At 45.2% G+C, this 57,671-nt stretch carries 51 protein-coding genes and 1 tRNA gene (2 of these 52 running past the window's edge); 37 read left to right on the top strand and 15 right to left on the bottom strand.

Features of this window, described 5'->3' with window-relative positions:
- The 19 genes from A3860_RS19420 to A3860_RS19330 form a co-directional block, all read left to right on the top strand.
- Positions 1-1,346, top strand: partial view of an ABC transporter permease gene (locus A3860_RS19420; RefSeq protein ID WP_081148698.1) — the 3' portion only. It extends 1,048 nt beyond the left edge of the window; 1,346 of the gene's 2,394 nt are visible here — the last part of the coding sequence; its start codon lies off the left edge, out of view; it ends in the stop codon at positions 1,344-1,346.
- Between the two features lie 138 nt (positions 1,347-1,484).
- Complete coding sequence (locus tag A3860_RS19415) at positions 1,485-3,896, top strand: ABC transporter permease (protein ID WP_081148696.1); 2,412 nt, start codon at positions 1,485-1,487, stop codon at positions 3,894-3,896.
- Between the two features lie 153 nt (positions 3,897-4,049).
- Positions 4,050-6,476, top strand: coding sequence for an ABC transporter permease (locus A3860_RS19410; RefSeq protein ID WP_081148694.1), 2,427 nt, complete (start codon positions 4,050-4,052; stop codon positions 6,474-6,476).
- A gap of 395 nt (positions 6,477-6,871) precedes the next feature.
- Positions 6,872-7,537, top strand: a complete 666-nt coding sequence (locus A3860_RS19405) for an ABC transporter ATP-binding protein (protein ID WP_081148692.1) — start codon at positions 6,872-6,874, stop codon at positions 7,535-7,537.
- Between the two features lie 15 nt (positions 7,538-7,552).
- Positions 7,553-8,899: a TolC family protein gene (locus A3860_RS19400; protein ID WP_081148690.1), complete on the top strand. Its 1,347-nt coding sequence runs from the start codon at positions 7,553-7,555 to the stop codon at positions 8,897-8,899.
- 53 nt (positions 8,900-8,952) lie between these two features.
- Positions 8,953-9,025, top strand: a tRNA-Gly gene (locus A3860_RS19395).
- Between the two features lie 188 nt (positions 9,026-9,213).
- On the top strand, positions 9,214-9,660 hold the full coding sequence (locus A3860_RS19390) for an Lrp/AsnC family transcriptional regulator (RefSeq protein WP_081148688.1): 447 nt from the start codon (positions 9,214-9,216) through the stop codon (positions 9,658-9,660).
- Position 9,661: 1 nt separating this feature from the next.
- On the top strand, positions 9,662-10,078 hold the full coding sequence (locus A3860_RS19385; RefSeq protein WP_081148686.1) for a hypothetical protein: 417 nt from the start codon (positions 9,662-9,664) through the stop codon (positions 10,076-10,078).
- 78 nt (positions 10,079-10,156) lie between these two features.
- Complete coding sequence (locus A3860_RS19380) at positions 10,157-11,008, top strand: class I SAM-dependent methyltransferase (protein WP_081148681.1); 852 nt, start codon at positions 10,157-10,159, stop codon at positions 11,006-11,008.
- Between the two features lie 448 nt (positions 11,009-11,456).
- Complete coding sequence (locus A3860_RS19375; protein WP_143774184.1) at positions 11,457-12,470, top strand: DNRLRE domain-containing protein; 1,014 nt, start codon at positions 11,457-11,459, stop codon at positions 12,468-12,470.
- Between the two features lie 258 nt (positions 12,471-12,728).
- Positions 12,729-14,156: a tRNA (N6-isopentenyl adenosine(37)-C2)-methylthiotransferase MiaB gene (gene miaB / locus A3860_RS19370; RefSeq protein WP_081148677.1), complete on the top strand. Its 1,428-nt coding sequence runs from the start codon at positions 12,729-12,731 to the stop codon at positions 14,154-14,156.
- A 336-nt stretch (positions 14,157-14,492) separates the two neighbouring features.
- On the top strand, positions 14,493-15,737 hold the full coding sequence (locus A3860_RS19365; RefSeq protein ID WP_081148676.1) for a sigma-54 interaction domain-containing protein: 1,245 nt from the start codon (positions 14,493-14,495) through the stop codon (positions 15,735-15,737).
- Entirely contained in the window at positions 15,721-16,320 is a 600-nt protein-coding gene (gene lptE, locus A3860_RS19360; RefSeq protein WP_081148673.1) for an LPS assembly lipoprotein LptE, read from the top strand. The genes A3860_RS19365 and lptE overlap by 17 nt, the downstream gene beginning before the upstream one ends.
- A gap of 9 nt (positions 16,321-16,329) precedes the next feature.
- Positions 16,330-17,847, top strand: a complete 1,518-nt coding sequence (locus A3860_RS19355) for a hypothetical protein (protein WP_081148670.1) — start codon at positions 16,330-16,332, stop codon at positions 17,845-17,847.
- Position 17,848: 1 nt separating this feature from the next.
- The gene (gene secG, locus A3860_RS19350) at positions 17,849-18,178 is read left to right on the top strand and encodes a preprotein translocase subunit SecG (RefSeq protein ID WP_081148667.1); all 330 of its coding nucleotides are present in this window, start codon (positions 17,849-17,851) and stop codon (positions 18,176-18,178) included.
- A 230-nt stretch (positions 18,179-18,408) separates the two neighbouring features.
- Positions 18,409-19,455, top strand: a complete 1,047-nt coding sequence (gene mltG, locus A3860_RS19345; RefSeq protein WP_081148665.1) for an endolytic transglycosylase MltG — start codon at positions 18,409-18,411, stop codon at positions 19,453-19,455.
- Positions 19,452-20,432 carry a YihY/virulence factor BrkB family protein gene (locus A3860_RS19340; protein ID WP_081148662.1) on the top strand — a complete coding sequence of 327 codons (981 nt, stop codon included), beginning with the start codon at positions 19,452-19,454 and terminating at the stop codon, positions 20,430-20,432. The genes mltG and A3860_RS19340 overlap by 4 nt, the downstream gene beginning before the upstream one ends.
- Positions 20,433-20,679: 247 nt before the next feature.
- Positions 20,680-21,285 carry a thioredoxin family protein gene (locus A3860_RS19335; RefSeq protein WP_081148660.1) on the top strand — a complete coding sequence of 202 codons (606 nt, stop codon included), beginning with the start codon at positions 20,680-20,682 and terminating at the stop codon, positions 21,283-21,285.
- A 347-nt stretch (positions 21,286-21,632) separates the two neighbouring features.
- On the top strand, positions 21,633-22,244 hold the full coding sequence (locus A3860_RS19330; protein ID WP_081148657.1) for a DUF4142 domain-containing protein: 612 nt from the start codon (positions 21,633-21,635) through the stop codon (positions 22,242-22,244).
- A 65-nt stretch (positions 22,245-22,309) separates the two neighbouring features.
- Here A3860_RS19330 and A3860_RS19325 read toward each other — a convergent pair whose 3' ends face one another.
- Together A3860_RS19325 and A3860_RS19320 are read right to left on the bottom strand one after the other, a co-directional pair.
- Positions 22,310-22,798, bottom strand: coding sequence for a TlpA disulfide reductase family protein (locus A3860_RS19325; RefSeq protein ID WP_081148655.1), 489 nt, complete (start codon positions 22,796-22,798; stop codon positions 22,310-22,312).
- A 109-nt stretch (positions 22,799-22,907) separates the two neighbouring features.
- Complete coding sequence (locus A3860_RS19320; RefSeq protein WP_081148652.1) at positions 22,908-23,504, bottom strand: TrmH family RNA methyltransferase; 597 nt, start codon at positions 23,502-23,504, stop codon at positions 22,908-22,910.
- Positions 23,505-23,626: 122 nt separating this feature from the next.
- Between A3860_RS19320 and A3860_RS19315 the strand changes: the two genes are divergently transcribed.
- The gene (locus A3860_RS19315) at positions 23,627-26,698 is read left to right on the top strand and encodes an AsmA family protein (RefSeq protein WP_081148650.1); all 3,072 of its coding nucleotides are present in this window, start codon (positions 23,627-23,629) and stop codon (positions 26,696-26,698) included.
- A 269-nt stretch (positions 26,699-26,967) separates the two neighbouring features.
- Complete coding sequence (locus tag A3860_RS19305) at positions 26,968-29,220, top strand: sodium-translocating pyrophosphatase (RefSeq protein WP_081148644.1); 2,253 nt, start codon at positions 26,968-26,970, stop codon at positions 29,218-29,220.
- Between the two features lie 250 nt (positions 29,221-29,470).
- Here the strand turns inward: A3860_RS19305 and A3860_RS19300 are convergent, their stop codons facing one another.
- A complete protein-coding gene (locus A3860_RS19300) occupies positions 29,471-31,141 on the bottom strand; it encodes a hypothetical protein (protein WP_143774183.1) in 1,671 nt (556 codons plus the stop codon).
- 302 nt (positions 31,142-31,443) lie between these two features.
- Between A3860_RS19300 and A3860_RS19295 the strand changes: the two genes are divergently transcribed.
- From A3860_RS19295 to A3860_RS19285, 3 genes are all read left to right on the top strand, one after another.
- A complete protein-coding gene (locus A3860_RS19295; protein ID WP_081148638.1) occupies positions 31,444-32,325 on the top strand; it encodes a sterol desaturase family protein in 882 nt (293 codons plus the stop codon).
- 291 nt (positions 32,326-32,616) lie between these two features.
- Positions 32,617-33,000, top strand: coding sequence for a BlaI/MecI/CopY family transcriptional regulator (locus tag A3860_RS19290; RefSeq protein ID WP_081148636.1), 384 nt, complete (start codon positions 32,617-32,619; stop codon positions 32,998-33,000).
- Between the two features lie 8 nt (positions 33,001-33,008).
- A complete protein-coding gene (locus tag A3860_RS19285) occupies positions 33,009-34,871 on the top strand; it encodes a M56 family metallopeptidase (protein WP_081148633.1) in 1,863 nt (620 codons plus the stop codon).
- A 1,271-nt stretch (positions 34,872-36,142) separates the two neighbouring features.
- Here the strand turns inward: A3860_RS19285 and A3860_RS19275 are convergent.
- Positions 36,143-36,766: a WbqC family protein gene (locus tag A3860_RS19275; protein WP_081148628.1), complete on the bottom strand. Its 624-nt coding sequence runs from the start codon at positions 36,764-36,766 to the stop codon at positions 36,143-36,145.
- 294 nt (positions 36,767-37,060) lie between these two features.
- On the opposite strand from A3860_RS19275, the gene A3860_RS19270 reads away from it, so the two are divergent.
- Positions 37,061-37,510, top strand: a complete 450-nt coding sequence (locus A3860_RS19270; protein ID WP_081148625.1) for an LEA type 2 family protein — start codon at positions 37,061-37,063, stop codon at positions 37,508-37,510.
- 774 nt (positions 37,511-38,284) lie between these two features.
- Complete coding sequence (locus A3860_RS19260) at positions 38,285-38,641, top strand: heavy-metal-associated domain-containing protein (RefSeq protein ID WP_081148620.1); 357 nt, start codon at positions 38,285-38,287, stop codon at positions 38,639-38,641.
- A 156-nt stretch (positions 38,642-38,797) separates the two neighbouring features.
- Here the strand turns inward: A3860_RS19260 and pyrE are convergent, their stop codons facing one another.
- Positions 38,798-39,433, bottom strand: a complete 636-nt coding sequence (gene pyrE / locus A3860_RS19255) for an orotate phosphoribosyltransferase (protein ID WP_081148617.1) — start codon at positions 39,431-39,433, stop codon at positions 38,798-38,800.
- Positions 39,434-39,495: 62 nt separating this feature from the next.
- Here pyrE and A3860_RS19250 point away from each other — a divergent pair, with 62 nt between their 5' ends.
- Positions 39,496-40,119, top strand: a complete 624-nt coding sequence (locus A3860_RS19250) for an NUDIX hydrolase (RefSeq protein ID WP_081148614.1) — start codon at positions 39,496-39,498, stop codon at positions 40,117-40,119.
- On the opposite strand, the gene A3860_RS19245 is transcribed toward A3860_RS19250, so the two are convergent.
- The 6 genes from A3860_RS19245 to A3860_RS41910 all read right to left on the bottom strand — a co-directional run bounded on the left by A3860_RS19245 (position 40,113) and on the right by A3860_RS41910 (position 43,838).
- Positions 40,113-40,541 (bottom strand): hotdog fold thioesterase, encoded by a 429-nt coding sequence (locus A3860_RS19245; RefSeq protein ID WP_081148612.1) that lies wholly within the window; start codon positions 40,539-40,541, stop codon positions 40,113-40,115. The two genes, A3860_RS19250 and A3860_RS19245, sit on opposite strands and share 7 nt — an antisense overlap.
- 87 nt (positions 40,542-40,628) lie before the next feature.
- Positions 40,629-41,093, bottom strand: a complete 465-nt coding sequence (gene coaD / locus A3860_RS19240; RefSeq protein WP_081148609.1) for a pantetheine-phosphate adenylyltransferase — start codon at positions 41,091-41,093, stop codon at positions 40,629-40,631.
- A 112-nt stretch (positions 41,094-41,205) separates the two neighbouring features.
- Positions 41,206-42,138 (bottom strand): aspartate carbamoyltransferase catalytic subunit, encoded by a 933-nt coding sequence (locus A3860_RS19235; protein ID WP_081148607.1) that lies wholly within the window; start codon positions 42,136-42,138, stop codon positions 41,206-41,208.
- A gap of 81 nt (positions 42,139-42,219) precedes the next feature.
- Entirely contained in the window at positions 42,220-42,741 is a 522-nt protein-coding gene (gene pyrR, locus A3860_RS19230) for a bifunctional pyr operon transcriptional regulator/uracil phosphoribosyltransferase PyrR (protein WP_081148604.1), read from the bottom strand.
- A 209-nt stretch (positions 42,742-42,950) separates the two neighbouring features.
- Entirely contained in the window at positions 42,951-43,289 is a 339-nt protein-coding gene (locus tag A3860_RS19225) for a DUF2752 domain-containing protein (RefSeq protein ID WP_081148601.1), read from the bottom strand.
- A 60-nt stretch (positions 43,290-43,349) separates the two neighbouring features.
- Positions 43,350-43,838, bottom strand: a complete 489-nt coding sequence (locus A3860_RS41910) for a TM2 domain-containing protein (protein WP_245843576.1) — start codon at positions 43,836-43,838, stop codon at positions 43,350-43,352.
- 544 nt (positions 43,839-44,382) lie between these two features.
- Here A3860_RS41910 and A3860_RS19215 point away from each other — a divergent pair.
- Positions 44,383-44,943, top strand: a complete 561-nt coding sequence (locus A3860_RS19215; RefSeq protein ID WP_081148599.1) for an outer membrane beta-barrel protein — start codon at positions 44,383-44,385, stop codon at positions 44,941-44,943.
- A gap of 156 nt (positions 44,944-45,099) precedes the next feature.
- On the opposite strand, the gene pruA is transcribed toward A3860_RS19215, so the two are convergent.
- Positions 45,100-46,731 carry an L-glutamate gamma-semialdehyde dehydrogenase gene (gene pruA, locus A3860_RS19210; protein ID WP_081148596.1) on the bottom strand — a complete coding sequence of 544 codons (1,632 nt, stop codon included), beginning with the start codon at positions 46,729-46,731 and terminating at the stop codon, positions 45,100-45,102.
- Between the two features lie 254 nt (positions 46,732-46,985).
- On the opposite strand from pruA, the gene A3860_RS19205 reads away from it, so the two are divergent.
- The 4 genes from A3860_RS19205 (at position 46,986) to A3860_RS19190 (ending at position 50,416) form a co-directional block, all read left to right on the top strand.
- On the top strand, positions 46,986-47,561 hold the full coding sequence (locus tag A3860_RS19205) for a hypothetical protein (RefSeq protein WP_081148593.1): 576 nt from the start codon (positions 46,986-46,988) through the stop codon (positions 47,559-47,561).
- 62 nt (positions 47,562-47,623) lie between these two features.
- Entirely contained in the window at positions 47,624-48,190 is a 567-nt protein-coding gene (locus tag A3860_RS19200; protein WP_081148590.1) for a hypothetical protein, read from the top strand.
- A gap of 30 nt (positions 48,191-48,220) precedes the next feature.
- Entirely contained in the window at positions 48,221-49,489 is a 1,269-nt protein-coding gene (locus A3860_RS19195) for a hypothetical protein (protein ID WP_081148587.1), read from the top strand.
- A gap of 15 nt (positions 49,490-49,504) precedes the next feature.
- Positions 49,505-50,416, top strand: a complete 912-nt coding sequence (locus tag A3860_RS19190; protein WP_081148585.1) for an OmpA family protein — start codon at positions 49,505-49,507, stop codon at positions 50,414-50,416.
- A gap of 336 nt (positions 50,417-50,752) precedes the next feature.
- On the opposite strand, the gene prfB is transcribed toward A3860_RS19190, so the two are convergent.
- Positions 50,753-51,848 (bottom strand): peptide chain release factor 2 gene (gene prfB, locus A3860_RS19185; RefSeq protein ID WP_394334794.1). Its coding sequence is split into 2 segments (ribosomal slippage): positions 50,753-51,787 and positions 51,789-51,848, totalling 1,095 coding nucleotides; the frame shifts between segments, so codons are not numbered across the junction.
- A gap of 214 nt (positions 51,849-52,062) precedes the next feature.
- On the opposite strand from prfB, the gene A3860_RS19180 reads away from it, so the two are divergent.
- The 3 genes from A3860_RS19180 to A3860_RS19175 are packed head-to-tail and all read left to right on the top strand — an operon-like array spanning position 52,063 to position 53,751.
- The gene (locus A3860_RS19180) at positions 52,063-52,893 is read left to right on the top strand and encodes a class I SAM-dependent methyltransferase (RefSeq protein ID WP_081148583.1); all 831 of its coding nucleotides are present in this window, start codon (positions 52,063-52,065) and stop codon (positions 52,891-52,893) included.
- Positions 52,894-52,921: 28 nt separating this feature from the next.
- Positions 52,922-53,074 carry a hypothetical protein gene (locus tag A3860_RS41170; RefSeq protein ID WP_158085309.1) on the top strand — a complete coding sequence of 51 codons (153 nt, stop codon included), beginning with the start codon at positions 52,922-52,924 and terminating at the stop codon, positions 53,072-53,074.
- The gene (locus tag A3860_RS19175) at positions 53,038-53,751 is read left to right on the top strand and encodes a dienelactone hydrolase family protein (protein WP_143774181.1); all 714 of its coding nucleotides are present in this window, start codon (positions 53,038-53,040) and stop codon (positions 53,749-53,751) included. The genes A3860_RS41170 and A3860_RS19175 overlap by 37 nt, the downstream gene beginning before the upstream one ends.
- 95 nt (positions 53,752-53,846) lie before the next feature.
- Here the strand turns inward: A3860_RS19175 and A3860_RS19170 are convergent, their stop codons facing one another.
- The gene (locus A3860_RS19170; protein WP_081148581.1) at positions 53,847-55,268 is read right to left on the bottom strand and encodes a sensor histidine kinase; all 1,422 of its coding nucleotides are present in this window, start codon (positions 55,266-55,268) and stop codon (positions 53,847-53,849) included.
- Between the two features lie 141 nt (positions 55,269-55,409).
- Positions 55,410-56,513 (bottom strand): DUF695 domain-containing protein, encoded by a 1,104-nt coding sequence (locus A3860_RS19165; protein WP_081148578.1) that lies wholly within the window; start codon positions 56,511-56,513, stop codon positions 55,410-55,412.
- 341 nt (positions 56,514-56,854) lie between these two features.
- Between A3860_RS19165 and A3860_RS19160 the strand changes: the two genes are divergently transcribed.
- Entirely contained in the window at positions 56,855-57,271 is a 417-nt protein-coding gene (locus A3860_RS19160; RefSeq protein WP_216823474.1) for a YqaE/Pmp3 family membrane protein, read from the top strand.
- Between the two features lie 96 nt (positions 57,272-57,367).
- Positions 57,368-57,671 carry the beginning of a DUF2452 domain-containing protein gene (locus tag A3860_RS41665; RefSeq protein WP_216823473.1) on the top strand. 503 nt of this gene lie beyond the right edge of the window, so the window shows 304 of its 807 coding nt (coding positions 1-304); its start codon is at positions 57,368-57,370; the stop codon falls past the right edge of the window.

Here is a 57,671-nt window from a genome sequence, read left to right as displayed (position 1 = left end):
TCCTGTTAACTCTGGGCCTGGCAGCGTTGCTTTTGCCTGCATTCAATGAACTGGCCGGTAAAACCATCAGCAAAGGCATATTTGAAAATCCCGGTTTGCTGTTACTGATCTTAGCAACCTCCCTTGTAATAGGTTTGCTTGCAGGCATTTACCCGGCATTTATATTATCGTCTTTTAACCCCATAGAAGTGTTGAAAGGCCGCTATGCAACCAGTTCGCGCGGGGCCACCCTGCGCAAAACCCTTGTTATTTCACAATTTGCCATATCTACCGCATTGATCATAGGCACTATCATTGTGTATTCGCAAATGCGTTATATGCGCAACCAGAGCCTGGGCTTTAATAAAGACCAGGTACTGGTAATTGATACAAACGAGGATAAGAACAGGGAGGCTTTGAAACAGGCAATTTCGCGTTTACCAAACGTAAAAGCGGTTTCCTTATCGGGCAGCGTGCCGGGCAGTGGCTACGCGGGCGCTTATTCAGAAGTGGAGAATATTAAAGGGGATCTGCAGATCACCAACCTCGATGTGTACTTTGTGGATTTCGATTACATTCCCCTTTACAATATAAAAATGGCGGCAGGCCGGCCTTATAACAGGGAATTTAAAACAGATACCACCCAGGCGTTGATCCTGAACGAAGCAGCCGTGCGTACGCTTGGCTATCGTTCGCCCGACCAGGCCATTGGCAAACGGTTTAAACAATGGGGCCGTGAAGGAAAGATCGTTGGGGTGATAAAAGACTTTCATTATAAATCACTGCAGAACCCCATTAAACCATTGTGCCTGCGTATGGAATGGCCCCGCATGGGTTTAATATCAGTTAAGGTGAACCAGGCAGGTATAAAGGGTACCATTGCTGACATTGAAAAACAATTTAAAACCAGCATCCCTAACCGGCCTTTCAGCTATTATTTCCTCGATGAATTCTTTGACCGGCAATACCGCAGTGAAGAACGCTTTGGCCGCTTGTTCCTGAACTTTGCCGCCCTGGCCATCTTTATTTCCTGCCTGGGTTTGCTGGGACTGGCATCGTACAGCACTATGCAACGTACCCGCGAAATAGGCATCAGAAAAGTAATGGGCGCATCTGTATCAAATATCATCAACCTGTTATCAAAAGAGTTTTTGAAGCTGGTGATCATTTCCTTCTTTATTGCCTCGCCGGTTGCCTGGTATTTTATGCATAAATGGCTCAATGATTTTGCTTACCGTACCCAAATAAGCTGGTGGATATTCGCCGTTGCCGGCATATTGGCACTGCTGATAGCCATTATAACAATCAGTGTGCAGGCCTTCAGGGCAGCAGTGGCCAACCCGGTAAAGAGCTTGCGAACCGAATAAATCGTGAAACGTGAAAAGTGAAACGTGAAACGTAAAACCGTAACCGCGGTCTTCTTTCACGTTTGCCGTTTGCCGTTTCACGAAGGCCCTATGAAAGGCAAATGAAACAATCATAAACTGAAGAAACCTGTTTTTCATATGTTTAAAAATTATTTCAAAACCGCCTGGCGAAGCATTATTCGCAACAAGGCTTTTTCGCTCATCAATATAACCGGCCTGTCGATAGGTATAGCGGCCAGTTTACTCCTGTTTATCGTAGTGCAATACGAAATGAGCTACGATAGGTTTCAACCCAATTATGACCGCATATACCGGGTGGTTACGCAGGATAAATTTGATAAGGACATCACGTATAACTCAGGTGTACCGGTGGCTGCATTGAAAGCGTTGCGCACCGATCTTCCCAACATACAATTCGGCGCGCTGAAATCAATATATGGCAGTCAGGTCACCGTACCATCAGCCGGTAATGCAACGGGCAACAAATTCATTCTGAAATCAGGCATCTTTTTCATTGAGCCGGAGATCTTCAACATATTTCATTACGACTGGCTGGTCGGTGGCGCCGATGCGTTAAAAGATCCCAACAATATAGTGCTTGATGAAAGAACCGCCACCACGTATTTTGGCAACTGGCAACAGGCCATGGGCAAAACGATGGTGCTCGATAACGCCATAACGCTGAAAGTAAGCGGGATCCTGAAAAATGTTCCGGCCAATACCGACCTTCCCCTGTCAGTGCTGGTTTCTTATGAAACCCTGAAACAATATGGCAGTGCGTATAATCATGCTGACAACTGGAACACCACCAGCAGCAACTTTAATGTATTTGCCCTGCTATCGCCGGCTGCCAAAGCGGCCGACATCGATAAAGCCCTGTTACAATTCAGCAAACGCCACTATGATGTAATGCAGACCAATTCGGTAAAAAGGAATTTTCTGCAACCGCTGGGCACTATTCATTTCGACCGCCGCTTTGAAACGCTTGGCGATCATGTAACCAGTAAAACCACCCTGCTTACCTTATCGCTCATAGGCCTGTTCATCATTTTGATGGCCTGTGTAAACTTCATCAACCTGTCAACGGCATTGTCGGTAAACCGGTCAAGAGAAGTGGGCATCCGAAAAGTGCTGGGCAGTAACCGCAGTCAGCTGTTTGCACAGATCATGAGCGAAACTGCGGTGATCGTTTGCCTGTCGGTTATTTTGGCTATGGGTATTGCCTGGATAGTATTACCTTATATAAAACATATCGCGAGCATAAAGGAACCGCTCACCCTGTTCACGCCCAAAACAATGGGCATGATGCTGGCTATGGGTTTGGTTGTTATATTACTGGCTGGTTTGTATCCTTCTTTTGTGTTGTCGAAGTTCAACCCCATTACGGCATTGAAGAACAAAATGGTATCGGCCAGCGTACGGGGAGTATCGTTACGAAGAGGATTAGTGGTGATGCAGTTTACCATTTCACAAGTGCTCATCATTGCAACGGCTGTAGCAGTTAGCCAAATGAACTTTATCAGCAAAGCCGACCTCGGCGTTAACAAGGAAGGCGTACTGGTATTGAGCAGTAATGGCGACAGCCTTATTCAGTCGAAACAGATGGCCTTTAAACAACAATTGTTACAGGTGCCGGGCGTGCAATCGGTAAGTTTCAACAGCGATGCACCTTCTTCCGACAATACCTGGTCTTCGAATTTTGCTTACAACCACCAGCCCGATGAAAAATTTCAGGTTACGCTGAAGTTTGCTGATGCAGATTATATCAAAACGTTTGGGGTTCATCTTATAGCCGGCCAGGCTGCTGCCGAATGCGATACCAGCCGCGAAGCCATGGTTAATGAAACCTTGCTGAAGAAACTGGGTATAAAGAATGCCAACGATGCCATTGGTAAAGAAATTCGAATGGGCCGCAACAAATGGCTGCCCATTGTGGGTGTAATGCAGGATTTCAAGACCAATTCACTGCGGGAAGAAATAAAGCCGTTGATGATCACGAGCAATAAAAGCTTTCAATTCCTTACGGCCATCAAGTTACGCACCCATCAACTGCCGCATACCCGCGAAGCCATTCAAAAAATATGGGCACAGTTCTACCCCGACTACGCGTTTGCCCCTTCCTTCTTTGATGAAGATATTGCGAAATTTTATCAGCAGGAAGAACAGTTGTCATTGCTGTATAAGATATTCGCCGGGCTTGCCATTTTTATTTCCTGTTTAGGTTTGTATGGACTGGTTTCGTTTATGGCCGTGCAAAAAACAAAAGAAGTAGGTATTCGAAAAGTGCTGGGCGCTTCGGTGGCCAGCCTGCTGAAACTGTTCTCAAAAGAATTCACCATTTTGATCATCATCTCCTTCTTTATTGCCGTACCTGTTGCCTGGTATATGATGCATACCTGGCTGAATAATTTTGTATATCGTATATCACTGAGCGGCTGGTTCTTTATAGTTGCCATTACCGGTTCCATACTGATTGCATGGATAACGGTGGGTTATAAAGCTATAAGGGCTTCGCTGGCGAACCCGGTGAAAGCATTGAGAAGCGAATGACAGTTACCTGTTACCAGATACCGGTTACCGGGACCATAAATTTTATGGCTTTCTGCCAAAAGTCGGACTGCCCGAAAATTAATACCCGGAAACCGGGAACGGGCAACTGGTAACAGAATATAACCTATAAATGTAACAACCAAGAATAAGCGTATGTTAAAGAACTATCTTAAAATTGCCTTTAGGAACCTTTGGAAAAGCAAGGGTTTCTCGGCCATCAATATAATAGGGCTGGCTATTGGACTGGCCACCTGTTTGCTCATTATGCTGTTTGTGCTCGATGAGCTTGGTTATGACCGTTACAATAAAAAAGCCGACCGTATTTACCGGGTGGATGCCGACATAAAATTTGGCGGCAATCATTTTGTGCTGGCCACAGCGACCGACCCCATGGGCCCAACGCTGAAAAAAGATTATCCGCAGGTAGAACAGTATGTGCGGTTCCGCAGTGCCGGTGGCCTGCTTATAAAAAAGGGTGCTGAAAATGTTCAGGAAGAACATGTGGTGTATGCCGATTCAACCCTGTTCGATGTATTTACGCTGCCCATGCTCGATGGCGATCCGCAAACGGCCCTGCGCGAGCCTAACAGTGTTGTGATCACCGAAACAATAGCCCGTAAATACTTCAACACCACACAGGCAGCGGGCCGAAGCCTCCTTATTAATAACCATGAACATTATACCATCACCGGCGTTATAAAAGATGTTCCATCCCAATCGCATTTCAATTACGATTTCTTCGTTTCCTTATCAACCCGGGCCGAAAGCCGGGCTAACAACTGGTTAAGCAATAACTTCAACACCTATATTCTATTAAAGGAAGGCGCCGATCCAAAACAGCTCGAAGCGCAATTTGATGCGCTGGTTGAAAAATATATTGGTCCGCAGGTGATGCAGTATATGTCGATCAATATGGACGAGTTTAAAAAAAGCGGGAATTATGAAAAGCATCACTTAACCCCGCTTACCAGCATTCACCTGTATTCAAATAAAGAGGCCGAATTGCGCGCCAACAGCGATATTCAGTATGTATATATTTTCTCGGCCATCGCTTTCTTTATTCTGCTGATCGCCTGCGTTAACTTCATGAACCTGTCAACCGCCCGTTCGGCTAACCGCGCCCGGGAAGTGGGTGTACGAAAAGTACTGGGTTCTTTAAAAGCCAACCTGGTAAAACAATTCCTTACCGAAAGCCTGCTCATCAGCAGTATGGCCATGTTGCTGGCCCTGGTGCTGGCCTGGACCATGCTCCCCTACTTTAACCAGCTGGCGGCAAAAGACATCAAACTGAATTTGCTCGTTGATCCCTGGTTGTTACCTGTACTGGTATTATTGGTATTGATCACCGGTTTGCTGGCGGGCAGCTATCCTGCTTTTTATTTATCGGCTTTCAAACCCATACAGGTGATCAAAGGCAAGCTGGCTGCAGGTTTTAAAACAAGCTGGTTACGCAGCGGGCTCGTCGTGTTCCAGTTTGCGATCTCCATTGTGCTCATTATTGCCACTATGGTGATCTATAAACAATTGCATTATATTCAATCGCATAAACCAGGTTTTAACCGCGAGCAGGTGTTGGTGATCCATAACACCCACCCATTGGGCAGCCAGGCAAAAACTTTCCGGGATGAAGTGGTAAAATTTCCCGGCGTTGAAAATGCTACCATAGCCGATTACTTACCTACGAATGGCTGGCGAAATGATAACCCCGTGTTTGCTGATCCTACGCTTGATCAGAAAAATGCCGTATCGATGCAAACCTGGGATGTAGATGATCAATATATCCCAACCCTGGGTATGGAGCTGGTAGCCGGAAGGAATTTTTCTAAAGAATTTCCAACAGATTCTTCGGGCATCATCATTAACGAGGTGGCCGCAAAGATGTATGGCTTTAGCGACCCCATTGGGAAAAACCTGTATTTTATCTCCGACCTGAACAACCCCAAAAATGTAAGTACCCTGCATATAATTGGCATTGTAAAGAATTTTAATTTCAGCAGCTTACGGCAACAGGTAACGCCCCTGTCGTTATTATTAGGACAACATCCGGGGAATATAGCCCTGCGCGTACATAGCACCGATATCCATCGCCTGGTGGCGCAAATTGAAAGAAAATACAAAGCCATGGTGCCGGGCGAGCCGTTTAACTATTCCTTCATGAACGAAGACTTCAATAATATATACCGTACTGAACAACGGATGGGCATCATTGCCATTTCCTTTTCGGCCCTGGCCATTTTAATTGCCTGCCTGGGTTTGTTCGGATTGGCCGCTTATGCAGCAGAGCAGCGCACCAAAGAGATCGGCATTCGAAAAGTGCTGGGCGCTACGGTAAGCCACATTACGGCCATGCTGTCGAAAGATTTTCTGAAACTGGTTGTCATTGCAGCCCTTATTGCCTTTCCGCTGGCCTGGTGGGTGATGCATACCTGGTTGCAGGACTTTGCCTACCGTACCAATATCAGCTGGTGGGTATTCGTAATGGCCGGCGCACTGGCCGCATTGATAGCGGTGGTTACCGTAAGTTTTCAAACGATAAAAGCCGCCATTGCTAACCCGGTCGCAGCTTTAAAAAATGAGTAATTTTTTGGTAAAGCTTATGCGGAGATCCCGCTAACAGCGGGATGAAGAGTTTGCGTAATGAATAAAGATCATATCTGAAGAATTAATACAGGAAGAGGTTGTATCAAAGTTGATGCAGCCTCTTTTTATTCGGGTACCTGATGGAGCCCGGTATTCGTTTAAGTGGCTCTCAGGCCCGTCGTTTACTTTTGGTACATCCAATTTCTTTTTCCCCTTCACCCCTGCCCACTGTATCAAAACCGGACAGTTTCTGTATCGGAAACGAACTCACTTTTATCCAATTCTCTTATAGTATATTGCAAATCATACATCTATAAACTGGCATGTATTGGGAGTATACCCGGTCAGCAGGCAGTTTAAGATGACCATTGACAAGCACCAATAAATAACAAACAATGATTGAACTGAAGCACATCTCAAAATGGTACCAGGTAGGCGGTAAACCAACATTTATTTTAAAAGATATTAATCTGACCATCAAAGAAGGGGAATTTGTTTCCATTATGGGGCCATCCGGTTCGGGTAAATCGACCCTGCTGCATATTCTGGGTATGCTCGACGACGCCTCGGAAGGCGAATATTTTTTTATGGACCAGGCGGTTCATACCCTGAAAGAAAAACAACGCTCGCAGATCTATAAACAACATGTTGGTTTTGTTTTCCAGGCTTATCACCTCATCGATGAGCTCACGGTGTATGAGAATATTGAAACGCCACTCATTTACCAGAACATAAAATCGGGGGAGCGCAAAGCCATGGTGGCTGATATGATCGACCGGTTTAATATCGTTGGCAAAAAAGACCTCTTCCCTACCCAGCTTTCGGGCGGGCAGCAACAACTGGTTGGTATTGCTCGCGCACTGATCGCCAAACCCAACCTGTTGCTGGCCGATGAACCTACCGGTAACCTGAATTCAAAACAGGGAGAAGAGATCATGGACCTGTTCAAACAACTGAATAAAGAAGGCGTAACCATTATACAGGTGACCCATTCAGAAAAAAATGCAGCCTACGGTTCGCATATCATCAATTTGCTGGATGGAAGGATTGAGAACAATTAATACAAGAACATAAGAATGTTAATTAGAAAAATATTCATATTAGGGAGCATAGCCATGATGATGTATATGGATGGCCGGTCGCAATTGATCACCGGTCGTCCATTATCACTGCAGGAATGCGTACAAACAGCTATTAACAATAATCTCGATGTTAAGCAAAGCGATCTCAGCATGGAACAGGCAGCCATTACCTGGCGGCAATCGAAGGCCAACCTGTTACCCAATATCAGCGGAGAAATAGACCATACGCTTAACCAGGGCCGGAGTATTGACCTTAGCACCAACGGCTATGTTAACCAGCAACAAACATCGGGCAGTTATTCACTCTCGGGTAATGTAACCCTGTTCAATGGTTTGCGGTTATTGAATACGTTGAAAAGTTCACAATACGCTTATGAAGCCAGTAAAATGGAGCTGCAGCAAAGTAAAGATCAGCTGATGCTGAACGTTGTACTGGCCTATTTGCAAATACTCACCAATACCGATCTGTTGAAGCAGGCGCAGGATCAGGCAGAGGTAACCCGCAAACAGGTAGAGCGGCTGGAATTGATGAACCAGGAAGGCGCCATAAAACCAAGTGACCTGTCAGATATGAAAGGATTGCTGGCCAGCAACAAAGTGACTATTATAAGAAGTCAGAACGACCTCGATGCCGCCCGCCTTTCGCTGTCGCAGTTGATGAATGTTCCCTATAGCAAAGACCTGGAAGTGGAGCGGCTGACAGCCGACCAGGTAGAAATGAATTATGGTAACACACCCGACAGCATTTTCAATATCGCCCTGCAACAACTGGCTACTATCAAGGCAGCAGAGCTGCGCACCAAAAGTGCAGAGAAGGCGGTACAGGCAGCACGGGGTAATTTATTCCCGGTTGTAGGTTTGGGAGCCGGTTTTTATACCCCCTATTCCAGCGCTTCGCGGGATACGGCCCAGAAAAAAATTGCTTACTACGACCAGCTTAGCAATAATTACCGTACGTATGTAGGTGTAGGCATCAGCATACCCATCTTTAATAATTTCCGTTACCGCAACCAGATCTCCCTGGCAAAAATTAACCTGAAAAGTGCTGAGTTTACAGCGAAAACCCAGCAAATACAATTAAAGCAGGTCATTGAGAAAGATTATTTTAATTTAACGGCAGCGAAGAACAGGTACCAGGCACTGGTAGAACAGGTAGCGGCATATGCCGAATCGTTTAGGGCTGCCGATGTACGGTACAATGCAGGCGCTTCCACCTCAGTGGATTATTTCATAGCCAAAAACAACTACGACCAGGCCAATGCAAATCTCATTATTGCCCGCTATGATTATGTACTTCGTACGAAGATCCTGGATTATTACCAGGCGAAGCCGTTGTGGTAATTTTTGAATGGTGCGTATTGGAATTGATTTTTTTATAACTTAGTTGCAGAAACGCGGAAGTAGCTCAGCTGGTAGAGCATTAGCTTCCCAAGCTAAGGGTCGCGGGTTCGATTCTCGTCTTCCGCTCAAAGTCCCGACATGTCGGGACTTTTGTTTTCCCTTTCATCATCGCCACCTGTTTAGTTCAACCAGGCCACCTCCCCAAGCCATTATAAGGAATTCTCATCCTCTTCCTTAATAGTCACTGGCATTTTGTTATCTCCCGTAAATTAAATAAAGACAAAGGCTAATTTTGGGGTAAATAATAAACGTATATGGACCGTTATGACAGTAAAATACTTCAGTTACTGGTAGAAAACGCCCGCATTACCGGTGCCGATATAGCCCGCAAAATAAATCTATCGCTGCCTGCAGTAACAGAACGATTGCGCAAACTCGATAAATCGGGGTATATCGATAAGTACACCATACAGGTAAACCGCAAGCAAATAGATCTGCAATTGCTGGCATTTATTCAGGTATGGATCGATCATACCAAAGCCGGATCGGTAAAAGAAAACATCGTTGCCTTAAACGAAGTGCTCGAATGCCACCACGTTGCCGGCGATTACGATCTGCTGCTGAAAGTGCTGGTAAAAGATACTGCAGCCCTGGAAGAGCTGCTGGTAAAAAAGATAAAGAACATCAAAGCAGTTACCCGCACCAACACCACCATCATCTTGAACACCTATAAAGAAGAAGTGAACGTAAAAAACTTTTAAGATGACACCAACTGAAGCAAAAGAATTGGTCAATCAATTTGAAAATGGGACCCTGCCTAAAGAAAAATGGACGCATGAAGCCCATTTTGTAATGGCGCTTTGGTATTGCTGCCAGCTACCGTTACCGCTGGCCCTTGAATCAATCAAAGAAGGAATAAAAAAATACAATGTAAGCGTTGGCGGGCAAAATACCGGTCACTCAGGCTATCATGAAACCATTACCTTGTTTTACACCAGGGTTATTGTTAACTACGTATTGCAAACCAATACCAGCAAGCCCTTTGAAAGTAAGCTGGAAGGGCTTTGGCAACAGGAGTTTTTACAGAAAGATTTTCCGTTCAAATATTATAGCCGCGAATTGCTAATGAGCGAGGCAGCAAGAAAACAATGGATGGCCCCTGATATACAGCCGCTATAAAATACACCCACCACTCCTGCAAAAATTTCATTATATTTATAGTAAGAACACCAGATATATCAGTAAAGAACAACCGTTATGCAGGACCAGCTCATCAATAACGTTTCTGATACAGCGTTATGGATCGCCGCATACAGGGCGTTGGAATCTGAACGGCCCGATGCCGTGTTTAAAGATCCGCTGGCGCGTAAACTGGCCGGTGAACGGGGTTTTCAAATGGTAGCAGCCACGCCTATTAAAGATCATATGTCATTTGCCATGGTTACCCGTACAACCGGTATTGACCGGCTGATCAATATAGCCATTGAAAGGGGCATTGATACTGTAATAAATTTAGGCGCCGGTCTCGATACCCGGCCTTATCGCATGCCCCTGCCGGTTAACCTTCGTTGGGTTGAAGTTGATTTTCCCCACATGATCGATTATAAAAATAAACTGCTCGAAAACGAGAAACCAGCCTGTCATCTGCAACGCCTGGCTGCTGACCTCAGCAACGACCCCGAAAGAACAGCCCTGTTTACACAACTGGGTGCTGAAGCCAAACGGGCCCTTATTATCACCGAAGGCGTAGTGGGCTATTTAACCAATGAACAGGGCGCCCAACTATCAAAGGGTATTTTTGAAGTGCCCACCTTTTACTACTGGATAACAGATTACCATGGTGGCCTGCGCCGACACCGGCGGGCTCCCGAGCTGAAAAAAATGCTCAGCAAAGCACCCCTGCAATTCAATGTAGAAAACCCGATCGCATTTTTTAGCAGCCATGGCTGGAAGGTGCATGAAAATATTCATGTGATCGATGAAGGCGACCGCATCGGCCGCAAATTGCCCCCGGTAAAATTCCCGCTGAACCTCTTCATCAAACTCTTTCCCCAAAAAGCCCGCGAATTGGCGAACAAGACGTATGGATATGTTTTGTTTGGGAAATAATTATTTTTTTTATTTACACGCCTATTGCAAAATCTACACGCCTATCGCCCAAATGTGCACGCTTATTGAAAATAATGCACAACAGCACTTCTTTAACATAACGATTTCATAAATCATTTATTTGTAAACGTTATATACCTATACTATATTCGTGTACTGGTAATGTATACGTTATATAACTATACGATCTCAACCTGTTAAAAGACAAATACCTTCTTGTCTGGCCCTGTACCATCCCGGCGCAGGACAACAATAACAACATTATAAACTCATTTTTTCTGCAGGAAAAACAACACCTGGCAGTTAGGGCATTCTATTGGTGTTGCACGAGGTAATATGCCCGATTTATAACCATTAAACCATTTCATTATTGAAGAAAGACAAAGCAGTAACCAATAAACGTATCACTTACCAATTGAACATTTTCAAAACAAACCACATTTATTTTATGAAAAAAATCAACTTTTTATTTCTGCAATCAGCATGCGCATTCCTGGTTGGCACCAGCGCTTTTAGCCAGGTTACCCAAACTGAAATGACCTTTCAACCCAATGCCTGTCACGGAAAAGATACCCATGTAAATTATATTACCAATAATCCCAGTGCCGGTAATTCAAATTACGGTACATATGATGAAATGGTTCCTTTTACCTGGACGTTCAACGGTTCCGTTGGATCGTGCCGGGCGCTTATTGACTTTACCGATCTGCAGCTGATACCACAGGGAACGGTAGTGACCTATGCCTACCTTTCGTTATATGGTAAGCCTTCCTCATTAACCGCTCCCCAGGGTAATTACGGCACCAATGCTTGTTATGTTCAACGGGTTACCAGTTCATGGGATGAAAATACCGTAACCTGGAATACACAGCCTGCTTCAACCACAACCAACCAGGTTACCCTGCCCGGTTCAAACGGAGTGCAGTTCAATTATGATGTAATCGATCTGAATATTACAACCCTGCTTCAGGACATTATTAATCAGCCACCCGCCAGTCGCTATGGCTTTTTAATACGGCTGCAAACCGAAAGCACTTACAGATCGCTCATTTTTGCCAGCAGCGACTATGCTGATGCAACAAGACGGCCCAAACTAAGACTTGGCCTGAATTTCTGCTCTGACTCAACAGCAAGAAGAGGTACACAGCAATCGCAAATATTTACGCCTGATGTACTGGGTAAAGACGACAATGTTCAAAGCAATGTTTCAGCACTCGTAAAAAGCAATTTGTCAGCAGGAAACATTACGGTTGATTATGCATTGAACCAGGATGGAAAAACGTATGTTGAGATCGTTTCTATTGACGGTGCTGTCTTAAAAGTGCTGGAAGTAGATGGAACAAAAGGTAAGCATACCAAAACGATCAACCTGGATAGCCAGCTGCTCAAAAACAAAATGGCAGTGCTGGTAGTAAAACAGGGAAATAGTAAAACGGCCAATCCTTTTATTATTTCTCAATAAATTTTGGCCTTCATCCCTTCCTTTTAACGGTTGCTGTTGTAAAACGGCAACCGTTTTTTTCGGCATCCGGCTATCCCCGACAAGTCGGGCTGGCATCCGGCAATTTCCCCGCCGCGCAGGCTATGGCCATTTACCATTCCGGTAACCGTCAACCAGCAATAGTACAGGCTCTCCGCCAGCCGGCGGAGGTTGAGGGTGTCAACCTGTCATTTTTACCCTTTTTTGGCTATCTTTGCCATCCCAAAAACTGAATTGTTGATGTTAGAGCGGATGAATCATACGATGCACGAGGAAAACCGGCAGGGAGAAGCCTATGCTCCCTTTGTAAATGACCCTACTGCATATAATAAAAAATTCTATATCGAAAGCTATGGCTGTCAGATGAATTTTTCAGACAGCGAGATCGTTGCCTCCATTTTAAATGAGAACGGATTTGGCGCTACCCGCAATTTCGAGGAAGCCGACCTAATTCTGATCAATACCTGCTCCATTCGCGAAAAAGCCGAACAAACCGTGCGCAAACGCCTGAGCGACCTGCGCACCGTTAAAAAGAACAATCCCGGCGCCCTCATTGGCGTTCTGGGTTGTATGGCGGAAAGGCTGAAAGCCAAATTCCTGGAAGAAGAAAAGCTGGTCGACATAGTCGTAGGCCCCGACGCCTATCGCGCCCTGCCCGGCCTTATTGCAGAAGCCGAAACCGGTCAAAAAGCAGTGAATGTGTTGCTGAGCCGCGAAGAAACCTATGCCGACATCTCCCCCGTTCGCCTCGACAGCAATGGCGTGTCGGGCTTTGTAAGCATTATGCGGGGTTGTAATAATATGTGCGCATTCTGCGTAGTGCCCTTTACCCGGGGCCGCGAACGCAGCCGCGACCCACATTCAATTTTAAAGGAATGCACCGATCTGTTGAATAACGGATATAAAGAAGTAACCCTGCTGGGACAAAATGTCGACAGCTATTACTGGGTGCCTGAAAATATAGAAACAGGAAAGCCGGTCAACTTTGCCAACCTGCTCGAAATGGTGGCGCTGATCGATCCTTCCCTACGCGTTCGCTTCTCCACTTCGCACCCGAAAGATATTACCGACGATGTACTGTACACCATGGCGAAGTATGAGAACATCTGTAATTACATTCACCTGCCGGTGCAAAGCGGTTCTTCCCGTGTATTGCAATTGATGAACCGAACGTATACCCGCGAATGGTATATGGCCAAGGTAGATCGTATACGCGAAATAATACCCGATTGCGGTATAAGCTCCGATATTATTGCCGGTTTTTGTACCGAAACAGAAGAAGATCATCAGGACACGCTCAACATTATGCGGCACAGCAAATATGATATGAGCTATATGTTCTTCTACAGCGAGCGCCCGGGAACCCTGGCTGCCCGTCGGTATAAAGATGATGTGCCCGAGGAAGTGAAGAAAAAGCGGCTCGACGAGATCGTGAAACTGCAAAATGCGCTGAGCCGTGAAAGCAACCAGCACGACGTTGGTAAAACATTTAAAGTGTTGATCGAAGGAAACAGTAAGAAAAGCGACCAGGACTGGATGGGACGTAACAGCCAGAATAAAGTAGTGGTTTTTCCAAAAGAAAATTACCCGCTGAACAAAGGCAATTACGTAATGGTTAAGGTATATGATTGCACCGGCGCTACATTATTAGGAAAAATAGAACCATAAGACAGGATATATAACAGGCAGGCATTCATCAAAAGAAAAAGGAGACCCATAAAGAAACAGACCAGTATAAATAATAATACATAAGCAACCCGCTAATTACAATCAGCGTCCTCTTTCAAACCAGTTGAAAGAGCCATAGTTTCAACCATTCGCCAGGTTGCAGCGACTGAAACTGCCGGCGTTCAACAATAAGTTGAACCAACCCTTAACTACAAAAGGGCATTTGTTAAAACATTACAGCCGGGGCATTGCCCCGATTAAAAATAATCCGGATCACCTTCATGCAAAATTATCGCTGATAACCGCAGGGGGTATCTGAAAAAAATTAGTAGAAACGTGGATATTCAAAGTATCAAAAACAGGTTCGCAATTATCGGTAACTCGCCGGCATTGAACTTTGCCCTGCAGGTAGCTGCACAGGTGAGCAATACCGACCTTACCGTGTTAATTGCCGGAGAAAGCGGCGTAGGTAAGGAAGCATTTTCAATGATCATTCATGCACTATCGGCACGCAAACACAATCCTTTTATTGCGGTGAACTGCGGCGCCATTCCCGAAGGCACCATTGACTCGGAGCTGTTTGGTCATGAAAAAGGTTCTTTTACCGGCGCGGTAGATGCCCGCAAAGGTTATTTTGAAACGGTGAACGGCGGTACCATTTTCCTTGATGAAATTGGCGAAATGCCCCTTGGCACACAAGCCCGCCTGCTGCGGGTGCTGGAAACCGGGGAGTTCATTCGCGTGGGTTCTTCCAAAGTTCAAAAGACCGACGTTCGGGTAATTGCCGCCACCAATAAAGACCTGCTCACCTTCACGCAAAATGGCAAGTTCAGGGAAGATCTTTATTACCGGTTAAGCACGGTGCCCATCAGGGTGCCCGCCCTGCGCGACCGTACCGAAGACATTCCCCTCCTGTTCAGAAGGTTTTGTGTTGATTTTGCAGAACGCTATAAGACCACCCCGGTACAGCTCGATGAGGAGGCAAAAGATGTGTTAATTAATTATCCCTGGCCCGGTAATGTGCGTGAATTAAAGAATATTGCAGAACAGATCTCTGTACTGGCATCTGATAAACTGGTTTCGGCCAATGAGCTGAGACGCTTTTTACCTAATCGCGATGTAAACCGCCTGCCAGTGCTGGCCCATTCAAGCGGTAACCCCGTAGCCAACGGCCACGAGTTTGCCAACGAACGGGAAATATTGTACAAGCTCTTTTTCGATATGAAGAAAGACGTGACCGAGCTCAAAAAAATGTTTGTCGACATTTTGCAGAACCCGGGCGCCACGGTACAGAACCAATCGCTGATCAACGAACTGAAAACAAAGGACCTGTTACCGGCCGCCTATGTGCAACCCGTTGGGCCCGGCCCCACACAACAGGTGATGATCCACCACGACAATGACGACATTCATCACCATGAAGAGGTGGATGAATCGCTCAACATAATGGATAAAGAAAAAGAACTGATTGAAAAAGCGCTTAAAAAACATAAAGGCAAACGTAAGGACGCTGCGCTGGACCTGGGTATCAGTGAAAGGACGCTCTACAGAAAATTAAAGGAATATGATATTAAAGAGTAAGATATTGAAAGTAGAAGTTACAGGTTACAGGTTACAAGTTACAAGTTACAGGGGCCAAAACCCTGGAACCTGGAACCTGAAACCTGCAATTCTTATTGCCTGTTGTCTGTTGCCTGTAGCGCTCCTGTTTGCAGGATGCTATACGTTTAAAGACATTGGTTCCATTCCTAAAGAAGTAAAGACCTTTAGAGTAAATTATATCGAGAACCGGGCCCGCTACATCAATCCTCAGCTAAGCCCGCAGTTAACCGATAAATTAAGGCAGAAGATCACCGGCCAAACCCGGCTTACCGGTGTGCAATCCGACGATGCCCATTACGATATCAGTGGCCAGATCACCGGATACAATGTAACAACATCGGGTATTTCGAACCAAACTGCCGCCACCCAGCGCCTTACCGTAACTGTGCATATAAATTTTAGGAACAACCTTGACCAGTCAAAGAACTTTGAAGCCGATGTTTCCCGTAACTTCGATTATTCGGCAAGCCTCACCCTTACGCAGGCTGAGGCGCAGCTAACTGAAACCATCGTTAAACAGGTGGTGGATGAAATTTTCAATCGTATTTTTTCAAACTGGTAAGCTGGTTACATGCAATATCACATTCAAACACTGGTAAAACATCTTTTTGATAAAGACTCTTTTGAGCAGGTAACTGTACAGGAGCTGAAACAGTTCACTGACGAGTATCCCTATGCCGCCGTAGGCCAGTTCCTTTATGCCAAAAAGCTGAAGGACACCGGTTCGTATAATCATTATGAACAGGGCGAGCAGGCTTCGCTGTACTTTCATAATGCATTATGGCTGCGCTGGCAATTAGATCAGAAAGAGGAAGCCCCTGCCCTGGCGGCGAAAGCAGAAGAGCCGGCGCAACAACCAGGTTTCAGGATAGTGGTACAAATGCCCAAAACGGCGCCCACTATCATTACTTCATTACCAGCCACCCCCCAACCCGAAGAAAAGAAAGAAGAAGAACCAGCCATACAAACGCCGGCTGCCAGCCATGAGGAACCAGCCGAACAACCAGTTCAACCCCTGGCCGCCGAACCCCCCTCTGCCGTTCCTGAGGAACCAGTTACCGAAGAACATAGCGACAGCCTGCAGGTAAATGAGGACGGTTCGCTGGTTGAAAAAACAGCCGCTGCGGCCGAACAGGCAGCAGAAACGCCTGCAGTTACCGAAACACCCATAGCCACAGAAACAGCTTCCACCGTAGCCATTGCAGAGTTAAGCCAGCTGGCAGAAGAAAGTAAACCTGCGGAAGCTGCGGTAAATGCGGTAAGCATTACGGAAGAAGTATTGACACCCGCCGCACCCGCAGCAGTAGTCAATGAAGAGCGGGACGAAATTGTTGCAGCCGTGGAAGTGCCGGCTGAAATGGTTGATATAAATACAGTTAAAGAAGAAGTAGACGATATAGTACCCGCGGTGGATTCGGCGGATACCAATATTGAAGATATAGACGATATTGTTCCCGCGGTTGAAGTAACGGCAGAAACAGCCCCTACGGCGCCAACTACTGACAATCAACAGGTTGAGCAAGCCATTGAACCTGTTGCTGCAACAGGACCGGCCATTACCGCCGAAACCGAACAACCCGCTACGGCTGAAGAAGTGGTTGACAATACCGCCGAACGGCCGGCAATGCCGGCTGAACCGCAAACGGTTCAAACCCAGCCGCTGCAATCAACGCCCCCACCCGTTATGCAGCCCGAAAAAGTTACCATTGACCTGGGCGAACCGATCTTTGAATCGTACCACACCATCGACTATTTTGCCTCTCAGGGCATAAAGCTGATGCAGGAAGATTACAACAGGGACAAGCTCGGCAAACAGCTTAAAAGCTTTACCGACTGGTTGCGCAGCATGAAACGCATTGGACCAATTGAATCGAACACTTCATTAGACGAGGTTACCAACCAAAGTATACAACGTATAGCCGAACATTCGGTAGAGGAAAAAGAGGTGCTTACCGAGGCCATGGCCGAAGTTTGGGCCAAACAGGGACATGCCGACAAAGCAATACGGGTATACGAGAAATTAAGTTTGCTTAATCCCGCCAAAAGCCCTTATTTTGCGGGCAGAATTGAACAATTAAAAGCACTGTGACATGATCATTTTGTTTCTGGCACTCATAATAGTAGCAAGTATCGCAATCGGTTTGTTTATCCTGATCCAAAACCCCAAAGGCGGCGGATTATCTGGTAGCATCGCCGGATTCAACAGCCAGTTCATGGGCGTAAAGCAAACCACCGATGTGCTGGAAAAAGGTACCTGGGTTATGGCCATCGCTATTGCCCTGCTGTGTTTGTGCTCAGCCGTTTTCATTCCCGAAGGCAAAAGCAGCAGCCATGAGGTTATCAATGCCAAACCTGGCGCTACAGCCCCCGCTCCTAACAGCGGTTCACCTTTACAGAATACACCGCCCGCAGGCAAATAATATAATATATTATAAAAAAATAGCTGAACCCTGTCATTTTATGGGCAGGGTTTTTTATTGTATTTTGGTGAAGGTGAATAGTTCACGACTGTGCAGCCGAAAATAATAGCGAAACTCAAAATTCGGAGGCCCATTGACCATCGACCATTCACCATTCACGATTAGCACAATTCTTGCACACTACAGATTGGAAAAGAAGCAATAGATGAAAAAAAATTAATCTATATCCCATGTTCCGAAAACTGGTCATAAGCGTTCTGATTATAGCCGTGCTGGCAGCCACCCTGGCTGGCTGGTTATTTTTTACAGCCAACACTGCATTCTCCGAAAAATCGAAATACCTCTATATACGCACCGGCCATGCCACCTGGCCCGAAGTTTTACAAACATTCCGCGACAGCAACCTGGTAAATAATACGGCCATGCTCGATCTGTTAGCTACCCGGCTCGATGTTCCGGAAAAAATAAAAGCCGGCCGGTATGAGCTTAAAAACGGGATGAGCCTGATGGATATTACGCGGTTGTTGCGTAACGGCACCCAGGCGCCGGTAAAGTTGATTATCACCAAGCTGCGCACCAAAGAAAACCTGGCCGGTTTTCTGGGCCGTAAAATGGAAATAGATTCAATGGATGTGGTTGCCTATTTTGCCGATTCACTGCAACCATTCGGGTTCGATAGCAATACGGTGATAGCTATGATCTATCCCAACACCTATACTTTTTTCTGGAATGCCTCTTTAGGCACCATATTCGATAAATTTTATGGCGAATACAAAAAGGTATGGACAGATGCCCGGCGCGATGAGGCGCGTAAACTGGGTCTTACACCCCTACAGGCCTATACGCTGGCGTCCATTGTAGAGGAAGAAACCCAGGCGCTCTCTGAAAAAGATACTATAGCCAGTGTATACCTGAACCGGCTACACAAAGGCATGCGGCTGCAGGCTGACCCTACCGTAAAATTTGCCCTGAAGGACTTTACCTTAAAACGTATTTACGAGAAACACACCGAGGTAGAATCACCCTATAATACATACAGAAATACCGGCTTGCCCCCTGGACCTATTTGCACACCATCTTTGCAAACCCTCGACGCAGTTTTACAACCGGCACAAACAAATTATTTCTATTTTGTGGCAAAAAGTGATTTTTCGGGTCACCATGTGTTCAGCGAAACGTTTGACCAGCATGTGAAAGTGGCTAATGATTTCCGCAATGCCCAGAATGTACAACAAGCGATAAGAGCAGCAAAAGACAGTGCAGCAAAGCATAAATGAACGTAGAACGCATTATATCAAACTCACCCCCTTTCCGCTTTTTATCAGAAAAAAGCAAGAAGATCGTTTTACCCGGCTTTGATGGGGTACCGCTCTACGACGTTATTATATTCTTTAAAGAACAGGTGCGCCGCGTTGGGTTAACCGAAAGAGCTTCGGCCGTATCGTATAACTTTATTATGTCGATACCCCCCTCCTGTTTGTTCCTGTTCACATTGATACCCAATTTGCCGTTTATCCGAAAAGGACAGGTAAAGCGCCAGCTGCACTCCATCATCCGCGATATTATACCGGCCGATAATTATAACAAAGGCATCATCAGTTTTGTCGACAGCTTCTTTAAAGAAGATCATATTGCCCTGTTGTCGTTCGGCTTTTTGTTGTTGATATTTTTTGCCTCAAACGGTATGATGGGCCTCATGCGTTCCTTTAACAAGAATTATATAGGCTTTGAAAAAAGAACGGGGTTGAATACCCGCCTGGTGGCCATCAAGCTCACAGTGATCATCATGGGCCTTATACTGGCCTGCGTGTTATTGTTGATACTGCAGGGCGCCGTGTTAAAAATGCTGGGTATCAGAAGTGAATTTGTATTGACCGTTATCGGTATCTTCAGGTGGTTGTTCCTCGTAAGCCTCATCTTTTATGCCATCGCATTTATTTACAAATATGCGCCGGCCATTCAAAAACGCTGGAAGCTGATATCACCCGGCTCTATACTGGCCACCTTTTTAAGCATTCTCACCACCCTGGGCTTTTCCATATTTGTAAACAACTTTGGAAAATACAATGCCCTGTATGGCTCCATTGGTACCGTCATTGTATTAATGATCATCATTTACATCAACTCACTGGTGCTGCTTATTGGGTATGAGCTCAATGTAAGCATCCACTCCATAAAGGCCATGAGTCTCGAAAGGCAGAAACAACTGCATAGCAATACCAGCGACGACCTCATTTTTCATGACCGCGTGTAATGCAGTCCGCTTCCTTCACATTAAAATTATTCCCCATTTTTTAATAAAATTTTAAACCCGATAGCCAAGAAATAACTAGGTAAAACCATCATTTTTTAGTAAACTTTGCATAGCTGTTTACCATATCGACCTGCTGCGATGAAAGTGCTGCACGTAAAGCTTTCATGAAATGATACAGTACGGTGAAAGTTTTATACAGGTGAATTTCCCTCCGGCCCTGTTTATAACAATAAAATAAAAATGTCAGATGAAAAAAACATTCATCAGCTTATTGCTGTTGCCCGCAATGGTGTTTTTATCGTTTACTATGAAAGACCCATTACCATTGGGGGCCAATGTTCCAAAAGCAGACAATAAGTTAAAAGATATTTCCGGCAAAGAGATAACGCTTAAGGATGCGATAAAAGAAAACGGCTTGCTGGTAATGTTTAGTTGTAATACCTGCCCTGTGGTGATCAACAATCAGGCCCGTACTAAAGAAATCTGCCAGTTTGCCACAAAAAAAAGTATTGGTGTGGTTTTATTAAATTCTAATGAAGCCAACCGTTCGGGTTCAGAGTCATTGAGTGCCATGCAGGAATATGCGAAGGCGCAGGGATACAGCTGGTACTATGCAGCAGATAAGAACAATGAGTTGGCCGATGCGTTTGGCGCCAATCGTACACCGGAATGTTATCTGTTCAATAAAGAAGGAAAACTGATCTATCATGGAGCAATTGATGACAGTCCTTCCGATGCAGCCAGTGTAAAGCGGAACCATTTAAAAGAAGCGATCAATGAAGAGCTGGCCGGCAAAGAAGTATCAGTGAAGCAATCCAGATCGGTTGGTTGTTCAATTAAGAGAATTTCATAACACCAATAAGTCCCGTTTTTAAAATCTGTACAAACCATCTGTCGCAAGGCAGGTGGTTTTATTTTTTGCGGAACGCGAAAGGCAGCATGGGGAGGGCTGAAGGCGAAAGGCCGGAAATCTAAAGTTGTATATACCTTCTGCGTTTAACTTTAATGTTGCCGCATTTAAACCACCCTTCTCTCCCCTGTTGAAATTACTCCCCACAACCGGCAATGTGTTATCTATACCCTCCATGATTATTATCATTATAACGACAAAGCCGGGCAGGGCACAATAAATGCTGCTATAGGATCGACCCGCTAATGAACCCCACCGGCTACTTATAAAACACCAAAAATAATATTCAGATGAAAAAAACAATTTTCTCTTCTATTACAGTTTGTGCTATGGCCCTGTTTGCCTGTCAAAGCCCGTCGTCGAATAAGACTATAAACAACGATTCAGTAGGATCAATAAACCAGGCGCCAGACAAAACGGCCACGGATCGTAACAAGACCACCGAAGAGTCCCGGGCTGCACAAAGTACCGTTGATGACAAAACACATAATTTTATTGATGAAGCCGCCATGGGTGGTATGATGGAGGTTGAATTGGGAAAACTGGCACAGGAAAAAGCCATGAGCCAGCGTGTGAAGAATTTTGGCGAAATGATGGTTCGTGATCATTCAGCTGTCAACGATGATCTGAAAGCCATTTGCCGTCAGAAAAATGTAACGCCCCCCGCCGACATGGGAAAACACAAAGATCATTACGATGACCTTAGCAAGAAGAATGGCGCCGAGTTCGACAAAGCTTATATTAAAATGATGGTCGATGACCACCAGGATGATATTAAAGCATTTGAAAAAGTTGCAGAGAATGGCACCGATCCTGATGTAAAAACATTTGCATCGCAAAAATTACCTACACTCAGGCGGCATCTTGATTCAGCAAAAGCAATAAACAAAAGTCTGAAGTAACAGCGTTGGTTTTTGATATATTCATGCACATTGCGCAAAACGTGCTCAATGTGCATTTTTTTATATTATTGTTTCAATCCGGTTAACCTGCCCACTTCCAATTCAATTTGTCTATCGGTCATGGGACGGCCAAAAAATTTACGGTAACCGGTCTTTGTATTTACAAATAAGGTAGAAGGCAGCGTGCCATCCCATTTGGGATCTATCTTCGGACAAAAATAATCGGCATTGGTTTCGTTCAGCCAGAAGTAAGTGGCTTCGAAATTCTTTTTCTTTATCAGCGCCTGTATTTGGGTGGGATATGATTTTGGCAGATCAAGGCTTACCAGCAGCAATTCAACTTTTTGATCGCTGTACTTTTTTACCGTTTCCATAAAATAAGGGATTTCCTCAACACAGGGCGCACACCAGGTAGCCCAGCAATTCAGCACAATAGGATGATCGCTGTTCTTAATGTAGTCTTCCACTTCGGTCACTTTCACTTTTTTGATAGTTTGGGAGAAGCCCATTGAAGTAAGAAGAATGAAGTATGAAGTAAGATATAAGACTTTCATGGATGCTTTTGTGTTTTAAATTGTGAATGGTCAATGGTGAATACTTTGGCTCGCATGAACCAGTTGTGAAATCGGCATTGGCAATTTTCTACTTCTTACCTCCTACATCCTATTTCTCTATTTCTTCCTCAAATCCCCATTTCTCCAATAACCCGGTCAATTGTGGCTCCGGTATACGGCAGGTATCATAATGCCCTGCCAATTTCTTTTGCCGTTGTGCCTCATACAAAGTAACCGCACAGGCAACGGAAATGTTCAGCGATTTAATAATGCCCACCTGTGGAATAATAAAATTACCATCGGCCATCGCCCTTATTTCATCACTCACACCCGAATGCTCATTGCCGAATACCAGCGCAATACGGCCGGTGAAATCAATATCGTACAAATTAACGGCGTCACTGCTTAAATGGGTCGTTAAGATCTTATCATATTTCTGCCGCAAGGCCGAAAAACAGGCTTCCGCATCGGTGAACTGGTATACACTCAGCCATTTGGCAGCGCTGCTGCTGCTTTTGGCGCCCCATTTCTTATGCCGCGGAATTTTTGTGTTCAACACATATACTTCCTGTACGCCAACCGCATCACAGGTACGCATTACCGCTGAAATATTATGCGGATCAAAAACATTCTCCAGCACCACCGTTAAATCACATTGCCGCTTATTTAATACTGCCAGCAGGCGGGCACGTCTTTCAGGAGTCATTTTACAATAATTTGATATATTTAAGGGTGAACCCTGTAATTATTAATAAAAACTCTACTTAGAGAATTAAATTACTTGACCTATCTTCACATTTCAGATAAAAGCAAGTAAACCAATTACCTATGCTCAAGAAAATCGCAAAGATCACTGGCATTTCCCTGGCCGTGCTGATCGTTATCCTGTTTGTGGCCCCTTTTATATTCAAAGGCAAGATAATAGCCATAGCCAAGGAACAGATCAACAAGAACATAAATGCCCATGTAGATTTTAAAGACCTCAACCTCTCCTTTTTCCGTCATTTCCCCAGAGTTTCTGTAACGCTCGAAAACCTGCAGGTAATAGGCACCGACCAATTCGCCAAAGATACCCTCATCAGCGCGAAGGAGATCGATGTGGCCGTAAACCTGTTCAGCGTAATCGGCGGCAAGAATATGAAAATTTATTCGGTTAATATCGATGAACCGCGTATTCATGCCCTGGTTAACAAAGAAGGGAAAGCAAACTGGGACATCGCCAAACCCGATACCGCTGCCGCCACACCCAACACTGATACAGCTGCCTCATCGCCTTTTCAAATGAACCTGCAGCACTATGCCATCAACAATGCATATGTTCTGTACGATGATGCCAGCACCGGAATGAGCACCGAGCTCGTTAATTTCACCCACGAAGGCAGCGGTGATTTTACCAGCGACCTGTTCACCCTCAAAACCAATACAAAGGCCGATGCCATAACGTTTATCTATGGTGGCATTCCCTATCTCAACAGAACAAAAACGGGTATTGACCTCGATGTGGAAGTGGATGCCAAAAACAGCAAATACACCTGGAAGACCGACGAAATAGCCCTGAACGATTTAAAACTGGCAACAGAAGGTTTTATTCAGCTGGTGAACGACAGCACCTACAATATGGATATCAGCTTTAAAACACCTTCAAACGACTTTAAAAGCATTCTGTCATTGATACCCGCTGTATACCAGACAGACTTTGAAAAAATTAAAACAAGCGGTAAAGCCTCCTTCAATGGTTCTGTAAAAGGCACCTACAGCAGCACCCAAATGCCGGCCTACAATGTTACACTGGATATACAGGATGGTTTCTTCCAGTATCCCGATCTGCCGAAACCTGTTAAAAACATCAACATACAGTTAAATGCCTTTAATCATGATGGGGCAACCGATAATACAGTTATAAATCTTCTCAAAGGTCATATTGAATTTGGCAACGATCCTTTCGATTTCCATGTACTGTTCCAAAAACCCATGACCGCCCGGTACATCGATGCGGCTGCCAAGGGCAAGCTCGACCTGGCCGGCATTACCCAGTTTGTAAAGTTGCCCGGTACCAAAATCAGCGGCACCGTTGATGCCGATGTACAGGCAAAAGGCAGTTTGGCCGTAGTACAAAAACAACAACCCGGAGAATTTACAGCCAAAGGATATATCGACATCAAAAACCTGTATTATGCATCGAAAGATTTCCCGGCGCCCATACAGAACACCAGCGCACGAATAAATTTTGAAGCGCCCGATGCAATGGCCGATCATGCAGTGATCACAATACCTGCCGCCCATGCCGAGATCGGCAAAGATGTGGTTGACCTTACCCTGCTGCTCAAAACACTGGCTTCTGATCCGTATTTTGACGGAACCGCCAAAGGCACATTCAACCTGGCCAATATAGCGCAGTTCTATAAATTCGAGCCCGGCACATCACTGGCAGGCAACCTGAATGCCAATGTATCGGTAAAGGGTAAAAAATCATCAATCGATAAAAGCCAGTACGATGCCATTCAAACTGCCGGCACCGTACAGGTTTCCAATGTGAGCTATAAATCGAAAGATTATCCCGATGGTGTTAACCTGAAAAATACCCAGCTCACCTTTAACCCCAAAAATGTTACGGTGAACGATGTTACCGGTAATTTCCAGGGCACCAATTTTAACGCCAACGGCAGCTTCGATAACTTAATAGGGTATGCATTGAAAGATGAAACCCTTTCAGGAGTACTGAACGTATCGGCCGATAAAGTAGACCTGAATAAATTAATGGGAACTTCTACGGCTACTGCTACCCCTGCACCCGCCGCCAAAGACACGGCCGCCGCCGGTTCTACCCCCGCAGCCAGCGCGCCTTTCGCCGTTCCCAAAAACCTGAACCTCACACTTAATGCCAAAGCAGGCAGTGTGCATTACGACAAGGTCGATTACAATAACATCAGCGGTACGCTCGGCATAAAGGACGAGACCGTTACCATGAAAGATATAAAAATGCAGGCCCTGGACGGAACCATTGCACTCGGTGGCTCCTACTCTACCAAAGTAAGCAAAAAGAAACCCGATATTTCGCTTACCTATGACGTACAGAACCTCGACATTCAAAAATCTTTCTTTGCCTATAATACCTTTCAGAAGCTGATGCCTATTGGTCAGTTCATTGCAGGTAAATTAACCTCAAAGCTCACCATGACCGGCAAGCTGGGTGAAACCATGATGCCCGACCTCAGCAGCATTACCGGCAACGGCTCGCTGTTATTGCTGGAAGGCGTGCTGAACAAATTTGCACCGTTGGAAAAACTGGCATCTGCGCTGGATGTTTCGAGCCTGAAACAGATCACGCTGAAAGATGTGAAAAGTTATTTTGATGTGGCCGATGGAAAAGTGTTTGTAAAACCTTTCCACGTAAAAGTGCAGGACATGGATATGGAAATTGGCGGCAAACATGGGCTCGATCAGTCGATCGATTATGTGATCAACATGAAAGTGCCGCGCGAAAAACTGGGGAACAAAGCCAATGCCCTGGTGAACAACCTTGCCGCCCAGGCCAACAGCAAAGGCATTCCCGTAAAAGTGAGCGATGTCATCAGCTTCAAGGTGAACATGGGCGGTTCAATCACCAACCCCACTGTAAAGACCGACCTTTCGGGTTCAGGAAGCAGCCTGGCCGATGAGATGAAAGACCAGGCCAAAGAGCTGGTAGAAGCTAAAAAAGCCGCCGCAAGGGATTCCCTGCAAGCGGTAAAGAACCAGGTGAAGGACGAAGTGAAGCAGGAAGTAAAGAATCAGATCGCAAAACAGTTGTTAGGACAAAAGGATAGTACGAATACCAAAGACAGTTCGAAAAGGGATATTAAACAGGAGGCTGTAGATAAAGGCAAAAACATCTTGAAAGGATTGTTCAAAAAGAATTAACAACTTTCACCATAATTGAGGCTGCTCCGGTATTTGCCGGGGCAGCCTTTTTATTGTACATTGTACCTTTAACCCCGGCCTTGCGCCCCGGGTCATAAGCAATAAATTTATTGCATCGGACCTTTTTTGTAACAGCTTTTCCCCACCCCTGCAAAACACCCCCAAAACCGCGACCACAGAATCCGCTGAAACCCAGAACTGTTTTAATTTTAAGCCGTTTTCCCCTATTTTTGCCCACTCTGTAAAATCAAGAGAACAAGATCAAAACTATGGACAAACTGTTCTATCTGGTGCCACTCATGGGCATCGTCGGCTTGCTGTATACTTTCATCAAATTCAATTGGGTTTCCAAACAAGACGCGGGTTCCGACCGCATGAAAGAAATCAGCACATACATAGCACAAGGTGCAATGGCCTTTTTACGGGCCGAATGGAAAATTCTGGGTTACTTCGTTGTGATAGTAGCCATTTTGCTTGGCGTAATGGCCATGGCTAATCCTGACTCTCACTGGGCAATTGCCATTGCTTTTGTCTTTGGTGCAGTATTCAGCGCTACTGCCGGTTATATTGGTATGCGTGTGGCCACCAAAGCCAATGTACGCACCGCGCATGCAGCCCGTACCAGCTTAAGCAAAGCACTGGCGGTATCTTTTACCGGCGGCTCTGTAATGGGTTTGGGTGTGGCCGGTTTGGCGGTATTGGGCTTAGGCAGTTTGTTTATCATCCTGAAAATGCTGTTCGCTCCTGACGCAGGGGTTGATTCGCCAGAAATGATCAGGACCATTGAAGTGCTTACCGGCTTTTCACTGGGTGCTGAATCTATTGCCCTGTTTGCCCGTGTAGGTGGCGGTATTTATACCAAAGCTGCCGACGTAGGCGCCGACCTGGTTGGTAAAGTAGAAGCCGGTATTCCGGAAGACGATCCACGCAACCCTGCTACCATTGCCGACAATGTGGGTGATAACGTGGGCGACGTAGCCGGTATGGGCGCCGACCTGTTTGGTTCTTATGTAGCCACTGTATTAGCCACCATGGTACTGGGACGGGAAGCTGTTGTAGCAGACAGGTTCAGTGGTTATTCATTGATATTATTGCCTATGCTGATCGCCGCGGCAGGTATCATATTTTCTATCATTGGGACCTTCTTTGTACGCATCAGCGAAACGGCCGGTGTTAATACCAGCACCGTGCAAAAAGCGCTGAACATGGGTAACTGGGGTTCTATCATCCTTACTGCCATTGCCTCTATCGGCCTGGTGTTCTGGATACTGCCCGAAGGCGAGTTCCACCTGGTTCGTGATATGGCAAATGGTACGCTCATAGAAGGCGCCAAAACATTCACCCGCGAAGGCATCCTCGGCGCTATTGTCGTGGGCCTGGTAGTGGGAACTTTAATGAGTATCATCACTGAATATTATACAGCCATGGGCAAACGCCCGGTGTTAAGCATCGTGCGTCAATCAGGTACCGGCCATGCAACCAACGTTATTGGTGGTTTGGCAGTAGGTATGGAATCAACCCTGTTGCCTATTCTGGTACTGGCTGGTGGCATTTGGGGTTCTTACCAATGCGCCGGTTTGTATGGTGTAGGTATCGCCGCTGCCGGCATGATGGCCACCACCGCTATGCAACTGGCCATCGACGCTTTCGGTCCTATTGCCGATAACGCCGGTGGTATTGCCGAAATGAGCGAACTGCCCAAAGAAGTGCGCGAAAAGACCGACGTACTGGATGCAGTAGGTAACACTACCGCAGCTACCGGTAAAGGATTTGCGATCGCTTCTGCCGCCTTAACAGCGCTGGCCCTGTTTGCTGCATTTGTTGGAGTAGCAAAAATTCCGGGTATCAATATTTACAAAGCCGATGTACTGGCCGCCCTGTTTGTAGGTGGTATGATCCCCTTCATCTTCTCTTCACTGGCTATACGCGCGGTGGGGCAGGCAGCCATGGCCATGGTAGAAGAAGTGCGTCGACAGTTCAAAACCATTCCCGGTATTATGGAAGGAAAAGGCAAACCCGAATATGATAAATGCGTTGCCATTTCTACCGATGCCTCAATCAAGAAAATGATGCTGCCTGGCTTTATTGCCATCGCTTCCCCGCTTATCATTGGTTTCCTGTTAGGCCCCGAAGCATTAGGTGGTTTCCTGGCCGGTGCTACCGTTAGCGGTGTATTGATGGGTATGTTCCAGAACAACGCCGGTGGCGCCTGGGATAACGCCAAGAAATCATTTGAGAAAGGTGTTGAGATCAATGGTCAGATCTATTACAAAAAAAGTGAGCCGCATAAAGCGTCTGTAACCGGTGATACCGTAGGTGATCCGTTTAAAGATACTTCAGGCCCATCAATGAATATCCTGATCAAGTTAATGTCGATTGTATCGCTGGTTATAGCGCCAACGCTGGCCCAGCTGCATGGTAACGGTAATACGCAAACTGTTCATACACAACAGAAAACTGTAATACCTGACCATAACCGTGATGTGACAAATACTTATACTATAGAAAAAAAGCTCAAATAAGAATTACAAAAAAATTCCTAAAATATTCAAACAACGACATTATCTTTGGAGTAACAACTTAAGGCACTATATCATACCAAATACCAACGTCCCCATGTTTCTACATCGGGGACCCTTTTTTTTATAGCCCTTCCCACTTAACCCTGATTACTTTAATTGTCTCCCCTACCATAAATGTTTACACTTAAAATTTGTCGGCTTACTAATTCACATAAGCTTCTTCATAATCAAAAGCGCTAATCGAAAACACTTACCTCACCGGCGCAAACGACGGCGCCTGCACAAACGTACCTGAAAATTTCACCCGCAGGTTACTACCCACAGTAAGCGTTATATTATTTACATCGTATAACGTTCGCGGAAACCAGGTAAAGCGGGCTTCAATAGTACCAAAGATGAGGTTCTCATTTCGGGTACGAATGCCAGCGCCAAAGGCCGGGAAAAACCCGCCCTGGTAAATACCGGTTTGTTGCGGCGACATAAGCGTTGCCTTTGCAAAACCTAAAAATCCGATCTTGAAACCCAGGATACTCCACTTCGTATACAAATTGGTCTCTGTGCCCACAGAAATACGGTGATTGGCCCTTACGCTGTCGGTACTAAACCCCGACAGTCCCAATTCATTGTTTACATACAAGGGCTCATTCACAAGCCTGTTATAGATACCGGCATAACTCACATTGGCAAACTGCCTGAATTTAAACCTTGGGTATTCAAACAACCGGCTGAACCATGAAACATCTAACAAGGCTGTGTTATCCTGCCATTGCTTTTTATACAAATTGGTGCCCAATGCCATCGTATAATTCCAGTAATTAGCATATTTGTCAACCAGCCAGTGATCGAACTCCCACCCTATATATAACCGCCGCAGGCTATCGACCGTTGAGGGGCCAATAGTTACCTTACGCATCATACCAACCGGAATATCTTCTGTTCGCCCAAAACCATAAATATAGTTGGTGCGGTAAAAGTTGATCATATACCAGTTGAACTGCGCCAGCACGTATCGCCTATTGGCAAACCGCGGATCGAATGTATCGAGCTTCGGCGGCTGCATAAAATGCTGATTAAAATAGCGTAGCGATACAAAACGGCGGCGGCGGCTGTCTTCTCCCTGCGCCTGTTGTTTGTACACGCCAATGTTATAACCCACCCAAACATCACTTAACTGGTATTTATAATCGCTGAACTGGGTCAACGGTTTGTCGAATACGTTGATGCTGCGGTTTGTGCTTAACTCCAAACCACCTGCCACGTGGGCATTGGGCGAATACAAGGGGCGTTCAAGCTTGAGGTCCCAGGCCGTTTCATTTTCACTTCCGGGAAAAGCGCCGGTGTTAATGTTGGTATAGGATGCTGTTACATTGATAAACGACCTGCCGATACTTGTTTTGCGATATAAGACCTGCGACCCAACGAGTGGATGGCGGTTATGATCATACAGCATGGTATACTGTATCCGTTGTCCCATACCCAGGAAATTGGCGTCATATACAGAACCTTTGAAATCGTTGATACCCGAGGTTTGTATTTCAGCGCCCCAGCTAAATACATCGCGCAACCGAACATACAGATCAACCGAATCGGTAGTCACCAGGCGAACCACGATGCGGGCATCCTTGATGAAGTTCTGATCACGTAAAAAACGTTCATTATCCGCCAGCTGATAAGGATTTACCAATTGCCCCTTTTTCACAAACAATAATTCTCTTACGGCCCAATCCTTCGTGTTCGTTTGCAGCCTGTCGGCCACCCTTGCAAGCGAATTTATGATGCCCGAAGAAGTATCATCCACATTTTCGCCAAAGGATAGATTACGGATTATAATATTACGGATCACTTTTCCTGTAAAAGGCTGAAAACCTGCTTCACTTCGTTGAAAAAAAGTAGAGTCCTGGGTTTTTGTTTCTGTAACCATAAAACTATGGTATAGATCCCTGGCCAGGGAACTAACCGACATTTTTTTCCTGGTGCTATCCTGACCTTGCGCCCTGCAAAACAGGGCACTTAAATAACAGAAACAAATAATATAACGAAACCATATCTTCATAATTCACGCCGGTTGGGGTAAAAGTGATGACAGTTAATGCAATATAAGCCCCAACGATTCAATTACATCAATTATACCATTGTACGTATTGCATTACAACGGGGTTGGCGAATATTGATGTAGAAAAAAATCTACTTTTGTAGTCAATTGCTCCATTAAACGTCTTGCCTATGGCGCCCGAGATCCTATATTTTGCAATACCCGGTTTTGTTGTATTGCTGTTGCTGGAGGCCTGGTTTTCCTGGAAGGAACACAGGGAACTCTATACGGTAAAAGACACCTTCAGCAGCCTGGCCATGGGCATCGGCAATGTGATATCGGGTTTCCTGGCTAAGTTAGTTGTATTAGGCGCCTTTACGCTGGTGTACCAGGTGCGGCTGTTTACCTTCCCCTTCGCCTGGTGGATGTGGTTACTGGCCTTCTTCGCCGACGATCTCTCGTATTACTGGTTTCATTATGTATCGCACAATATGCGCTGGTTCTGGGCTTCGCACGTAGTGCACCATAGCTCGCAACATTATAACCTGAGCACCGCCCTGCGCCAAACCTGGACGGGCAACCTCACCGGCGCCTTTATTTTCTGGATGTGGATGCCCCTGGTGGGGTTTCATCCCATTGTGGTGATGCTGATGCAACAGATCAGCCTTATTTACCAGTTCTGGATACATACCGAAGCCATTCACCTGCTGCCCCGCCTCATTGAATATATTTTTAACACCCCATCGCACCACCGGGTGCATCATGGCAGCAACCTGAAATACCTCGATAAGAACCATGGCGGCGTACTCATCATCTGGGACCGGTTATTCGGCACTTTTCAGCCCGAAGAGGAACGACCGGTTTATGGCCTCACGAAAAATATTGAAACGTATAATCCCGTTCGCATAGCTTTTAAAGAATGGGGCGCCATGTTTGGGCAGGCCTGGCGCTCCCGCTCGGTGCGCCACGGCATCAATTACCTGTTTCGCCCGCCCGGCTGGAGCCATGATGGAAGTAGCAAGACGGTGAAGGAGATGAAAGAAGAACAGCCGCCTCCGGCCTCCGCCAGCTAGCTGTACAGTAGCGTAATGGAAGGTCTATAGCCTGAGTACTGTACCCGGCCCCTACAGAGATGCTACAGGAAGGCTACTCCTGCATGACCAGCCCCAGTGTATTTCCATCCAATACGCAGGCTATACCCAGGTAAGCTGACACCCATTCAGGTAGCACTTGCGCCCCTCGCCGCTTCATCATCCCCTGCAACCACCCATCGATATTAATTCCACGAAATTCTTCGTGTTATTTAAATTGTTTAACAAAACCTTACGAAATTTGTCGTATTTTGTGATAAATGTTGTTCCAATATGGCTACTACTAAGACTATAAAACCCACAGAAAGTGAGCTGGAGATCCTGCAGATCTTATGGAAAAAGGGAAATGCCAGTGTACGCGAGGTGCATGAAGAGTTGCTGGCAACCAAAGAAGCAGGCTACACTACCACCCTTAAACTGATGCAGATCATGCATGAAAAAGGACTGGTAAAACGGGACGATTCCATCAAAACCCATATTTACCAGGCCGCAGTAAGCAAAGAAAAAACCCAAAAGCACCTTTTGAACAAAATGATCGATACCCTGTTCGGCGGTTCGCCCGGAGAGCTGGTTATGCAAGCCCTGGGTAATCACAAGGCATCGGCCGAAGAGCTGGAAGAGATCCAGAAAATTCTCGACAACCTGAAAAAACAATAATGTAATCAATGAACTTGTTGTACCAATCGGCTTTTCTTAAAGCGTTGGGATGGGCATTACTGAACAGCTTATGGCAAATGGCGTTGTTGTGGCTAGTGTATATGGGGCTTACCATGAATGGAAAGAAATTGCTATCCCGTCAACGACATGCAATTGCCCTTTTATCACTGGCCGGCGGCTCGCTCTGGTTTTTGATCACCCTGGTGATCAACCTGTATAAAGCTGCCAGCGGCCCGCAGGTAATAACCGTATATATTGAGAACGCCTCCGCCCCTGCCACCGGTTCCATACCAGGCCTTATTGCGCATTGGTTTGAACCGGCGCTGCCCTTCTTATCGCTGATCTATTTACTGGCGGCGGCCTTCCTGTTCATTCGATTTTATTTTCAATACAGGCATACGCAACAACTGTTTACCACTGGTTTGCAAAAAGCCGATCCCGAATGGCGCATATTTCTGCAACAGGCAGTACAACAAATGAGTATCAACAAGAAAGTGCAGATCTGGCTGTCGTCGATGGTTGATACCCCGGTAACCTTTGGTATTTTTAAACCGGTTATTTTATTACCCATAGCAGCGGTGAACCACCTGTCGCTGAAACAGGCCGAAGCCATCATTTTGCATGAACTGAACCACATTCGCCGCAACGATTACCTGGTAAACCTGCTGATAGCCTGTGTGGATGTGATCCTGTTCTTTAACCCGTTTGCCCGCCTGTTGACCGATATTATTCGCAAGGAGCGCGAAAATTGCTGCGACGACATAGTGCTGCAATTCTGTTACGAACCGCAAAGCTATGCCCGGGCCCTGCTTACCCTTGAACAAAACCGCATTGATACCTGTGCGCTCACCCTGGCCGCCACTGGTAAAGACAAATACTTTTTGCTGAACCGCGTAAAGCGCATCCTCGGCAATGAACCCGTAAGCAATCCCTTCAGTCAAAAACTGGTTGCCTACCTCCTTTCTACCCTGCTTATCGGTTTTATTGGCTGGTTTAACCCAGGCAATGTCATCATCAAAAAACTGGATGCGGTAAGCGTTCAGCCGCTGGCATCGGTTGAAACCCCGCAAACCTTTTTCACCCCGGCAGTAGCCAAAACCACCGTAAATGGTGTGACTTCGATTACAAAGACCGGAGAACCTGCGGAGGAAGAAACGCCTGAAAATAACTGTCCCCAGGGGAAAGATGCCTATAAAAAACTGGCGCAGCTCATTGAGCTCACCACCGAAGCCAGACTGGCTGCCCTTAACAAACGCCTGGAAGAGCTGCCGCAGGAAACTGAGGGCTATGTAAATAATGTGGAGGCCCTGGATTATTCTTTACCCGAGAATACCCCGGCTACCCTGCCGCCCCTTGCCCAGCAGGTTTACCCCTATGTACCCGGAAGCAGCTTTTACTTTCAACCCCTGGAAGACACTACCCTGCCCAAATATTATGTGATGACTGCTGACGATATAAAGGCCAAAGAAGCCATGGAAAAATCAATGCAGGCATTGCAACAGATGAACTGGAAGAAGGTGGAAATGGTTTTAAAAGCCCAGGGAATGAAAATTAATATTGAGCAGATACAGCAGGAAATGGAAAAGGCAATGCAACAGGTTGACTGGAAAAAGCTGAATGCCGAAACCAACCAGGTCATGGAAGAAGCAAAGGTACAAGCCGAAAAAATGCAACAGGACGCCTTTGTGGTTCGGTTAGGTAACTACCAACGCGACCGTACGGCACAGCAGGAAAGAATAAAAAGAGCCCAGCAACAGATCCTGATTGACCGTTTAGCCCAACGCGAAATGCTGAAGAAAATGGAGGAAGACAAGCAAAATCAGGGTACCACCACAAAGTCAGGTAAGAGAAAGAAGATCGTTCATATTTAAGAAATCAGATATATATATTTCCATCCCCCGGTAGCTGCCGGGGATTTTTTTGTGGCTATGGGAGACTGAAATATTAATCCTAAGTTATATATTAAAACTACAAATACATATTTTTTATAAACTGGAAATCATTTCGATTCAGCCCCCAGAGGATGGCAGAAAGACTCAACTTAACAGAGGCACCGCACGTACAAAAAATGAATTGGAACGCCAGAGAGCACCTGCCGGCCAGCTCACCAAACTGGAAAAAGGTAATCTATTGCAGGTTATTTTTCGGCCCGGGGGCAGAAAGAAAAGTCATTAAACCCGGGGTATATTTTACAAAACATGGCAAGAGTAGAAAGCCGCAGTTTGCAAAAATTGCAAATTTTTAGGGTGTGTTTTTGCGGAAAACAGGCCGCCCGGGAAAAGACATCCTGCAAGGCCGATCAACAAGATCACTTGGTTTTCGCGACCCCTAAATCCCTTTTAAGGATTTTGACCGGCCTTTACAAGGCAGGATATACGGGACTGAATCATGTGCATTGGATAAAGTTGGTTGGGAGGCGATTGGCTGGAATATCACCTTCCTGTTTCCAATCGGACCGGATTAAAGACAACAAAATCACGGGCTAAAGCTACGAACGGAAAATTACTAAGCAAGTAATAAAGCCAAATACTTATCCAGAAAATTGCCATTTGCCGGCAGTAAAAGAATGACCGGCGACGAGGCAGGCGCCTGAAATAAATGACGATATGACAGTTGGAAAAGCATCAAAAAGAAGCGGTTAGTAACCTCAAAAAGGGATAAATGTGACAACTTAATACAAAACAAAATCCCGCCTTAGGCGGGATTTGTTGTTCGCAGTTGGTATTGGTTACGCAGACATTACCAAAAAAGGTTGGCCTGCTTTGGCCTGAAAAACTTTTATCTGTGGTCTCCTCTTTTATCATTTCCGGGGAGAAAGTGCTCTACATTTAATCGCCAGATCACTGTCCAAAATCAGGGGTTAGTCCATTAACCGTTCCTGTAAAAACCGGGCTCCCAGTACAACCAGCCTCCGCATTTGCCCGTTTAAAAAATCTGCACACCCAAGTATATGACTAACTGATATTTTGCTAGACATCGAAACATCTAAAGTTGCTGCAACAAAATCATAAAAGAGTAAAACAAAATATAAAAAAGTTGGCCGCCCGTTCCGCTGATCATTCAATTTGAAAACCTCAAAAGCCAAAAAAACCGCATTTTTCCCATTTCCATAATTTGGAAAATATTTTCAAAAACCTGGTTTTTATCCTTTGGCCGACAGTATTCGCCGGGCGTTTTTCCCCTCACAGAACAAAAGGTCAAGCACCGACAAATGAGGAATAAACCCTATGCGATCTTCAAAAACCTGGTGATAAATAACCGGGTTTGCACCATCTTCCTGAAGCGTTTTCGGGGTCAGTTTGTTCCGCCAATCCACCACCATCTGACCGGCCAAACCATCAGGAACACATTCCAAATAATCAACATGTAAAGTCAGTCCCAATTTCCCGGTCACCCACTCAAAACAGATCCGGTTCCAGTCGTGCAACAGCTCAACCGGCTGCCGGTACAACCCCGCCAACTCCGGTTCATAAAAACTGAACCAGGGCGACCGGTTGTAACAGGAAGTGATGGTTTTCCAATGTTGCGATTGCCAGGGTTTGCGATTATCGATCACCACCTCCTTCATCAACTTTTTCTGTTCCCGGCCCTCCAGCACCGGAATGCTCAAATTAATGGGCCCGTGCGACCCAACCACCACACAACGGTTCCTGAAACTCATTTTTCGCCAGGGTTCATATATATCAAATTCTATATTTAAAAACTCTATTGACTTTTTAAATAAGGTAACAGGCGGAAAGTATTGACTTTCAACTATTAACTTCATAAACTTTAACTTTTTCCGAATTTTGTTTAAGATTGGCCAAAATTGCGTGAAAATCTATCATTTTGACTATCAAAAACTTGAAATTTTAAATTCAATAAAAACCGGTAATTTACTTGATAATTAAAATTTTACTTTAAATAACAATTACTAAAAATTCTGGTAGTCTTTTTTCGGCATTTTTTTCAATTTAAAGGCGGCTAAATCTAAAAACATTAGCAAAGAAAATCCTAAAGTACGACCAGTTTTTTGGCCGGAGAAATTTATCCGCTACATTGTGCCCATAAAATCAATGACATGCGAAAAAAGACAGGGTGGTTGCTCCTACCCCTTTTGGCGGTAGCCTGTGCAAAGCCGACCGGGTTCGATTACCTGGGGGTTCGAAATTTCAAAGTGCTGCAATTCGGGTTGAAGGAGTCGACGGTGGGAGCCGATGTAGAATATTATAATCCGAACAAGTACCCGGTGACCATGAAAGGGGCGGCGGTGGATGTATATGTCAACAATAATTTTTTCGGAAAAACGATGCTCGACACGGCCATCCAGATCCCGAAAAAAGATACCTTTTTGTTGCCGGTGGTCCTGAAAGTGAACATGAATAATACGGCGATCGGGTTGCTGAAAACCCTGGCGTCGGGTAGCGATAGTGTATTTATTAAATTGAATGGAAGTGCAAAAATCGGCCGCGGCGGTCTGTTTATAAATTGGCCCATCCGGTACGAAGGCATGCAGAAAATCCAGTTTTAGGCGGCCGGCAAAACCGGCTTCCTGCCCAAAAAATAAAATTCCATTTTTTGGAAAAACCGGCGACTGATAAAATCCCGGTTCTCGTTTTTCCGGATTCCGGAAGCCCGGTTCCAGCCCAAAATTTTTCTAAAAAAATTTTTACTCAATGCAACCTTTTTTGAGGACCGGCCCAAAATGTGTCCTTAAATGAAGTCACTCCCACACCAGCAAATTTCAAAAAACCGGTGACCGGGTTGACTGAAATTTCTTCCCATCCTACCCCCAAAATTGACGACCTTAAGAAAAAGTACAACCAGCGATCAAAAAAACGGCGGAACAATTTTTTTGAATTTTGCGGAATTTGAACCACCGGTTTTACTGAAAACCGATAGTTGCCAGGCACCGGTTGCCAGGTCAATGGTGAATGGTCAATGGTCAATTTGAATTGGCGATTACCGATTATTTAGGGCATGGCCAGGATCGATTCAGGATCAATTCGGCAGCTGGCAGATTGATTTACGCTACCTGTTTTCCGATTCCCCATTCACCATTGACCATTCACCATTTCACCCATCCATGCCAGTTTGACTGAAAAAAATGGACGCCCCAAAATGATAAAATCGCGCCATTTTTTGACCGGTGTGGCATTCGTCGCGAATTATGAATGATCGTAAAATCACCTTTCGCACAACCCATTTTTCGGGCAACCGGGCAGGTAATATATATGGTTTACCGCTGGCAAAAAATTAACGAAAATGATGACCCGAAATAATTACATTTGAAAAAACAAGTGGTATGAAGAAATTACTTTTACTGGCTATTGCCATTATTGGAATTACCACCTTCGGTTCAGCCCAGGTAAAAAAGGGGATCCAGACAGTCACCATTCAGACCCCTACCGTTCAATGCGAAAGTTGCAAAAAACGCATCGAAGATTACCTGAAACGCGAAGATGGAATTCAGAAAGCAAACGTGGATTACAAGCATCATGTTACAAAAGTTACGTTCTATACTGAGCGTACGAATGCAGAAAATATCAAGGCTGCCATTGCCAATTCAGGTTATGATGCCGATGATGTGAAGGCTGATGCTGAAGCGTATAAGAAGCTGCCGAAATGCTGCAAAAAGACCGAAGACGGCGGCGGCATGTAGTATTTATTAAAAATAATTAGATATAAAAAAATCCGCTCAAAAGAGCGGATTTTTTTATTGAAATATGGCTATTTATTAAATATCGAATTTGTTCAAAAATTGGGGACCGGCCTTCGGAATTGGTATTTCCCTCCACCTATAAGGGGGCCGGGAGTATTATTTTCCCGTCCAGCCTGCCGGGTCTTTACGCCAGTTCATTAAAATTTCCTGCTGGTTGGCCGACACTATTCCCTTTTCCACCGCCAGCTCAATGAGCGTTCCATAGTTGGTAAGGGAGATATAGGGCACCCCCGCTTTTGCAAAAGCTTCGGTTGCCACCGGGAAACCATACGTGAAAATCGACACCATTCCCATCACTTCCAACCCGGCTGCTTTTACCACATCAACCACCTGCAAGCTGCTTTTTCCGGTTGAGATCAGGTCCTCGATCACCACCACTTTTTGCCCGGCGGTATAATACCCTTCGATCTGGTTACCCAATCCATGCTCCTTGGGTTTTGGACGAACATATATATAAGGAAGTTTCAACTGGTCGGCGGCCATAGCTCCCCAGGGAATGCCGGCGGTGGCTACCCCGGCCAGTAAATCGGCATCGGGAAACTCCTGAAACACCACATTGCACATCTCAGATTTGATGAAATCACGGATAAAAGGGAACGATAATACCCGGCGGTTATCGCAATAAATGGGGCTTTTCCAACCCGAAGCCCAGGTAAAGGGTTGCTCGGGATTTAATTTAATAGCATTACTTTGTAATAACTTTTCGGCTACAGCCTTTTCGTTCGAAGACATATTATTGATTAAGTTATTTGCGGCGAAATTGGTCTTTGCTACCTGAAAACTGAAAATAAGTTATGCACATAAAGATATACTTTAACGACAAACCACTGTTCCTGACCGATTCCATTACTGCCGAAATTGAACCCTATGCCCACCATGATGATGCAGTGCTTATTGACGAGTTTTCGCATGGGGGCATCAATTCCATGATCCACGAAATGCGGCAGGAAAAAGTGCACGCCGGTATTTACCTGCATAACAATATAGAGGAGCTTAAGAAAGCATTCTGGAAAAAGTTCATCCTGGTAAAGGCGGCGGGCGGACTGGTTATTAACGAGGCCGGCGAGCTATTGTTCATCTTTCGCCGGGGAAAATGGGACCTGCCAAAGGGTAAACTCGATGAGGGAGAAACACTGGAAGATTGCGCCGTGCGCGAAATACAGGAAGAAACCGGATTACAGAAAGTACAACTAAAGAAACACCTGGTAACCACCTGGCATACCTACGATGAAAGCGGCCATCATATTCTGAAAGAATCGGCCTGGTACCTGTTATCGGCCCCTAAAAAACAGGCCTTAACACCGCAAACTATTGAGCAAATAACCCAGATAGAATGGGCCGCGCCCAATGACCTTCAAAAGTATGTTTCTAATACCTTTCCGGCTATTATTGATGTATTGAAAACTGCAGGTTACTGAGGCTTTTTGAGAATGGCTACGGTCAACCGGCTTACACACACTAATTTTTCGCGTTCATCATGGATCTTTATATCCCACACATGGGTGGTGGCGCCTATGTGCAACGGTGTGGCTATACCCGTTACCCTGCCCTCGCGTACCCCGCGAATATGATTGGCATTGATCTCAAGCCCCACGCAAATGAACTTCTCCTGATCGATCACCAGTGCCGAAGCCACACTGCCCAGGGTTTCGGCCAGTACGCAGGAAGCCCCGCCATGCAGCAAGCCATAGGGCTGCTTTGTACGGGCATCAACCGGCATAATACCCTTTATAAAATCAGGTCCAACCCCGGTGAACTCAATGCCTAAAAACTCGCCCATAGTGCCCTTGCCCAGGAGAAGGATCTCCTGCAGTTGAAGGTCTTTTTTATGCCAGATCATTTTAAGTTTGTTTGTTTGTTATTGAGTTCGTTAGTTCAATTAGGAAACTTCAATAGACTTACAAACTTAAGAACTTACTAACTGTTTCTAAATGTCTTTTGCTACCGCATCGGGCAAAAACTGCCGGGCATCGCCGCCATTGCGTATAACATCCCTCACCAGGGTGGAGGCTACAGAAGTATATTGAGGTAAACAGGTGAGAAAAACGGTCTCTATATCTTTATCGAGGCTCCGGTTCATATCGGCAATAGCCTTTTCGTATTCAAAATCGTTTACATACCGAATGCCCCGTACAATGAAATTGGCGCCTACCCTTCGGCAACATTCTACTGTTAGTCCTTCATACACGGCTACGCCAACTTTGGGATTATCCCGGAAGATCTCCTTGATCCATTTCATCCGCTGTTCTTCAGTGAACATGGCCGATTTATTGGCATTACGCCCGATACCGATCACCAGCTTGTCGAATAAAGGAAGCGCGCGGTGAATAATATCCAGATGACCAATGGTAATGGGGTCAAAGGTGCCGGGAAATAAAGCTATGCGTTGCATGCGTTAATATTAAAGTACGTGATTGAAAGAGAGATACTTTTCAGTTCATAAGAAACCGTTACAGGTTTCAGGTTGCATGTTACAGGTATTCCTTGAAACCTGTAACCTGAAACTAACTCAATTCCCGTCCGCCCGATAGCAGGTACAATACCGCCATACGCACTGCCACCCCGTTTTCTACCTGTTGTAAAATGATGCTCTGGTTGCTGTCGGCTGCATCGCTGTCGAGTTCCACGCCCCTGTTAATGGGTCCGGGGTGCATGATCACGATCTTTTTATCGAGGCTGTCGAGCAGCTGTTTATTGATGCCGTAGGCCAGGCTGTACTCGCGCAGTGAGGAGAACAATACCTGGTTCTGCCTTTCGAGCTGAATGCGCAGTACATTGGCCACATCGCACCATTGCAGGGCCTTTTTCAGGTTGTATTCAACCCTGATATCAAAAGCTTCCTGAATGTATTTGGGAATAAGTGTTGGCGGCCCTGCCACTGTTACTTCGGCCCCCATTTTCTTAAGCAGATAAATATTGCTCATGGCCACCCGCGAATGCATAATATCGCCAATGATGGCCACTTTAAGGCCTTCGAGCCGGCCCAGTTTCTCGCGCATGGAGAACGCATCGAGCAAACCCTGTGTGGGGTGTTCATTGATGCCATCCCCTGCATTTACGATAGCGGCCGGAATATGTTTTGCCAGAAAGTGGGGGGCGCCGCTGGCACTGTGCCGCATTACCACCATATCTACTTTCATTGACAAAATATTATTCACGGTATCCAGCAGGGTCTCCCCCTTTGACACGGAAGAAGCGCTGGCCGTAAAATTAATGGAATCTGCACTCAGGCGTTTTTCAGCCAGTTCAAAAGAGATCCTGGTACGGGTTGAATTCTCGAAAAATAAATTCACGATGGTTACATCCCGTAAAGAAGGAACTTTCTTGACAGGCCGTTGTAAAACTTCCTTGAATTGAGTGGCAGTATCTAAAATAATCTGAATGTCCTGACGGGTGAGATCCCGTATACCGAGCAGATGTTTAACTGAAAGTTGCATTTCAAGCAGCGAAATTAAGGGAAAAATAAATTAGTTGTCTGTTACTTTTTCTTGCGCGCGGGCGCGTTACAAATCAGAAACTTATAAAAGCACAACTTCTTCTTTCCCATCGCGTTCTTTCCAGAAAACCTTTACTTTTTGCGACACGATGGAGTCAATTGACCGGCCGGTATAATCGGGCTGAATAGGCAATTCCCGGCTAAAACGGCGGTCGATAAGCACACACAGCTCTACTTTGGCGGGCCGGCCAAAATCGAGCAGGGCATCCAGGGCGGCCCTGATGGTACGGCCCGTGTACAATACGTCATCGATGAGCACCACGTTCTTATTTTCTACGCTGAAGGGAATATCGGTTTGATTGGGTACATGAATGTTATTGCGCACATCGTCGCGGTAAAAAGTGATATCCAGCCTGCCATACTGCACTTTTTCGGGCGAAGCGAGCTGCCTGATCACCTGGATCATTTGATCTGACACAAAAATGCCTCTGGGCTGAATGCCTATAAAAACCGTATTATCGAGATTGATATTATTCTCCAGTACCTGGTGACTAAGCCGCCGGATTATAATGGCCAGTTGCTGTTCATTTAAAATCGTCTTCACCGAAAATATTTTGAAGGGCCAAATTAGGAAAAAGTAAGTTAGTAGAAGGAAGAAAGTTAATGAGGGGAAAGGGATTGGAAGTAAGAAGTAAGAAGTATGAGGTAAGAGGAAATACAAATAAAGAAAAAAGAATGAAAAGTTGGGAAACAGGCTGAAGCTACATGGGAGTTCCGGAAACAGGAGATCTTCCTATTTCCTTTCCCCTGCTTTTAAGCCACTCCTGCCGCTAAGGAAGCTCTTTTCTTATTAAGCGCTTTAAAGATCTTGTACTCCTTCAATCCCCATTGTATCCATACAACACCTAATAAAGGCAGGACAATAAACGACATCATATTATAGGAGAAAGCTTCCTCAAACTGGAAATGAATGAGGTGCTGGCAGGCCCTCGTCATACCACAGGCTGGACATTCCTGATGGAACAACAATTTCGACACACAAAGGGATATGCCGCCGTGATCAAAATAATCGCCTGGCAAACATAACAACACTATGGGAGTGATAACAATCAACGCCAGCTTGGCTATCGTAAAGTAGTAGCGGAAATTCATGTGGAATGGTGAAAAGAAAAAGGCTCCAGTGAAAACACCGGAACCTTTCTCATTAATTAATTAGAGGGTAGTTTCGTACTCGCCATCTTTTGGTTTCAGATCGCCAGTGATGATGCGGATCAAATCGATAATGGCCCAGATACCGCAACCACCAAAAGTCAGCAATTGAACAATACCTTGCCAGGTGTAGCCCAGGTAAAAACGGTGAATACCTAATCCACCTACAAGCAATACCAGGATCAAGGCAATAACTTGTGATTTACCACCCATTGGAGCAGAAGTGGCTTTTTCAGCAATCTTTTTGCCGAATAATTTCAGAGCAATTTTCTCTTTCAAAGACAGTTTGCTACCCTTCAGGTCTTCAGCTATACTTTTAATTTCCTGATAGGTAACTTTACCATCAGCAGAAGCTTTGTCCAATGCTAAAGTAGCCTGTTGCATTTTTGTAGGCTTTTCAGCATTGTCACCTGCAGGTACTGCAGAGGTAAGAAGAACAAATGAAATCGCGAGAACAGAGAGAACAGATAATGCTTTTAAACATTTCATCATGATAATTGATTGAAGGGTTTTTGGTGCCTACTCTTCAGGATTTTCAGCAATCCTCCGCCTGTCATTTTTGGATTTCGGCGTTATTCCAATAGCATAAGGTATATTAACAAATGTATAACACCTAAGTTATTACACAAAATACTATCCGCTATGAATTGAATAATTTTTGGGATGAAATGTTAATTTAACCAATAACCACTACTAACATTCGCCATTTTAACAATGCCATCCCCTACCGGTGTTCTTTCATTAAAACACCGTCATTAAGCAAAACCTTTATAATATATATTCCCTGGAAACGCCTTCATCCTTTAACATGACCTGAGCCGTCATGTATTGGCTACAGGATGCAACAAGGCTTTGTCTGATTTTGTCCTTTACGTACCCTAAACGCTAACCGGGCTATAAATATTGAGTTTAATCAATAAAAATTTTAACATCCTGATCACAATCATAAATAGTTGAACATTAATTTTTTTTGATATCCGAGGCCTCTATTTTCGCGACCGTTAAAAAACCTATCACAACTTGTAAAACTAAAACAATGAAAAAACTACTGCTTGCTGCTTTATTACTTGTTACTGCCAGTTCAATTTTCGCCCAAATCAATCAGGGCCAGATCCTCGCCGGTGGTAACGCCGGTTTTAATGCTTATAAACAGGGAAGCGATAAGGTGTTCACCTTTAATGTAAGCCCCAACATTGGGTACTTTTTCATAAATAATTTTGCCGGTGGTTTACGCCTCAATTTTTCAAGATCAAAACAAAAAGGTGCCGATGACGCTTATGTTACATATGGCATTGCGCCTTTTTTACGCTATTACTTTTTGCCCGGTGCTGAAAAGTTGAATGTATTTGCTGATGCCTCGTATGGCTTCGGTCAGGAGAAATATGGTTCAACCAAGTTAAAAGGCAACTACTACCAGATAATGGCTGGCCCCGTTTTATTCCTTTCGCCCAATACCGGTCTTGAGTTCGCTTTATATTATAATTCATACGGTGGAAAACTGCACGAAAATGCTGCCGGCGACCGCGCAAACAACTTCGGTCTTAGCATTGGTTTCCAGGTTCATTTAGGGCCCTGTGGTAAAATGAAGAAGAAATAACTGTACGTAAAACAATTTCAATAAAAAAGAGGCTTCCTGTTATAAAGAAGCCTCTTTTTTTATAATGAAAATTCAGTAACTAAAAATCAAGTTCAAAGTTTGATAGTTTAAAGCGACGGGCATGAACTGAAAAACTTTGAAGGAAGCACTTAATAACTATTCTTCTCCCATGAACGGATAGCGGTAATCGACCGGGGCATTAAAAGTTTCCTTGATGGTTCTTGCACTGAGCCAGCGATACAGGTTGAGTATTGAACCTGCCTTGTCGTTGGTGCCACTGGCACGGGCCCCGCCAAAAGGTTGTTGCCCAACAACGGCGCCGGTTGGCTTGTCATTGATATAAAAATTACCGGCCGCATGGCGCAGTTTAACCGTTGCCTGTTCAACCGCTGCCCTGTCGTGGGCTATGATCGATCCTGTTAAGGCATAAGGGGAGGTTTTGTTCACCAGCTCCAGCGTATCTTCAAACTTGTCGGCATTGTATACATACACCGTTAACACGGGTCCGAAGATCTCTTCGCACATGGTAACGTACAGGGGATCTTTGGCCTCAATAACGGTTGGCTGAATAAAATAACCTTCCGTTTTATCGCATTTACCACCAGCCCATATTACCGCTTTGGGATCGTTCTTTGCTTTTTCGATATACGCTTCAATTTTATCGAAACTTTTTTCATCGATCACCGCATTGATGAAATTGCTGAAGTTCTCTACCGAACCCATGGTGAAGCTTTCGATACCGGCGATCAGTTTTTTCTTTACGTCTTCAGCCAGGTTCGATGGAATGTAAGCGCGTGATGCGGCCGAACATTTCTGTCCCTGAAATTCAAAGGCGCCGCGTAACAAAGCTGTTACCAGTAGATCAACATCAGCACTTTTATGTGCGAGTACAAAATCCTTTCCACCTGTTTCCCCTACTATACGCGGATAGCTGCGGTAGTTGTGCATGTTACTTCCAATGGTTTCCCACATGGTATTGAACACGCCCGTAGAACCGGTGAAATGCACGCCGGCAAAATCGGGATGACTGAAGCACACCTTACCTAACGCGGGTCCATCAACGTAAATAAGATTTATAACGCCATCGGGCAACCCGGCTTCTTTTAAAATACGCATGAACATTTGTGCAGAGTATACCTGCGTGTGGGCCGGTTTCCATACCACTACATTACCACACATGGCAGCCGAAGTGGGCAGGTTACCACCAATAGCGGTGAAGTTGAAAGGGGTAACAGCCAGCACAAAACCTTCGAGCGGGCGATACTCCATTCTGTTATGCACACCGGCAGCGCTTACAGGTTGCTGACGGTATATTTCGCTGAGGAAATGAACATTGAAACGCAGGAAGTCGATGAGCTCACAGGCGCTGTCGATTTCAGCCTGGTAAGCGTTCTTGCTTTGGCCCAGCATGGTAGTACCGTTCATGTAGGGGCGGTACTTCGTAGCTATAAGATCGGCGGCTTTCAGGAATATATGAGCCCGGCTTTCCCAGCTCATAGCGGCCCAGCTTTCACGGGCAGCCAGTGCCGCTTCAATGGCCTGCTTCACGTGCTTTTCTTCACCGGTATGATAATGCCCCAGTACATGTTTTATTTCATGAGGCGGGTGAATGGTTTCTTTTTTGTTGGTGCGCACTTCCAGTCCGCCAATATACATAGGTACATCAGCCTGTTCCTGTTTTAATTGTTTGAGCACTTCCTTAAGCCGCTTTTTTTCGGGCGACCCGGGTGCATACGATAATACAGGTTCGTTTGCCGGCAGTGGATAATGAAAATAGCCGAATTCCATAATGCATGTGTTTTTGAGGCTGCGAAGGTACTGGTTTATAATTAACGAAAAGGCCACTAACGGTCAAAACACTGACCCACAAAATATTATGCAATCGATTCCCAAACCCGGCCTGCTTTTATCCACAGGGTGTGCACATACTAATATTTGAACAACACAATAAATTAAATTTGGAAGCTATAACCCTCAAAACACACCGTTAATCAGTGATCATTTCAGGCAAATCAAGACTAGCTGACAGCAACAGGTATCATATGCCTGATCTGTCGAACATTGTCGTAAAAGACATGCGAGCTTACGGCGTTGAACAGGCCGGTACTTATAAAGGAGGCATTGAAGCATATAAAGGTCTGTTGAACAAAGTACGAAGCGGTTCCATTCTATCTGAGCAGGACTCCCTACGATTACTTCCTAAAACCGAAGAGCTCAAGGGCCGCATCCAGAAGCAGATCGAAGGTTTACTCGAGAAATATTACGAGTTCAGGAGCAAAGCCGATGAAATTCATAACAGCCGCGATATAACGAAGGGATTGGTACCGGCCAAACAGGCTGAGATCAATTTGCTTAAGAATCAATTAGATGAGATAAATAATGTTCGGTCGCCCGGCCAGCAGATGCAATATAACAGCTTCAGTTGGGGCACTTTTTTATTTTTATTGTTCCTTTTAGTTGCACTTTCGTTTTACTTGTTATACTTTTACATGAGTGTAGCAGATTTTGCGTTGAATGGTGTAGATCCAATGACCCTTTTCCAGGAAGGAAGGCTAAACATACAATTGTTACCCAGCCTTCGAAGACTGGTCTATCTTATCATTAATTACCCCCCCTGATCGTATTCCCCACTATTTTCTTTGCTCTGGGAACATCGATCCATCTGTTCTCCGAAAGAGGAATGAAATACAAGAAAGTTGTTTGGGGATTGCTAAGCCTGGTCTTTATTGGCGACATTTTGCTCGCTCTTCAGGTTCATACCGCGGTGAATGAGATCCTGATCAAGTTGAACCGGGATGAATTTAAAACGCTTATAGTACCGGTATTCGGCGATTCACGCTTTTACCTGGTGCTGTTTTTGGGTTTTGGCGTGTTTGCCATCTGGAGTTCTGTGTATTATTTAATGCAGATGGAATGGGGCAAACGCAACCAGCTGAAATTGCGCTACAAACGTATACATCGTTTACAGGATGAGATCCTTCAACTGGAAGAAAAACGGATGTTATATGAAACGGAGCTGCAACAGATAACCCAACGAGCGGAAGACCTGAGCAAGGAAAAAGACCGACTGGTTCTGCCGGTTGATGCTATTGAAAAGAACATTAATTATTTCAGAGACGGCTGGAACGGTTACCTGGCTACTTTATACGGGCGCGAAAAAGGAGAAGAGCAGATCAAGCTCATCAACGAAAGGACCGACGCCTATATTAAAGAGCTGAAAGAGTTCCAGGAGTCTTATTTCAAATAATTTTTTAATAGGTTTCTTTATCCTTGAGTTATGGCACGTTACCTCATCATCACAATCATGTGCGCCTGGGCACTGGCAGGCTGCAATGAAATCGAAGAGGCAGTGAAGGACGCCAAGAAAGATGGCTCCGCACCGCCTAAAGACAATTATATCATGTTGCTCGATTTGAGCGACCGCATCCTTGCTAACAACCAGCAACAGGTTCCAAAGGATATACAGGTCATTCAATCGATCTACGCCGCTTTTAAATCAAAGCTGAACGCAAAAGATCCCACCAGGTTATACTTCACCGTTAATGATAAACTGAAGCTGATGGTAGCTCCACAGCGAACTACATCGAACGAGGTGTATGACATGGCCGGCAACCTGCGTCTGCAACTGGCCTCGGCCCAGCCCGAACAAAAGGCCAAGATGCTGGAAGAAACAGAAAAGAACTTCAACACCCTGTTGCCGCAGATCTATAAAAAAGCAGTGATCAGCAATAACAGCACTTCTTATGCGGGCGCCGACATCTGGAAGTATTTTAATGAAGACCTGCAGGATGACCTGGAAAAGGATGCGCAAAACACCCTTTTCATCATTACCGACGGGTATATGGATTTTGAAAGCCTGAACGGCCGCGCTTCGCGCAACAACCGCTACACTTCCTGCGCCCAGATCATCAACAACCTCAAAAAAGCCCCAGACTGGAACAGCCGTTTTAAAGAAGGTGATTACGGTTTGTTGCCGGTGAATAAAAGATTCCCCAACCTGAAAGTGATCGTGATGGAATTAAACCCAAAAGACGACTGGACGGGTGAATACAACCTGCTCACCACCATCTGGAGCAAATGGTTCAATGAAATGGGGATAAAATCGTACGCATTCATCAAAGACGACAATATTAATGAGATAAATGAGTCGATCGAAAAACTACTAAAGGTAAAATTACCATCATCTGCGAATATTACGTCCGTTTCATGGACGCCGGTGACTGAGTCGGATCCGGAAATTACGAAGGCTGCGAAGAACAAACAAAACCCGGTTGTACAAACGCCTGATCCAACGCCAGTTAGTGAAATCGTAAAAGAAGTGGCACCGAAAAAAGAGAATAGTAATTCTTACAATTCGTACAGTTCTTATTCCTATAATGAGGCGCCAGCGCCAACAAAAAAGGAAAAAAATGTTAAAGAAAGCCAATATATTCGCATGTCTGCCGTTAAAAGTCAGATAGATACTTCCAGTATCCATTTAAGAACCAATCCGAAAAAGCCAATTAGTAAACCAAAGGAGCAGGTCACGTTTGGGCCCGCTTATTAAAAAACCTTTACTCTTATGCTTCGTAGCCTATTAATCATGGTCGTATCAGGACTGGCGCTGGGGATGTTTGTATCATGCGGCCCCAGTAAACAAGTCCAAGACCTGACGAAAACCACACAAGAAACACTTGAGCTTGTAAAAAAAGAAGCTCAGCGTGCCATCGCATTGACAGTTGAAAAAGTAAAAAATTATGAAGTGGATCCTGACATTGGTAAGGAGATCATCAAGAACCTCAAAGAGGCCGAGAGAAAGATCGATACCCAGCTCGCCGTTGCGGTTCAATTAGAGAAAACCGGTACCAAAGAAGAGATCCTTCAGTTTGCTGAACGCACAAACGTAATCATCCAGAGTGCGTTGACCGATCTGAAGTCGTTGAACGACCTTTATGACATTTCCACGTTCTCTTCATTCGAAACAGCCACCTTCTTCCCTGCCGGTATGTTTGGTATTCCTCCTGAAAAACAGGAAGAGGCCAAAAAATCTATCGAACCGATTGTGCAGCGAATTATCAAGTTCTTTGGGGACCACCCGAGACAACGATTCGTGGCAGTTATCGTATGCTATGGTTTCTCTGACGAGACGCCGATCGCAAAGGAATCTCCTTTGTACTCGCCGCTGCTCGCAAAAATGAAAACGAACAACCCCACACGTCAGGAGTTGAACGTTAAATTATCAGAACTTAGAGCAAAATCTATTGCCAACCTGTTGGTTGACCTTATCAAAATAAACGAAGGTCTTATTCCTAACCCCAAACTCATCAACTACGACATTAAATGGATGGGTAAAGGTGAAGAATTACCTTATCCAGACAGAGTGAAAGACTATAAGGCTGATGACAAACGTCGCCGTATGGTGTCCTTGATCTGGAACGTATTACCTGGTTCTTTATATGCACAAGGCCTCAGCAACGAATCTGCAATGAGGTAATCAATGAAGTATATACATGAGTAATGCCGGATTGGTTTAATAATTACTCTTGGAAATATTAATTGGTGTATTCATATTTTGCCTGCAGACATGGTGAGAGCTATGAAACTGCAGGCAAACTACTTCTGAGTTCTCAGTGATGAGTTTCTGGGTTCTCAGTGCTGAGATACACTCACAAAAGCAAAGCCACGCCTGATCAGTGTGGCTTTGTTTTACCCCCCACTTCGCCAGCTGGCGGAAGAGCAATAAAAACACCTAACACACCGTAGTAAAAGAAAAAGGGTGCAGTCCATAACAGGCTGCACCCTTTTTTATTTACCGCCAGTTGACGGGGTCTTAATTTGTTTCTGCTTCTTTTTCCATCATCAAATAGGCTTTTATAAAGCCGTCGAGCTCGCCATCCATTACCGGCTGCACATTCCCTACTTCATAATCGGTACGATGGTCCTTGATCATTTTATAGGGATGAAATACATAGCTGCGGATCTGACTTCCCCACTCTATCTTTTTCTTTGACGCATTGGTGGCATTCTTCAGGGCCTCGCGCCGCCGCAACTCTTCTTCATACAGGCGGCTCCTGAGCATTTGCAGCGCCATTTCGCGGTTCTCGCCCTGCGTACGGGCTTTCTGGCATTCTACCACAATACCGCTGGGAAGGTGCTTTAAACGCACAGCCGTTTCCACCTTGTTAACGTTCTGCCCGCCCTTACCACCGCTTCGGTAAAACTCCCATTCCAGGTCGGCGGGGTTTACCGCCACCTCAATACTGTCATCGACCAGCGGGTATGCAAACACCGAGGCAAACGAGGTATGACGGCGGGCATTGCTATCGAACGGCGATATACGCACCAGGCGGTGAACGCCGCTCTCGGCCTTTAAAAAGCCATAGGCAAAGGGGCCGTCAAATTGCAGGGTAGCGCTTTTAATACCGGCGCCATCTCCCTCCTGCCAGTCGAGCTCGGTTACCTGCCAGCCCTGTTTTTCGCCATACATGCGGTACATACGCGCCAGCATTTCGGCCCAGTCCTGGCTTTCGGTTCCACCGGCGCCGCTGTTTATTTGCAGTACGCCCGGCAGTTCGTCTTCCGGCTGGTTAAGGGTGCTCTTGAATTCGGCTTCATCCAGTTGTTGCAGGGCTTTTTCATAAGCCTCTTTGGTTTCTTCTTCGCTGGCTTCGCCGGCTTTCCAGAAATCAAACAGCACAACAAAATCCTCCACGGCCGCTTTTGACAGGTCGTAGAGCTTCATCCAGAATTCGTTTAGTTTAATGCTTTTGAGTATCTCGGTTGCCCGTTTGTTATCATCCCAAAAACCGGGCGAAAGGGAAAGTTGTTTCTCTTCATTGATCTTGTACTGACGATTGTCGACGTCAAAGAAACCTCCTCAGTCCACCAAGGCGGGACCTCATATCATTTATTTTTTCTTGTGTCATAGCGCAAATATAGTTATTAAGTTATTTAGTTTTTAGTTCTATGTTAACCCGGTAATTTTTAGCTTTCCTTCAATTTTTCACTTAATCACTTCATAGGCCGGAAAACTCTAAAACTCATAACTAAACCGCAGCAATACTCTCATATAAAAATTTGCAATAATTATTCCTGTACATTTATCCCGCCAATCTTGTTCAATTATTGATACAGCAGTATATGAACACCCACGATTCTTTAATAGAGGCCCATTACGCCCACGATCATTTATATGAAACCATTCTGCAGGCCCTTGCCAGGACCGGTATTATGCCCGGTAATATAACCAGGAAAGACATGGCGCCTATAGATGAGTTTCATGTTCGCGGGCAGGAAGTATCGCGTGAGCTGGCAGCAGCGGCAGGCCTGCAACCCGGCATGCGCATCCTCGATGCCGGTTGTGGTTTGGGCGGAACCTGCCGCCTGCTGGCCGATGAATACGGCTGCGTGGTTACCGGTATTGATATCACCGCCGACTATATACGTACCGCTCAACAATTATCAGCATTAACAGGGTTACAACATGCTACCCGGTTTGTAACCGGCAGCGTGTTGGCATTACCTTTTGATAACAATAGCTTTGATACCGTATTTACACAGCATGTGCAAATGAACATTGCCGATAAAAAAACTTTTTACAGCGAGGTACATCGCGTATTAATTACAGGTGCACGTTTTGTGTATTACGATATCCTGAGCCATGATCAATTGCCCATACAATTTCCGGTTCCCTGGGCTTCCGATGCTTCCATGAGCTTTTTAGCGACCTCCCCGCAACTGCAGGAACTGTTGATTGAAACCGGTTTTCAACGCATACAGGTAAAGGATGAAACCGCCAAAGGGATCGCATTCTTCAACAACCTGTTCACCCGCATTGCCCAAAAAGGATTACCGGCATTGGGATTGCATTTACTGATGGGCGATACCGCGCTGGAAAAACTAAGGAACCTGCATACAAACCTTATTGAGGGAAAGATCATGCTGGAAAGCGGTGTTTATTCGAAAGTGTAAACTACTAACCAATAAAATAACATTTATCATGAAACACTCTGTTGGCTTTGCTTTTTTGCTGATCATGCTGGCTACAATTGCATCCTGCAGCCGTCAAAAGAAACCAGTCAGCCGGCTGCTGCCAAAGCGCCCGGCATCAGGGAAATGGACATCAGTTTTGCCGGTGATAGCACCACCATGAACGGATATGTAGCCTATGATACCAGCATCGATACCAAACGCCCGGCCATACTGATCATTCCTGAATGGTGGGGCCTGAATGACTATCCCAAAATGCGGGCCCGTGAGCTGGCCAAACTGGGTTATATTGCCATGGCCATGGATATGTATGGCAACGGCCTCACTACCGACTCACCGGCCACAGCGGGTAAGCTGGCCATGCCATTTTACACCAACCCACAAAAGGCAAAAGCACGTATCGATGCAGCCCTGGTGGCGTTAAAAAGTTATATGCAAACAGATACCGGTAAAATTGCTGCTATTGGTTATTGTTTTGGCGGTGGTATGGTATTGAACGCAGCCCGCCTTGGCGAACCGTTTAAAGGCGTAGTGAGCTTTCATGGCACCCTGGTGGGCACACCGGCCAATAAAGACCTCCTGAAAGCCAAAATACTGGTTTGCCATGGTGCTGATGATCCCTTTGTAAAAAAAGAAGAAGTTGACAAATTCAAAAAGCAAATGGATTCTATACACGCCGATCTAACGTTCAAAACCTATGCCGGCGCCGTACATGCGTTCACGAATCCCAAAGCTACAGAAGTTGGTAAAAAATGGAATATTCCCATTGCCTATAATGCCGCTGCTGATAGCGCAAGCTGGAAAGATATGAAGGAATTCTTCGACAGGATCTTTAAGTAATTGCCGCTGTAGAGATTTCGTGATTTTGAGATCGGGCAGCATGCCGAACCTGATACGATCCCGAAATCTCTACATCCCAAAATCAGAAATACTATTTATTGCCCATTGCTCATGGACACCCGCGGTCCTTTATCGCCACCGAACCTGGGCAGGGTAACCGTAAACGTGCTGCCTTTTCCGGGCTGGCTTTTTACTGCTATGCGGCCGCCGTTCTTTTCCAGAAAATCCTTGCACAGCATAAGTCCCAGGCCGGTACCGGTTTCCGAATTAGTGCCTTTGGTTGAGTAAAACATATCGCCAAACAATTGGTTCTGGCGTTCGGCACTGATGCCAACACCGTCGTCCTGCACAAAGATCTCAACACAGGAGGCGCGTTCCCTGGCCCCTACCCGTACATGACCGTTCTCAGGCGTGAACTTGATAGCATTAGACAACAGGTTGCGTAATACCAGGTTCACCATTTCCTTATCGGCATAACAAAACAGCGGTTCTTCTATCTGCGATTCCAGGTAAATGCGTTTATTGCTGGCCTGCCAGTGTAACATTTGCAATACCCGGCTTATCATGGTTTCAATATCCAGCACCTCGGGTTGCAGGGACGAATTTTCCATTTGCGATTTGGCCCATTGCAACAGGTTCTCCATGAGGTTGGTGGTGTAATTCATTTCATTTACGATACCGGGTAACAGGGCCTTTAATTCTTTAACCGGCATTTCATTGAGGTGCATATTATTGAACAGGTTCCGCAACGCATACATAGGCGTTTTAAGATCATGGGCAATAACGGAGAATAATTTATTCTTTAGCTGGTTCAACTCAGTTAGCTTGGCGGTTTGTTCTTCGAGCAGGTATGCCTTCTGGGCTATTTCCCGTTTTTGCAGTTCGCTTTCAATATTGCGGCGATGCAATTCTTCCGATTTGTTATGCAGGCTGTAGTGATAGCCGGTATTTTCCTGCTTTATAAAATAGATAGCGTAAAAGATGAAGGAGATGGCAGTGAGGTGATTGAATACATAAAAATAATAATTGACCGTCACCAGCCTGAAATAAAAATCGTGCGGAACAATGCAGGCAAAAAAGTAACAGGTCACCGATAAGGTGAACGCAAATATGATATGAATGATCTGTTGTAAAAAGAATACCGATAAAACGCCGTACAGTACGAAGAACAGCTCAACCCCCACATCAACTTTTCCCAGGTACACCAGGCAGGTGGCAATAGGATATAAACTGAAATAAACGAGGCGGGCCTGCTCATAATATTTTTCGGAATTCAACCAAAGCACTATTACACTGATGGCTAACGGTGACCCGGCAATAAACCAGGCAAGTGGCGGCAGGTGGTCATTAAAAAAAATTCCGATGATGGGTACTATAACGCCCGTAATGATACCCAGGAAATTAAGCTGGTTAAAGATGCTCATTTTCCTTTTCTCATACTCTTCCATATCGGGCGTAACTCCGATAGATTTTATGAACCCCCAATAACGCAATAAATCCAGGCGTAAGACGTGCATACAGCTACTATCGTGTTGTTTCTAAGGAAATTGAATATAATAAAAACCTAACGTAAAAAGCTTTTTTTTATTTCTGACCCATCCCGGTAAGTTCCTGAGTTTCAGCCATCTCATCAACAATTATCGCATAAACTTACAAACTCAATCCTCAATTGGCAAATTGAAATATTGTTCCATGGTGCGCCAGTATTTATCTCTTCGTATAAAGAACAATATTTCATACTGGGTTTCCTTGCTTTCTACATACTGGTTCAGTAAAGCAGCCGTTGTTTTGTATTCACTAACGTAAAAATAAATATTCTTGCAATTGTCGTAGGTTTTATTTCCGGCCAAAATGGTGCGATCGCCCGGCAGCAGGGTAAAGATCTCTTCTTCGAGTGTTTGCAGGGCGATCAGCTGCTCTTCTAACGGGAACCCGGTTTCGTCACCGGTATAGTTTATATTCACCTGCAGCAACCAGGAATACGCGGGCTTTTTGTCCCAATACCTGCATTCCATATTAACGGTAAGCAGGATCTTTTTTCCATCCTTGTCTTCCGCTTCCAGTAAATGATAGGTATCGGGGCGTTCGGCCGGAACCGATTCGTATTTCTCGACAAATTCTTTTTCGCGCCAGTTTAAATATTCGCTCAGTTTTGTAATGGGGATGATCTCAATGCCCTCCCCGGCGGGTGGTACAGGGCCGGTTTCATAATTATCGATCTTGGTGGCGGTGTTCACTTCGCCCAACCCGTTCTCGAGATAGATCATTCCGCCAGCCTGAAAATGTTCATCGAGCTCCTTGTTGTACCCGTTATGGGTGATCACAATACTTACTTCATCGGGATAATTTTCCTGAACAATAGGATAAAAGCTGGTAGTGTCGGCAGTGAATTGAAGTCCGTACAGATCGATGCTGATTCCTTCAAAACCGAGGGCGGGTTTATGTGCAGTGAATACCCAGTTGGGAACCGCAGGCGCGGCACTAACCAGTTCTTCTACCTTACTAAACAAGGCGATATCGCCATCGGAGGTTATGATGAGTTCGTAATTATCGTTATTATCGGGACCGGCCAGTGCTTTAAGATAAGGATTAAATGGCTGCATTTGTGCTATCAACTCTTCCAAAAACGACAAAGCCTGATCAGAATCATTCTTTTCAAGCCCTCTGAACCGGTGTTCATTGTCGATAAACCATTGCCAGAACATTGTTATCGCCTGCTGCACTTCTTCTGCCTTTCTATAATATTTGCTTATGCCAGCCATGGTAATTATTTTCTACAAAATTGAATGTGCAATAATAGTCATTTCTTTTCCGTATTTCTTATGGTGCATGCAGTTTTACCCTAACTGTTATATACAACCTTAAAAAATGATCGCCGGGTTTACATTTTTTCAACACATTGGTTAGCGTTTTTGTGGAAAATTCCCGCAGCCGGCAAGGCTTCCCCAAACAAAAGTAAGTGGATAAGGGATATAATGGGGTTAATTTGACATTATCAGAAGGTGGTTATAAAGATGTTGAACATTTTATCTGGTCTTTTAATTGCATGTGATGCTCTAATCTGAAAAATTCCTCATTATATTTGTTTATCAAATTAGATAATATGAAAAAGATCACTACCCACGTTCTGACCTTACTGGTAATGGTATCTGTTTGCACATCTCCGGCACTGGCTGCTTCTTTACCGGCTGCTGATAATACTGCTAAAACCGAACCAGCGCCAGCAGCTGTGACTTCCGCCGTTGATGAATTCAGGAACCTGTCAAAACATGAGCGTAAAACACGCATCAAAGAAGTTAAGAAGGTTTTGAAAGATTATAAGGCTGATAAAAGGGCTGGTCGTGCTGCTGAAACTGATCAGGTATTGCTGGCTATCCTGGCCATTCTGTTACCCCCATTGGCTGTTTATCTGAAAGAAGAAGAAGTGAACACAAAGTTCTGGATCAGCCTGATCCTTACTTTGCTCTTCTGGATCCCTGGTGTAATATTTGCACTGCTGGTGGTTTTTGATGTAATCTAAAGCCACGATATAACTAATTTTGAAAAGCTTCCCGACGTGTCGGGAAGCTTTTTTGTTTTCAGCCCGCTGAAATTGTTTCAGCAAAATGCCTGACTTTTGTGCCTGCTTATGGTACAGGCATATAATTTTTTATCAAGCTGGCAATTGTTTCCCGAAAAAGGCACGTATGAATGGGGCGACCGACCACGCTCTGGTATATATAAGATGGAAGCCATAGAAAATGAGCGCCTTCTTTCCATTACCATGAACTGGGTAACCCTCGAAAACCAGGCTTTCGAAAGCCGGTATGATATTGTGCCTGACGGACAGGAGCACACGTTCGAAAACCAGGAAGTGGCAGAAACGCTAAAAGCGACATTTATTGATGGCATCACCTTTGAAGCGGTATTTTACCGGCAGC

Origin of the sequence: Niastella vici, from assembly GCF_002077945.1 — a bacterium.
Classification (GTDB): Bacteria; Bacteroidota; Bacteroidia; order Chitinophagales; family Chitinophagaceae; genus Niastella; species Niastella vici.
This window is presented reverse-complemented; position numbering and strand designations above follow the sequence as displayed.

Excerpts from the sequence above, each read along its gene's own strand:
- A3860_RS19415 (WP_081148696.1), top strand. The coding sequence starts at position 1,485 with ATGTTTAAAAATTATTTCAAAACCGCCTGGCGAAGCATTATTCGCAAC.
- A3860_RS19410 (WP_081148694.1), top strand. The coding sequence starts at position 4,050 with ATGTTAAAGAACTATCTTAAAATTGCCTTTAGGAACCTTTGGAAAAGC.
- A3860_RS19405 (WP_081148692.1), top strand. The coding sequence starts at position 6,872 with ATGATTGAACTGAAGCACATCTCAAAATGGTACCAGGTAGGCGGTAAA.
- A3860_RS19400 (WP_081148690.1), top strand. The coding sequence starts at position 7,553 with ATGTTAATTAGAAAAATATTCATATTAGGGAGCATAGCCATGATGATG.
- A3860_RS19390 (WP_081148688.1), top strand. The coding sequence starts at position 9,214 with ATGGACCGTTATGACAGTAAAATACTTCAGTTACTGGTAGAAAACGCC.
- A3860_RS19385 (WP_081148686.1), top strand. The coding sequence starts at position 9,662 with ATGACACCAACTGAAGCAAAAGAATTGGTCAATCAATTTGAAAATGGG.
- A3860_RS19380 (WP_081148681.1), top strand. The coding sequence starts at position 10,157 with ATGCAGGACCAGCTCATCAATAACGTTTCTGATACAGCGTTATGGATC.
- A3860_RS19375 (WP_143774184.1), top strand. The coding sequence starts at position 11,457 with ATGAAAAAAATCAACTTTTTATTTCTGCAATCAGCATGCGCATTCCTG.
- miaB (WP_081148677.1), top strand. The coding sequence starts at position 12,729 with ATGTTAGAGCGGATGAATCATACGATGCACGAGGAAAACCGGCAGGGA.
- lptE (WP_081148673.1), top strand. The coding sequence starts at position 15,721 with ATGATATTAAAGAGTAAGATATTGAAAGTAGAAGTTACAGGTTACAGG.
- A3860_RS19355 (WP_081148670.1), top strand. The coding sequence starts at position 16,330 with ATGCAATATCACATTCAAACACTGGTAAAACATCTTTTTGATAAAGAC.
- secG (WP_081148667.1), top strand. The coding sequence starts at position 17,849 with ATGATCATTTTGTTTCTGGCACTCATAATAGTAGCAAGTATCGCAATC.
- mltG (WP_081148665.1), top strand. The coding sequence starts at position 18,409 with ATGTTCCGAAAACTGGTCATAAGCGTTCTGATTATAGCCGTGCTGGCA.
- A3860_RS19340 (WP_081148662.1), top strand. The coding sequence starts at position 19,452 with ATGAACGTAGAACGCATTATATCAAACTCACCCCCTTTCCGCTTTTTA.
- A3860_RS19335 (WP_081148660.1), top strand. The coding sequence starts at position 20,680 with ATGAAAAAAACATTCATCAGCTTATTGCTGTTGCCCGCAATGGTGTTT.
- A3860_RS19330 (WP_081148657.1), top strand. The coding sequence starts at position 21,633 with ATGAAAAAAACAATTTTCTCTTCTATTACAGTTTGTGCTATGGCCCTG.
- A3860_RS19325 (WP_081148655.1), bottom strand. The coding sequence starts at position 22,798 with ATGAAAGTCTTATATCTTACTTCATACTTCATTCTTCTTACTTCAATG.
- A3860_RS19320 (WP_081148652.1), bottom strand. The coding sequence starts at position 23,504 with ATGACTCCTGAAAGACGTGCCCGCCTGCTGGCAGTATTAAATAAGCGG.
- A3860_RS19315 (WP_081148650.1), top strand. The coding sequence starts at position 23,627 with ATGCTCAAGAAAATCGCAAAGATCACTGGCATTTCCCTGGCCGTGCTG.
- A3860_RS19305 (WP_081148644.1), top strand. The coding sequence starts at position 26,968 with ATGGACAAACTGTTCTATCTGGTGCCACTCATGGGCATCGTCGGCTTG.
- A3860_RS19300 (WP_143774183.1), bottom strand. The coding sequence starts at position 31,141 with ATGGTTACAGAAACAAAAACCCAGGACTCTACTTTTTTTCAACGAAGT.
- A3860_RS19295 (WP_081148638.1), top strand. The coding sequence starts at position 31,444 with ATGGCGCCCGAGATCCTATATTTTGCAATACCCGGTTTTGTTGTATTG.
- A3860_RS19290 (WP_081148636.1), top strand. The coding sequence starts at position 32,617 with ATGGCTACTACTAAGACTATAAAACCCACAGAAAGTGAGCTGGAGATC.
- A3860_RS19285 (WP_081148633.1), top strand. The coding sequence starts at position 33,009 with ATGAACTTGTTGTACCAATCGGCTTTTCTTAAAGCGTTGGGATGGGCA.
- A3860_RS19275 (WP_081148628.1), bottom strand. The coding sequence starts at position 36,766 with ATGAAGTTAATAGTTGAAAGTCAATACTTTCCGCCTGTTACCTTATTT.
- A3860_RS19270 (WP_081148625.1), top strand. The coding sequence starts at position 37,061 with ATGCGAAAAAAGACAGGGTGGTTGCTCCTACCCCTTTTGGCGGTAGCC.
- A3860_RS19260 (WP_081148620.1), top strand. The coding sequence starts at position 38,285 with ATGAAGAAATTACTTTTACTGGCTATTGCCATTATTGGAATTACCACC.
- pyrE (WP_081148617.1), bottom strand. The coding sequence starts at position 39,433 with ATGTCTTCGAACGAAAAGGCTGTAGCCGAAAAGTTATTACAAAGTAAT.
- A3860_RS19250 (WP_081148614.1), top strand. The coding sequence starts at position 39,496 with ATGCACATAAAGATATACTTTAACGACAAACCACTGTTCCTGACCGAT.
- A3860_RS19245 (WP_081148612.1), bottom strand. The coding sequence starts at position 40,541 with ATGATCTGGCATAAAAAAGACCTTCAACTGCAGGAGATCCTTCTCCTG.
- coaD (WP_081148609.1), bottom strand. The coding sequence starts at position 41,093 with ATGCAACGCATAGCTTTATTTCCCGGCACCTTTGACCCCATTACCATT.
- A3860_RS19235 (WP_081148607.1), bottom strand. The coding sequence starts at position 42,138 with ATGCAACTTTCAGTTAAACATCTGCTCGGTATACGGGATCTCACCCGT.
- A3860_RS19225 (WP_081148601.1), bottom strand. The coding sequence starts at position 43,289 with ATGAATTTCCGCTACTACTTTACGATAGCCAAGCTGGCGTTGATTGTT.
- A3860_RS41910 (WP_245843576.1), bottom strand. The coding sequence starts at position 43,838 with ATGATGAAATGTTTAAAAGCATTATCTGTTCTCTCTGTTCTCGCGATT.
- A3860_RS19215 (WP_081148599.1), top strand. The coding sequence starts at position 44,383 with ATGAAAAAACTACTGCTTGCTGCTTTATTACTTGTTACTGCCAGTTCA.
- pruA (WP_081148596.1), bottom strand. The coding sequence starts at position 46,731 with ATGGAATTCGGCTATTTTCATTATCCACTGCCGGCAAACGAACCTGTA.
- A3860_RS19205 (WP_081148593.1), top strand. The coding sequence starts at position 46,986 with ATGCCTGATCTGTCGAACATTGTCGTAAAAGACATGCGAGCTTACGGC.
- A3860_RS19200 (WP_081148590.1), top strand. The coding sequence starts at position 47,624 with ATGAAATACAAGAAAGTTGTTTGGGGATTGCTAAGCCTGGTCTTTATT.
- A3860_RS19195 (WP_081148587.1), top strand. The coding sequence starts at position 48,221 with ATGGCACGTTACCTCATCATCACAATCATGTGCGCCTGGGCACTGGCA.
- A3860_RS19190 (WP_081148585.1), top strand. The coding sequence starts at position 49,505 with ATGCTTCGTAGCCTATTAATCATGGTCGTATCAGGACTGGCGCTGGGG.
- A3860_RS19180 (WP_081148583.1), top strand. The coding sequence starts at position 52,063 with ATGAACACCCACGATTCTTTAATAGAGGCCCATTACGCCCACGATCAT.
- A3860_RS41170 (WP_158085309.1), top strand. The coding sequence starts at position 52,922 with ATGAAACACTCTGTTGGCTTTGCTTTTTTGCTGATCATGCTGGCTACA.
- A3860_RS19175 (WP_143774181.1), top strand. The coding sequence starts at position 53,038 with ATGGACATCAGTTTTGCCGGTGATAGCACCACCATGAACGGATATGTA.
- A3860_RS19170 (WP_081148581.1), bottom strand. The coding sequence starts at position 55,268 with ATGCACGTCTTACGCCTGGATTTATTGCGTTATTGGGGGTTCATAAAA.
- A3860_RS19165 (WP_081148578.1), bottom strand. The coding sequence starts at position 56,513 with ATGGCTGGCATAAGCAAATATTATAGAAAGGCAGAAGAAGTGCAGCAG.
- A3860_RS19160 (WP_216823474.1), top strand. The coding sequence starts at position 56,855 with ATGAAAAAGATCACTACCCACGTTCTGACCTTACTGGTAATGGTATCT.